General features: G+C 37.1%; 45 protein-coding genes, 1 tRNA gene and 1 pseudogene (2 of these 47 only partly in view). 36 read left to right on the forward strand and 11 right to left on the reverse strand.

What is annotated here, in order from left to right; translation table 11 throughout:
- From RT723_RS01365 to RT723_RS01420, 13 genes and pseudogenes are all read left to right on the forward strand, one after another.
- Positions 1 to 1083, forward strand: partial view of a type VI secretion system Vgr family protein gene (locus RT723_RS01365; RefSeq protein ID WP_315945581.1) — the 3' end only. The gene continues 1773 nt to the left of window position 1, outside the view; 1083 of the gene's 2856 nt are visible here — the last part of the coding sequence; its start codon lies beyond the left edge, outside the window; the stop codon is at positions 1081 to 1083.
- Entirely contained in the window at positions 1083 to 3917 is a 2835-nt protein-coding gene (locus RT723_RS01370) for a DUF2169 domain-containing protein (protein ID WP_315945582.1), read from the forward strand. Before RT723_RS01365 ends, RT723_RS01370 begins: the two co-directional genes overlap by 1 nt.
- Positions 3917 to 4963, forward strand: coding sequence for a pentapeptide repeat-containing protein (locus RT723_RS01375; RefSeq protein WP_315945583.1), 1047 nt, complete (start codon positions 3917 to 3919; stop codon positions 4961 to 4963). The genes RT723_RS01370 and RT723_RS01375 overlap by 1 nt, the downstream gene beginning before the upstream one ends.
- Positions 4964 to 4990: 27 nt before the next feature.
- Positions 4991 to 5635, forward strand: coding sequence for a DUF3540 domain-containing protein (locus RT723_RS01380; RefSeq protein ID WP_315945584.1), 645 nt, complete (start codon positions 4991 to 4993; stop codon positions 5633 to 5635).
- A gap of 8 nt (positions 5636 to 5643) precedes the next feature.
- Positions 5644 to 6057 (forward strand): DUF4150 domain-containing protein, encoded by a 414-nt coding sequence (locus RT723_RS01385; protein ID WP_315945585.1) that lies wholly within the window; start codon positions 5644 to 5646, stop codon positions 6055 to 6057.
- Between the two features lie 55 nt (positions 6058 to 6112).
- Entirely contained in the window at positions 6113 to 7435 is a 1323-nt protein-coding gene (locus RT723_RS01390) for a TAXI family TRAP transporter solute-binding subunit (RefSeq protein WP_315945586.1), read from the forward strand.
- A gap of 20 nt (positions 7436 to 7455) precedes the next feature.
- Positions 7456 to 8877: a tetratricopeptide repeat protein gene (locus RT723_RS01395; RefSeq protein ID WP_315945587.1), complete on the forward strand. Its 1422-nt coding sequence runs from the start codon at positions 7456 to 7458 to the stop codon at positions 8875 to 8877.
- A 57-nt stretch (positions 8878 to 8934) separates the two neighbouring features.
- Entirely contained in the window at positions 8935 to 12153 is a 3219-nt protein-coding gene (locus tag RT723_RS01400) for a hypothetical protein (protein ID WP_315945588.1), read from the forward strand.
- A complete protein-coding gene (locus tag RT723_RS01405) occupies positions 12137 to 17680 on the forward strand; it encodes a beta strand repeat-containing protein (RefSeq protein ID WP_315945589.1) in 5544 nt (1847 codons plus the stop codon). The genes RT723_RS01400 and RT723_RS01405 overlap by 17 nt, the downstream gene beginning before the upstream one ends.
- A pseudogene (locus RT723_RS18050) lies at positions 17664 to 17795 on the forward strand (Ig-like domain-containing protein); the annotation flags it as partial. The gene RT723_RS01405 and the pseudogene RT723_RS18050, both read left to right, overlap by 17 nt.
- Positions 17796 to 19895, forward strand: coding sequence for an Ig-like domain-containing protein (locus tag RT723_RS01410; protein ID WP_315945590.1), 2100 nt, complete (start codon positions 17796 to 17798; stop codon positions 19893 to 19895).
- A gap of 68 nt (positions 19896 to 19963) precedes the next feature.
- Positions 19964 to 21406, forward strand: coding sequence for a HupA family protein (locus RT723_RS01415; protein WP_315945591.1), 1443 nt, complete (start codon positions 19964 to 19966; stop codon positions 21404 to 21406).
- 48 nt (positions 21407 to 21454) lie between these two features.
- Complete coding sequence (locus tag RT723_RS01420) at positions 21455 to 22825, forward strand: surface lipoprotein assembly modifier (protein WP_315945592.1); 1371 nt, start codon at positions 21455 to 21457, stop codon at positions 22823 to 22825.
- A gap of 79 nt (positions 22826 to 22904) precedes the next feature.
- Here RT723_RS01420 and fghA read toward each other — a convergent pair whose 3' ends face one another.
- Positions 22905 to 23744, reverse strand: coding sequence for an S-formylglutathione hydrolase (gene fghA, locus RT723_RS01425; protein WP_315945593.1), 840 nt, complete (start codon positions 23742 to 23744; stop codon positions 22905 to 22907).
- Positions 23745 to 23808: 64 nt separating this feature from the next.
- The gene (locus RT723_RS01430) at positions 23809 to 24939 is read right to left on the reverse strand and encodes an S-(hydroxymethyl)glutathione dehydrogenase/class III alcohol dehydrogenase (protein WP_315945594.1); all 1131 of its coding nucleotides are present in this window, start codon (positions 24937 to 24939) and stop codon (positions 23809 to 23811) included.
- A gap of 146 nt (positions 24940 to 25085) precedes the next feature.
- Here RT723_RS01430 and RT723_RS01435 point away from each other — a divergent pair, with 146 nt between their 5' ends.
- Positions 25086 to 25958 (forward strand): LysR substrate-binding domain-containing protein, encoded by an 873-nt coding sequence (locus RT723_RS01435; protein ID WP_315945595.1) that lies wholly within the window; start codon positions 25086 to 25088, stop codon positions 25956 to 25958.
- Between the two features lie 60 nt (positions 25959 to 26018).
- Here the strand turns inward: RT723_RS01435 and RT723_RS01440 are convergent, their stop codons facing one another.
- Complete coding sequence (locus RT723_RS01440) at positions 26019 to 27629, reverse strand: RNA polymerase sigma factor (RefSeq protein ID WP_315945596.1); 1611 nt, start codon at positions 27627 to 27629, stop codon at positions 26019 to 26021.
- Between the two features lie 437 nt (positions 27630 to 28066).
- Between RT723_RS01440 and RT723_RS01445 the strand changes: the two genes are divergently transcribed.
- The 6 genes from RT723_RS01445 to RT723_RS01470 all read left to right on the forward strand — a co-directional run bounded on the left by RT723_RS01445 (position 28067) and on the right by RT723_RS01470 (position 33427).
- Positions 28067 to 28657: a CIA30 family protein gene (locus RT723_RS01445; RefSeq protein WP_315945597.1), complete on the forward strand. Its 591-nt coding sequence runs from the start codon at positions 28067 to 28069 to the stop codon at positions 28655 to 28657.
- 74 nt (positions 28658 to 28731) lie between these two features.
- Positions 28732 to 29949 (forward strand): acyltransferase family protein, encoded by a 1218-nt coding sequence (locus RT723_RS01450; RefSeq protein ID WP_315945598.1) that lies wholly within the window; start codon positions 28732 to 28734, stop codon positions 29947 to 29949.
- A gap of 194 nt (positions 29950 to 30143) precedes the next feature.
- On the forward strand, positions 30144 to 31007 hold the full coding sequence (locus tag RT723_RS01455; RefSeq protein ID WP_315945599.1) for a MipA/OmpV family protein: 864 nt from the start codon (positions 30144 to 30146) through the stop codon (positions 31005 to 31007).
- Between the two features lie 43 nt (positions 31008 to 31050).
- A complete protein-coding gene (locus RT723_RS01460; protein WP_315945600.1) occupies positions 31051 to 31428 on the forward strand; it encodes a DUF3019 domain-containing protein in 378 nt (125 codons plus the stop codon).
- Entirely contained in the window at positions 31429 to 32145 is a 717-nt protein-coding gene (locus RT723_RS01465) for a winged helix-turn-helix domain-containing protein (protein ID WP_315945601.1), read from the forward strand. It begins immediately after the preceding gene.
- Complete coding sequence (locus RT723_RS01470; RefSeq protein WP_315945832.1) at positions 32135 to 33427, forward strand: sensor histidine kinase; 1293 nt, start codon at positions 32135 to 32137, stop codon at positions 33425 to 33427. The genes RT723_RS01465 and RT723_RS01470 overlap by 11 nt, the downstream gene beginning before the upstream one ends.
- Positions 33428 to 33998: 571 nt before the next feature.
- Here RT723_RS01470 and RT723_RS01475 read toward each other — a convergent pair.
- Positions 33999 to 36074 carry a TonB-dependent receptor plug domain-containing protein gene (locus RT723_RS01475; protein ID WP_315945602.1) on the reverse strand — a complete coding sequence of 692 codons (2076 nt, stop codon included), beginning with the start codon at positions 36072 to 36074 and terminating at the stop codon, positions 33999 to 34001.
- A 1132-nt stretch (positions 36075 to 37206) separates the two neighbouring features.
- Between RT723_RS01475 and RT723_RS01480 the strand changes: the two genes are divergently transcribed.
- From RT723_RS01480 to RT723_RS01500, 5 genes are all read left to right on the forward strand, one after another.
- Entirely contained in the window at positions 37207 to 38028 is an 822-nt protein-coding gene (locus RT723_RS01480; protein WP_315945603.1) for an HNH endonuclease, read from the forward strand.
- A gap of 271 nt (positions 38029 to 38299) precedes the next feature.
- Entirely contained in the window at positions 38300 to 38557 is a 258-nt protein-coding gene (locus tag RT723_RS01485) for a VOC family protein (RefSeq protein WP_315945604.1), read from the forward strand.
- A 131-nt stretch (positions 38558 to 38688) separates the two neighbouring features.
- A complete protein-coding gene (locus tag RT723_RS01490; protein WP_315945605.1) occupies positions 38689 to 38970 on the forward strand; it encodes a hypothetical protein in 282 nt (93 codons plus the stop codon).
- 39 nt (positions 38971 to 39009) lie between these two features.
- A complete protein-coding gene (locus RT723_RS01495) occupies positions 39010 to 39273 on the forward strand; it encodes a P-loop NTPase family protein (protein WP_315945606.1) in 264 nt (87 codons plus the stop codon).
- A gap of 68 nt (positions 39274 to 39341) precedes the next feature.
- The gene (locus RT723_RS01500; RefSeq protein WP_315945607.1) at positions 39342 to 39512 is read left to right on the forward strand and encodes a hypothetical protein; all 171 of its coding nucleotides are present in this window, start codon (positions 39342 to 39344) and stop codon (positions 39510 to 39512) included.
- A 22-nt stretch (positions 39513 to 39534) separates the two neighbouring features.
- Here the strand turns inward: RT723_RS01500 and RT723_RS01505 are convergent, their stop codons facing one another.
- Together RT723_RS01505 and RT723_RS01510 are read right to left on the reverse strand one after the other, a co-directional pair.
- The gene (locus tag RT723_RS01505; RefSeq protein ID WP_315945608.1) at positions 39535 to 39810 is read right to left on the reverse strand and encodes a hypothetical protein; all 276 of its coding nucleotides are present in this window, start codon (positions 39808 to 39810) and stop codon (positions 39535 to 39537) included.
- A 346-nt stretch (positions 39811 to 40156) separates the two neighbouring features.
- Positions 40157 to 40233, reverse strand: a tRNA-Val gene (locus RT723_RS01510).
- 203 nt (positions 40234 to 40436) lie between these two features.
- Here RT723_RS01510 and psrA point away from each other — a divergent pair.
- From psrA to RT723_RS01530, 4 genes are all read left to right on the forward strand, one after another.
- Positions 40437 to 41063: a TetR family transcriptional repressor PsrA gene (gene psrA, locus RT723_RS01515; RefSeq protein WP_315945609.1), complete on the forward strand. Its 627-nt coding sequence runs from the start codon at positions 40437 to 40439 to the stop codon at positions 41061 to 41063.
- The gene (nagZ, locus tag RT723_RS01520) at positions 41063 to 42103 is read left to right on the forward strand and encodes a beta-N-acetylhexosaminidase (RefSeq protein ID WP_315945610.1); all 1041 of its coding nucleotides are present in this window, start codon (positions 41063 to 41065) and stop codon (positions 42101 to 42103) included. The genes psrA and nagZ overlap by 1 nt, the downstream gene beginning before the upstream one ends.
- A gap of 2 nt (positions 42104 to 42105) precedes the next feature.
- On the forward strand, positions 42106 to 43485 hold the full coding sequence (locus RT723_RS01525) for an SLC13 family permease (protein WP_315945611.1): 1380 nt from the start codon (positions 42106 to 42108) through the stop codon (positions 43483 to 43485).
- A gap of 95 nt (positions 43486 to 43580) precedes the next feature.
- The gene (locus RT723_RS01530) at positions 43581 to 45458 is read left to right on the forward strand and encodes a propionyl-CoA synthetase (protein ID WP_315945612.1); all 1878 of its coding nucleotides are present in this window, start codon (positions 43581 to 43583) and stop codon (positions 45456 to 45458) included.
- Between the two features lie 61 nt (positions 45459 to 45519).
- On the opposite strand, the gene fldA is transcribed toward RT723_RS01530, so the two are convergent.
- From fldA to RT723_RS01550, 4 genes are all read right to left on the reverse strand, one after another.
- Complete coding sequence (gene fldA, locus RT723_RS01535; protein ID WP_216055722.1) at positions 45520 to 46044, reverse strand: flavodoxin FldA; 525 nt, start codon at positions 46042 to 46044, stop codon at positions 45520 to 45522.
- Between the two features lie 13 nt (positions 46045 to 46057).
- Positions 46058 to 46333, reverse strand: coding sequence for a LexA regulated protein (gene ybfE, locus RT723_RS01540; RefSeq protein ID WP_216055723.1), 276 nt, complete (start codon positions 46331 to 46333; stop codon positions 46058 to 46060).
- Complete coding sequence (locus RT723_RS01545; RefSeq protein WP_216055724.1) at positions 46333 to 46554, reverse strand: DUF2788 domain-containing protein; 222 nt, start codon at positions 46552 to 46554, stop codon at positions 46333 to 46335. The genes ybfE and RT723_RS01545 overlap by 1 nt, the downstream gene beginning before the upstream one ends.
- A 131-nt stretch (positions 46555 to 46685) precedes the next feature.
- A complete protein-coding gene (locus RT723_RS01550; protein ID WP_315945613.1) occupies positions 46686 to 47450 on the reverse strand; it encodes an alpha/beta fold hydrolase in 765 nt (254 codons plus the stop codon).
- Between the two features lie 189 nt (positions 47451 to 47639).
- Between RT723_RS01550 and RT723_RS01555 the strand changes: the two genes are divergently transcribed.
- The 4 genes from RT723_RS01555 to astE all read left to right on the forward strand — a co-directional run bounded on the left by RT723_RS01555 (position 47640) and on the right by astE (position 53751).
- A complete protein-coding gene (locus tag RT723_RS01555) occupies positions 47640 to 48164 on the forward strand; it encodes a replication initiation regulator SeqA (RefSeq protein WP_315945614.1) in 525 nt (174 codons plus the stop codon).
- Between the two features lie 23 nt (positions 48165 to 48187).
- Positions 48188 to 49843: a phosphoglucomutase (alpha-D-glucose-1,6-bisphosphate-dependent) gene (pgm, locus tag RT723_RS01560; protein ID WP_315945615.1), complete on the forward strand. Its 1656-nt coding sequence runs from the start codon at positions 48188 to 48190 to the stop codon at positions 49841 to 49843.
- 234 nt (positions 49844 to 50077) lie between these two features.
- Positions 50078 to 52555 carry a glycogen/starch/alpha-glucan phosphorylase gene (locus RT723_RS01565; protein WP_315945616.1) on the forward strand — a complete coding sequence of 826 codons (2478 nt, stop codon included), beginning with the start codon at positions 50078 to 50080 and terminating at the stop codon, positions 52553 to 52555.
- A gap of 149 nt (positions 52556 to 52704) precedes the next feature.
- Positions 52705 to 53751 (forward strand): succinylglutamate desuccinylase, encoded by a 1047-nt coding sequence (gene astE, locus RT723_RS01570; protein WP_315945617.1) that lies wholly within the window; start codon positions 52705 to 52707, stop codon positions 53749 to 53751.
- A gap of 52 nt (positions 53752 to 53803) precedes the next feature.
- Here the strand turns inward: astE and RT723_RS01575 are convergent, their stop codons facing one another.
- The gene (locus RT723_RS01575; RefSeq protein ID WP_315945618.1) at positions 53804 to 54181 is read right to left on the reverse strand and encodes a hypothetical protein; all 378 of its coding nucleotides are present in this window, start codon (positions 54179 to 54181) and stop codon (positions 53804 to 53806) included.
- Between the two features lie 420 nt (positions 54182 to 54601).
- On the opposite strand from RT723_RS01575, the gene RT723_RS01580 reads away from it, so the two are divergent.
- The 3 genes in view from RT723_RS01580 to RT723_RS01590 are tightly spaced (at most 19 nt apart) and all read left to right on the forward strand, a layout consistent with a single transcriptional unit that may run on beyond the window.
- Positions 54602 to 55825: a thiamine pyrophosphate-dependent dehydrogenase E1 component subunit alpha gene (locus RT723_RS01580; RefSeq protein ID WP_216055731.1), complete on the forward strand. Its 1224-nt coding sequence runs from the start codon at positions 54602 to 54604 to the stop codon at positions 55823 to 55825.
- Positions 55825 to 56802, forward strand: coding sequence for an alpha-ketoacid dehydrogenase subunit beta (locus RT723_RS01585; RefSeq protein WP_315945619.1), 978 nt, complete (start codon positions 55825 to 55827; stop codon positions 56800 to 56802). Before RT723_RS01580 ends, RT723_RS01585 begins: the two co-directional genes overlap by 1 nt.
- Positions 56803 to 56821: 19 nt before the next feature.
- Positions 56822 to 57671 carry the 5' portion of a dihydrolipoyllysine-residue acetyltransferase gene (locus RT723_RS01590; RefSeq protein ID WP_315945620.1) on the forward strand. 782 nt of this gene lie beyond the right edge of the window, so the window shows 850 of its 1632 coding nt (coding positions 1-850); it begins with the start codon at positions 56822 to 56824; its stop codon lies off the right edge, out of view.

The raw sequence follows: 57671 nt of genomic DNA on the forward strand, positions 1-57671 counted from the left end.
CCTAGTGCAGGTAAAACCGAGTTTACATTAGAAGACGAACTTGAAGGTAAGTACTTGTTCGAACGTCGAATTGGTGATGTTTATAAATGGACCGCAGGTAATGAATATATCTATGGTGCGGATAACGTCTATGATTTCGGTAATAGTTGGGATGAATTTCATGTAAATGAAGATGGCATGGACCGTTCAGGTGATAAACAAGAAGTATTTCCAATTCCAAACTTTTCAAATGCCAGAGGTACCACGGGAGCTACTTCAGAAGGGTATGACTGGGGGGATGATACTAGAGTTATTGATCCAGGCGAACAAATGGTTGAGCAAAAATGGGGCGACGAATACTCTTACCACCATGGTAGAAGATTTGATTGGTGTGCAGACCCAGCTGATTATAATTTTGGTAATGGTTATACTGAAAACTTAATTAAATCAAATGAAGAAACCATTAATGACTCACACGCACATGATAAAGCATCTCCAGGAGGTCCAAAGTACGGCACTATTAATGGCGAATTGGTGAAAGGGCTAGAAGCTGGTTCTACAGCAGCAGAAAAGACAATTGGCAATAGTTATAGCTATACCAATGGTAAATCATTAGATATATATGTTGGTGATCAAGAAAGCCATGTTCACGGTGATCAACATGAAGAAGTACATGGACACTCTATCTCACATGTTAGAGGCAGTTGCCATAGCACACATCATGGGGCTACCAATGACATGTTCATGGGCGCTACAAGTGAATTTATGTTAGGTGCTACTAGCAGTGTGACGTTATCTGCTGCAAGTGAAATGCAAGTAGGTGCTGCTAGTGAAATGTTTGTAGGTGCCAAATTTGAATTATGTATTAGCGCTAAATTGTCGGTAAATATTGGGATAAATACAGACGTTGATACTGCTGCAAAATTTGAGGCAGAATCGATTTTTGGAGCACGAGTTAAAGCTACTAATGTTGATGCAACTTTGACTGATTTACTTACTAGAGTTAATACTATTTCTTCAGCAGTTAATCATATTCAAACTAAAGCTGTTACTCTGAGGAATGGAGGCATTACCGTAGATGGTACAGCCTTGACAATGATGTAATGAACATAATAAAACCTCTCCAACTAGGCGTTCTTCACAAATCTTTTACTTATTTAGAAAAGGATATCTTCGCTGTATCTATTCCAATAGCATTTTCTTTAACTGATGGTGAAATTTTACTTGAGCAGAAACTCTGGACAATTATTGGTGAGCAATTAGGCAGCGAAGTGTTTGATGCTGCAATGCCTAAAGAAGTTGGTGAGGTATTGGTGTGTGGTAATTTTATCGCTCCTAATAATCAAATAGTAAATGCAGGTTCTGTGCATTTAACAGTTTCAGTGAAAGATAAAAATAATCATTATCAGGTCCAAGTTGATAAAGAGTTAGCCGTATTTGGCGATAGACATTGGTATAAGTTATTAGGTGCCGGGATCACTCCTAGTTCACCTTCTATGTTTACTGAAATGCCGATAACGTATCAAAATGCTTATGGTGGTGAAGGTTACTCGTTTAACCCAGAAGGGAAAGGCTTTAAAGCAATAGAAACAGATACTGGAGAAGTTCAGTTTTTACCTAATGTTGAATACAAAAACAACCTAATTACATCAACTTCAAGACAAGTTCAACCAGGTAGTTTTGGTCGAGTAGACATTATGTGGCAACCAAGAATCGATAAAGCCGGTACCTATGATCAAGAGTATTTAGATAACCAAATGCCAGGTTTACCTAATGATGTAAGTTGGGAATATTTTAATGATGCTGCGGAAGACCAATGGCTTAATGGATATTTTAAAGGTACTGAGCATTATTCCATTACTAATATGCACACTGAACATAAGAAACTTGAAGGTAATCTACCTTCAATTTACGGTCGTGCTTTTGTAAATCAAACATCCATTAACGCAGAAAGTGATGAGTTAGAAACCCAATTTAAAGAGATACCAACTAAGCTCGATACATTGTGGCTATTCCCAAATGCGGCCATGGGAGTGATGATATACCGTGGGACAATAGAAGCTAATTCAGACGATGGCTCAGATATCAGTGCGTTATTATTAGCGTGTGAAAATCGTGATGATAAACCTAGGACTCTAGAACATTATCAAAATCAACTAAAAAAGCGGATTGATCCTGATCATGGCTATAAATATGCTTTATTTTCCTCACCCCTAATAGCTACAGGTATGACATGTGGTTTTAAACAACTTCAAGATGATTTTGATTTTCCACTCGACATGCTCAGTAAAACTAATATGGATGGGTTTGTTGAAAGTAAAAATAGCGAGAGCTTGAATCAAACAGAAGAAATTAAACTTCAGATTATAGAGCAATGTAAAGCAGCGGGTATAGATCCAATACCATATATAGATAAAATTGATAACCCTGAAAAAACGCCAGATCAAGTTGAAATTGAAGCATACATGGAGAGAATGGCTCCGGGGATGGTTACATCCCCAGATAATATTGATATTTTCAATATAGATTTATCGGTAATGGATGAGATTAAATTGTATGCCGCAAAAATGGCTGAAGAGAAAGTTTCCGATGCTAAAGTACAAATTAAAATGGAAGTTGAGAAGTTAAAAGCTGATAAAGATGCTCATTTATTCATTGAAGCTATTGCTGGTATGGAGCAAAAAATCGCAGAAATTGACCTTCCTCCTATGTGGCCTAGACCCAATATAACTGGTCAATTAGCCGATGTAAAAAATCAAATATTTGAAGTGGAAACCCAAAAGTCTGATTTACGTCAACAGGGTGTACCTGAGGATAAATTACCTACAATAAATGTAGATATTGAACAAATTGAAGCTCAATTGTTACAAGCAGAAGTCAAATTAAAAGAAGCTTATACTATGGGCGCTCATTTAATTGGAGAGGCCCGTTCTCCTCATCCTGAAAAAGAGGCTGAATTAAAACAAGAGTTTATAAATAAATTACAAAGTGGTGAACCGTTAGTTAATGGTGATTTTGCTTGCATTGATTTAACTGGGATGGACTTAATAGGTGTCGACTTATCAGGTTGTTATCTAGAAGGTGTTAATTTTACAGGCTGTGATTTATCTAATGCTAACCTTTCAGGTGCAATATTAGCTGGTGCAAATTTAACCGATGCAAAACTACATAAAACTAATTGTAGAGGTGCCAATATTGGAGCCACCAATTTAACCAGAGCGGAGTTCTTTGAATGTAATTTTGAAAAAGCTCAATTGGGCAATTCAACTTTTATTCAAACTAAAATTGTTGATTGTTTTATTGATGAGATGAATTTCATAGACTCTAGTTTTACAGACACTTTTTTTGATAAAACAAGTATGAAGCAATGTAACTTCATTAATCCAGTATTTAATGATTGCTACTTTACAGGTGCTGATTTAACTCAAGCTAATTTTGTAAAACCAATATTTACCAATGCTAAGTTTAATAATTCAATTTTAGATGCTGCAAATTTTGTTGAAGCTACTGTTAATGGTGCTGACTTCAGTAATGCACAAATGGTCAATAGTCGTTTTGTTGGCGGATGTGAATTAAATGACTGTAACTTTGTGGGAGCAAATATCAGTAAATCGTGTTTAAGAGAGAATAAGATCAATAACACTGACTTTTCTAATGCATTGTTAGATGAAGCTGATTTTAGCGGTTCTGATCTTGAAAGTAGCCTGTTCGTAAATGCAAAAGCAATCCGCACTCAATTTATGAAGTCGAATTTAAAAGGTGCAAATTTAACTAACTTTAATTTAATGGAAGGCTCTTTATATAAAGCTTATGCAGTTGAAGCAGATTTCACAGGATCTAACTTATATTGTGTAAACTTTATTGATGCCACCTTAGGGGCCAATAAGTATAAAGGTTCAAATCTAGACCAGACTATCCTTAAAGACTGGAGACCTTAATGCTAAAACATGAATTAGAAAAAGCAGTTAAAGGTGGCGAACCACTAATACAAGGTCATGATTTATCAAATCAAGATTATCAAGGTGTTGATATAGGTGGTGGCAATTTTGAATCTGTTGACTTCAGTAATGCTAATTTAACAGGTGCTAAGTTAAAAGAATGTAATTTTATTAACTGTGACTTTACCGGGGCTATTCTTAACAATGCTAATTTAATCTTGGCCAACTTTATAGAACCAAAAGGTCAGGGTATTAGTGTTACTGGTTGTGACCTTAGATTAGCTAATTTTATTGACGCTAAGTTTAGTCATGCAGATTTCTCTAGAAGTAATTTTAATAATACAAGCTTTATAAATCCGTGTTTACATCAGGCAAAGTTCATAGAAGCAAAATTTGATCAAAGTTCGTTTATCAACGCAGATATAAGCGAAACCAATTGGCTATTATCTAAGGCATTTCGAGTTAATTTTCTGGAATGTAATGTTAAAGATATTAATTTAACGGACGTTAGTTGGGAGTTACCTTTTTTTCAAAAAGCTGATTTTACAGGTTATGATTTTACCAAGGTAGGATTTATTAAGCCGCAGTTTCAAGAGACTGTATTGGTAGACACAAATTTTATGGGAATGGATATATCTCAAGCTGGATTTATGGAAGCCGATTTAACCGGGGCAAATTTCAGTCAGGTACAAGCATTACAAGCCAATTTTATTAAAGCGAACCTGACCAGAGCTAATTTCAGTCAAGCGAAGATGCAACAAACGTTATTGCAAGAAGCTAATTTAACCAAAGTTAACTTTACAAAAATAGTTGCTGAGCAAGCGTTAATGGTTAAAACAGATTGTACCGGTGCTGTATTTGATGGGGCCGATTTAACATATGTTGATTTTAGCCATGCAAATTTAACCAACGCAGATTTATCGAACACTAAGTTATACAGAACTAATTTACATGAAGTGATTGAGCAAGATACGATTTGGCGAAATGCTAATAGAAGTGTTGCACTTGAAACAGATAAAACTAAACAAAAAGCCGAGCAGTGGTAATTGCTTTGACTTATATGGGAGGTCGTTGTGACTAGTACATTAACAAAACATGATCATTCAATTCAACAGACTGAAATCGCTGTAGTTCAAGGCGGCTTTGGTAAAGATTTTATGGTGTTGTATTCACAAGGCTGTGTAAGAGCCAAACTAGCATTTAGTTGTTTAGTTTCGCCTGAACCTGGTGATAAAGTCTTAGTGAGCTCAGGTAATGAGCTTTATATTCTTGCCATAATAGAACGTCCTAATAACGAAGATATGAAACTGCAATTTCCAGCCGATGTTTCATTAGTTGCTAAACATGGCAAGATTAATTTATCAGGTGGTGAGGGCATAGACATAACCAGTCCTTCACAAACCAATTTAACAACAAATAAATTGGCAATTAATAGTTTAAATACTTCAATAATAAGTAATCAGTTATCTGTCCGTGGCGATAAAGTAGTGAGCCAATGGCGTGAAGTAAATTCTATTTCGAAAGCGTTTAATTTTATAACGGATTGTTTAACGCAACGAATGAAAAATAGCTTTAAAACGGTGGATGGGGTTGATCAGCAAACTAGCCTTAACTTTATGCAAACCATAAAAAAAACGCTTTCAATTCGCTCTAGAGACGCATTAATCACGGCTCGAAAAGATGTAAAAATTGATGGTGAACGAATTCATATGGGCTAGGAGGTAATATGGTTTTTGCTACAACACAAATGGGTGGGCTAAACATGGCAATGCCAGACGTATGTTTAACACCAATACCTTCGCCTGTTGGTCCAATACCAACACCGATACCTTATCCTAATATAGCCGTCCCAATGACAGCTATTCCGTCACAGGTGAAAGTGTTAACGTTGGCCATGCCTAACCATAACATGATGACTATCACGCCAATGAGTAATGGTGATAACGGCGGTTTAATGATGAATCCATTATCCGGTATGGTGATGGGACCACAAAGGCAATTGTTAGGCAGTGTTAAAACATTTATGGGTGGGTTACCAGCTAACAAAATGCTCGGGTTATCTGGACAAAATGGCATCATGCCAGGAGCATTTGGTATGACATTGGCACCGTCACAAGTAAAAGTAATGATTTTGGCATAATGTCATCGTTAATAAATAATAATAATTTCTTATTAAAATAGAAGGAAAGTAGCGGATGAGTTTCTATAACTTGCGTCCATTTTTAAACTGGGGACTTATGATTGCAGCTATTTTAGGTGTGATCTATATTGGTTATTCACAGAGTAATACCAGCAATGTAATGAGAATCGCATCTGGTGAAAGAGGCAGTTACTTATATTCTGTAGGAAAGGAATTAAAACTAGCGATAGAACAATACACTGATTATAAAGTTGAATTAGTGGTTAGCCGAAGTTCAACGTTCAATCGTGGCGTTTTGCAATCAGGTAAAGCGGATGTCGCAATAATATCACCAGCGGCGAGTTCGATGACGAATATGTCTGTGGTTGTTCCAATCTCAAAAAGCTATATCCACGTCATTGTAAAAGAAAATAGTGCGATAAACTCAATTTCAAACTTGGCTGGCCATCGAATCTCGCTTGGTGCTTTACAAAGTGATCATCGTCAAAATGCGCTTAAGTTACTAAACCACTATAGAGTAGAAGAAAAAACTTTGCGCAATACAGAAGTATCACACCTTGAGCTTTTAGAAGGTGATAACCTTGATGGGGCGATAATAACCTCAAGTTTCAAAGATGAATATTTACAAAAATTAATGGCCAGTGGAAACTTTAAACTTATTGAAATTGAAGCCGCAGAAGGTGTCGCAACAGCATACCCATATTTACACGCCAGCACATTACCGGTTGGTGTTTATCCTTCTATAATGGGACCTATGCCAACAAAGTCGTTATCTATATTAAGTACGGATGCCTTATTAGTAACTCGTACAGACGCGCCATCATTATTAGTTGAAGGTTTATTAACGGCACTGTTAAATAAAGATGTAAGTGAAAAATTCCCGTTAATTAAGGAATGGTTAAATGCAACAGGTGGTATTTTGCCTAGTTTAGATACGCATGAAGCGGCATTACATGTATTTAATCCTTATTCAAAATTACAAAAAACGGCCTACGCATTTTTACTTCAACTTTGGATATATAAGTGGGTGATTTTATGCTTGACCGTATTATTCCTAAGCGCATTATCTCGTTGGTTTGATATAAAAAATAGAAAAGCAGAAGAAAATAAGAAGAACAGATTTCAACGCATAGAAAAACTGTTAGAAGATATAAATCAACATGAAATGTTACAAGCCGATACTAAAGATTACAGGTTATTAACCAGACGTTTAGCCGAAGCACGTAAAATTAAGCAGGATGGTATACAAATAGCCTGTGAACAAAATATGAGTAACAGCCCTGTATTTATCGCTTTTTTACAACAATGTGATCATGTAATAAAAGATATTCAATGGAAACTTTCTTTGGGCCTTGCTGGCTCTACTAACGTGGCTTAAAAACGGAATTACGTATAATTATGAACACAAAAGACCTTGTTAAATTTACGTTGTCAGCTTTCATTTTAAGTATTGGAATATCTGGTTGCAGCTCATTGTTAGGCAATGATGAAGAAACAAAAGCAGATCAAAATATGGATGTTGAAGTAGAACTTCCAACTGACTCATTTGTTAAAGTTTTACCTGATTTTCAGGCTTTAGATCCTTTGTATGACTTAGGTTTTGAAGGTGATTTTGACAAAGGCATGACTGCATATAATGAAAAAAGGTACAGCTTAGCGTTAACCGAATGGTACCCACTAGCCAAAGAGAGAGACGCTCGAGCAGAATACTATATAGGCATTATGTATTTAAATGGGTTAGGCATGCCGGTGAATTACAAACAAGGGACTATTTGGATTCAGCGTAGTGCGAGCCAAGGTTATGCTGAAGCACAGTTTGAGTTTGGTAATTTATATGTTGCTGGTCAAAAAATAGAGCAAAATTATGATCAAGCCATTCGTTGGTTATTATCAGCAGCTAGGCAAGGTCATGCTGGCGCACAATTTAATTATGGTTTGTTATATCAACAAGGCAAAGTTCCTTTATCGTCTAACCTTATGGAAGTGTATAAACAATCACGCTCTCAAACGTTTAACGATCAACAAGCGTTTAAATGGTATACATCAGCAGCAACTCAAGGACATGGGGCAGCCCAGAATAATTTAGCATGGATGTATTTATATGGACGAGGTGTTGCACAAAGCGATCAGTTAGCATTGAAATGGTATACCGAAGCAGCAAATCAAGGTGTGATAGATGCACAATATAATTTAGCTTTATTATATGAACAAGGAAAAGGCACCACACTAAATTTACAAGAAGCTCTATTTTGGCATAGTAAAGCTGCTGACCAAGGCTACTTCCCATCTCAACAACGATTACCAATATTACAGCAACAAATAGAGTCTTTTGATACCTCACTCGTTTTATTTGGTACTACATTAGCCCAAGCGACAAGAGACGCGTTACGTAATAAATTGAAATCCAATAATGGCAATATGTTACGTGAACAAGATAATTATTGGTTTGATATTTACGAATCTTCTCGGCTTTTAAACAGAACTGACAGATTGTTTGTTGGTTATAGTCTTCAAACAGACCATGTTGCCTCTCTAGAATATCGCTTTCCTTCTCAAAATGATCCTAATTTTGTTTTAACTGTGATTGATATGGTGAAAGAAAAATATGGGCCACCAATTGAAACTGAAGGCTCATTAGACTTTGGCAAGGTTAAGTACAGTTGGATAGTGAAAGACACAGAAGTTTTTGTAACTCGGTATTGGCCTGATACCACTGTTTATTTGTCTTATCATGTAGGGTCAAATTACCAACAAATGGTAAGTGAAATGCCTGAAAATGCAGAAGAGTTAATTTATAACATGGTATTTGAAACCTATTAACTTACTTAACTGTAATTTCAAATATATCGCTGAAGTTAGATTTTTAAATAGAAGATTATGAACATTACCAATATTTTACAGACATTATTCACACGGCTAGTCGTTCTGACTTTAGCTGTAGTATTTCTCAGTGCGTGTAATCCTGAAGAAGTATTGGATGACGGTGGTTATGAAATTAAATTATTATCCACTGAAAGTGTATTTCGTGAAGGAGAACAACTCTCAGTAGGGGTGTTTGATAAAGTTACAGGTGAGCAAGATGTTAGTGCCAATATATCAAGCAATAACCAATCTTTTGAATTAGATGAATATGTTTGGACTACCGATAACTCAGATCTTGCTGTAATGGCACTGGAGAAAACATATAAAAATCAGATCATAACTAAAGCGCCAGGTAAAGTTGTCATCACCGCGACTAATTCAAAACGACAAGTTTCATTCGAACTGACGATCGCACCCGCATTATTAAATAGTGTCGTTATCTCGCCAAAAGCACAAAGTATATATTTAGGGCAAGATAAATCGTTTGTTTTAAATGGTAACTATAGTGACGGTTCAATTAGGCCAATAACTGAAGGGATATCGTGGTCTATTGACAACAACGATCGCGCATCTATCACAAATCAAGGAGTAGTATCTTCTTTAAATGTTGGTCTAGTAAAAGTGACGGCTAGCGTAACTAATGAATTACAGCAGGTCAAAACAAACGCAGTAAACTTAACCATTACCGAAGCCGCTGTCACAAAATTAGATATTTCAGCTCAATCTAATATTCCATTAGGCCGAACCGGACAATTATCAGCAATCGCGCAATTTACAGATTTAACGAATGATAATGTAACCACAAATGTAAGCTGGATAACCACACCAGAAGATATTATAAACATTGATGCTGAAGGCAACATAACCACAAGTAACATGGGGCAAGTAACGGTTTCAGCAGTTATTGATGATGGATATGGTACTGAAGTTTTGTCTAATTCTGTTGAATTAACAATTAGCGAAAAAGTGATTGAAACAATAGATATCGTTCCTGAGAATCAAGTGATTATTAAGGACACACCGGTTATTTCAATAGAAAAACAGGAACGGTTTACAGTCGAAGCAACCTATTCAACTGGTGATAAAGTAGATATTAGTTTAAATGAATCATTAGTCTTCACCTCTAGCGATACCTCGATAGCTACAGTGGCATTGTTGGATTCCGGTCAATTTTTAATTGAGACCTTTGTTGAAGGCACAACAACATTAACCTTATCATTACCTAATCGTCTGGACGAACAAGTTGTTACTGAAAGAGTCTTAACGGTCATAAAACCTGTGTTGACTAAAATAGATATTTCCGCACAATCCGACACCTTTGCTGTGGGTTTACAAGTTAACTGGCAGGCCATTGGTCATTATGATGATAACACCACAAAAGATATTTCAGACACGGTAACTTGGAGTTCTAGTTCCTCAAATCTTGCGAGTTTTAACCAAGACAAACGTTCAACTTTAAGTGTCACTGATACCGGCGTAACGTCAATAACAGCACAATTTATTAACGATCGTGAGCAACTTATTGTCAGTGAACCTACAGAGGTTACTTTACGATCTGCAATTGTTGTTGATGTATTAACAATTTCAGATAACGCCAACATTGTTGATGGACAAGTATCGGTACCTCAAGGCGTACAGGTAAATTTTCAATTAAAAGGAATGTTAAGTGATGGCACAGAGCAAATACTGTCAGGCGTTACTTGGACAGCAACAGAAAACGAATTAGCGACATTAAACTCAAGTTCTGGAATATTAATTGCGACCAAAGATGTATCCAAACTGGGAGTACTAACCACAACTGCATCAATTTTTATCGATGATACCAATTTCTCACACGACGTAATTGTTACCGTTACACCCGCTAAATTAGTCTCTTTCGCGATCGAACTACCAGAAAATAATGGTTTGTATAAAGGTTACAGCCAACCACTTAAAGTGATGGGGACGTTTTCAACCGACTTAACTTATGATTTAACCGATGTAGTAACTTGGAGCATAGACGATGCAAGTAAAGATAAAGTTGTTTTATCTAGTATCAAGAAAAATACATTGGAAATGGTTAATGCCGGTGATGTCACCATTAATGCGAGTTACTTAGACATTTACGATGAAAATAAAACCAAAACCACCAGTTTAAATTTCACGGTTGCACCTGCGTTGTTAACGTCCATGAGTATTTCGGCTCAATTAGATTCAGATAAAAATGGCGTTGGTGAACTCGATGTCGTGTCGGTAGCAAGTGGGCAAAATGTATTGTTTAGTGCTATTGGTACCTACAGTGATAATTCGACAAAAGAGATAACTGAGCAAGTTACTTGGCTTTCTAGTTCTCCTTCATTTTTAACTATTATTGAAACTGGTGAAGATGGAGGACAAGCGAATACGTTTAAACCAACTCTAGAAGATACTGCATTAACCATATCGGCACTTCTTACCAATGATAAACAAGAAGATATTAGTTCAATATTTTCGTTTACCATTGGAGACGCGGTACTTGAAAATATTAATCTATCCCCTGCAGCTTTAAGTTTTGGTTTAAATGTTCCGGCAGGTAAAAGTGTCCAACTTGAAATATGGGGAACATATTCAGATGGATCTTATAAAAAGATCACAGAGGATAACGCGGCAGTCTGGTCATCAAATAACCTAGAAGTTGGCACAATCGTAAAAGAAACGGGTTTAGTGACAATGGAAAAGGGGGATCCCGCTGCTTTATTAATAACCGCAACAGAGACAGTATCTGGTAATTCCTTTAAAGGAAGTTTGGTTCTTAACCGTGTTGATGCCATAGTTGAATTTATTAAAATAACTCCTGATACTTCGAGTGCTCCATGGAAACTGGCGGATGGGGCTCAATTAAACCTAAAAGCTTTCGCTGTTTATAGTGATTTATCAGAAGTTGAGATCACTGAAGACGAAAATAGCACCTGGTCTATTCCTGATGTAAGCGATCAAGCATTCATTAGTGTTGAAAATGCATCGACATTTAAAGGTTTGGTGACCGCACTTACTGAAACAGAAAACAAGGTTACAGTAAATCTTCAAAATACGACTTTTGGGCAAACATTAATAACAACGGCTGATTTTGTTATTGGTGCAGCCGTATTAGAATTTATTGAAGTTAGTCCAACGATACAAACCATTACAAGTGGAGATACTTTAGTATTTACAGCTACAGGGTTTACCAGTAATGATGAAACAATAGAATCTGACAGAGTTGGCGACTTGGAGTAGCCAAAATATAAACGTTGCGGAGTTTAATCAAGCTAGCAGCAATATACTTCAAGGAATATCAGCTGGGTCTGTTTATATTACGGCTAGCTACACACCGACAGGACAAGAGGAGTTAACCTCTGAAACCCAAGTTACAGTAGAACCTGCAATTTTAAGAAGTATTAGTATCCACCCAACAACACCTAGGTTTACTGAAATACCTCAAAATACGCCTCTATTTTTAAAAGGTAACACAGATTTGCTTACGGCTACTGGCTTATATTCTGATGGTACTACGGCAACGATAAACGGCAGTGTCGATTGGTCTATTGATAATACAAATGTTGCCTACATTAGCTCAGTAGGTGTCATAACACCCGTAGGGCTAGGCGATGCAACCTTGCATGTAGAAATTGATGTGGTTGAATTAGGTGAAACAAAAACGATATATGTGGATTACCCATTTACGGTTATTGGCCCATTATTAAAGTTCATTGATATCACTCCTGCAACCCCCGTTTTTATACTAGGTATGCAACAACAGTTCACAGCTAAAGGTATTTATTCTGATAATAGTATTGTTGATTTAACCAACGCAGTAACTTGGACAACGGGACGCTCTAATGAATCAGCTCAAGACAAAGCCGGTAATATAACTAACACAGGTGTATTTAGTGCAGAAAGATTAGGCTCTGTAACAGTTAACGCTTCACATCCTGACTTTGATGATAAAGCCATCATAAAACAAACATTTGTATCGATAGAAACATTAGATCATCTTGTTATTGAGCATGCTGGTGGTGATGTTTATGCCGGTCAAAAGTTAACTTTAAACGCTTATGGTGTGACTAGTAACAACAAACAAGTTACTTTTTCAAATGGATTAACGTGGCAGGTTTCGGCAATTGCCACAATTGATGATATGACTAATCAATCAAGTACTAATTCATTCACAACCAATGCTGCTGGAGTGATGACAGCGACCGCGACTTGGACAACTGACGCTGGTGTTACATCTAAATCTATTCAAATAGATATAAAAGACCCATTATTAACCTCCATTAGTTTATCTGTAGATGATAATAGTATCGCCGACGGGTTAACGGCACAATTTACCGCGACGGGCACATATTCAGACGGCAGTACCAAAAATATAACGGATGATGTAAGTTGGAATAACTTAAATGAAAGTATTTTTACAATATCTAATACTGGATTGATCACCTCTAAGCAACCAGGTTCTGGAGACGTTTCGGTTTATTTAACTAATGACAGCGGTAATAAAATTTCCAGTGAGCCTGTATTGGTCACAATAGAACTGCCTTTAGTTGAATCTCTTAATATATCAGCATCAACAACAACTATAAGTAGAGGTACAAGTTTACAATTAAATTTAACAGGAATTTTAACTGACGGATCAACAGAGTTACCAGATGGTGTTAGTTGGAATAGTGATGTTGAATCCAATGCAGTTATATCCGATAGTGGTTTGGTCACCATTCCTAATGATGCCGTTATCGGACAAATGGTTACGTTAACGGCTCTAGTTCCATTGAAAGAAGGAAGCAGTGATAATTTAGAAAAATCTATCGTTATTACTATTGGAATTGCTAAATTATCCAGTTTGACTTTATCTATAGATAATCAAACTGTACCACGAGGGTCGAGCACAACAATAAGTGCAACAGGACTATTAACTGATGAAACGGTTGGCCTACCAACGACAGTAAATTGGACTAGTAGTGACACCTCTAAAGCAACGGTTGACTCTAACGGATTAGTGACCGTTGTTTCCAATACCATAATTGGTCAACAAGTTACTATAACAGCGACTGCACCAGAGTTAGCTGACTCAACTAATTATATTAATAAAACTATACTCTTAACCATTGGTAAACCTTTATTATCTTCTATCAGCTTAACAAGCAATCAGGTTGATATACCCAGAGGAACTAAAGTATCCATTGTACCTACAGGCACCCAATCTGATGGAACATCAGGCATCTCTACCACTATTACCTGGAATACCAATGAGCCAACAATTTCTACAGTTAGCAGTTCAGGTGAAGTTTTTATAAGAAATAATGCAACCTTGAATCAGAACATTGTGATTTCAGCCACAGCGTCAGAAATATTGGGGTCTGCTAACAATATAAGTCAGTCAATTACGTTAAAAGTTGTTTCACCATTATTATCAAGTATGACCTTAACGACGGATAACACAACAGTACCACGAGGGACAACGGCAACAGTATCTGCCAGTGGAACGTATACAGATGCAACCACAAAAGTGCCTGACTCAGTAGTATGGACATCAAGCGATACTTTTATAGCGACAGTGGATAGTACCTCTGGTGAAGTCACGATCAAAAACGACGCAGTGATTGGTCAACAAGTGACAATAACGGCAACGGCACCAAATGGCGCGGTAGTAAATTCTGATATCGTTAAGACTATTACCTTAACGGTAGGGCAACCACTGTTAACATCAATGGCGTTAGCAGCTTCAGATGTTACAAATAATGAAGTACCACGTGGCACTTCAACAACGATTACGCCAACGGGCACGCAATCAGACTTAACAAATGATATAGCAACAGCTATTACATGGACTACTAGCGATGCGTCCATAGCAACCGTAGATGCAAATGGTAAAGTAACCATAGTCAATGGTGCCGCTAAAAATGAAACCGTAATGATAACCGCCACAGCAAATAAATCGGCCACAAACACGGATGTTATTACTCAAAGTATTACATTAACGGTCATCGATCCATTGTTATCAAGCATGACTTTATCGACTGATAATACGACGATACCAAGAGGGACAACGGCAACAGTATCTGCCAGTGGAACGTATACAGATGCAACCACAAAAGTGCCTGACTCAGTAGTATGGACATCAAGCGATACTTCTATAGTGACAGTGGATAGTACCTCTGGTGAAGTCACGATCAAAAACGACGCAGTGATTGGTCAACAAGTGACAATAACGGCAACGGCACCAAATGGCGCGGTAGTAAATTCTGATATCGTTAAGACTATTACCTTAACGGTAGGTCAACCACTGTTAACTTCTATGGCGTTAGCGGCTTCAGATGTTACTAATAATGAAGTACCGCGTGGCACTTCAACAACTATCACACCAACAGGTACGCAATCAGACTCAACAAATGATATAGCTACTACCATTACATGGACATCCAGCGATGCAAGTAAAGCAACCGTAGATGCAAATGGTAAAGTAACCATAGTCAATGGTGCCGCTAAAAATGAAACCGTAATGATAACCGCCACAGCAAATAAATCGGCCACAAACACTGATGTTGTTACTCAAAGTATTACATTAACGGTCATCGATCCATTGTTATCAAGCATGACTTTATCGACTGATAATACGACGATACCAAGAGGGACATCAGCAACGGTATCAGCGAGCGGAACGTATACAGATGCAACAACAGCTGTACCTAGCTCAGTTGTATGGACATCAAGCGATACAACTAAAGCAACCGTTGTGAGCGGTACTGGCGTAGTTACTATTAAAGATGATGCCGTGATTGGTCAGCAAGTGATAATAACGGCAACGGCACCAAATGGTGGCATAGTAAATACCGATATCGTTAAGACTATTAATCTAACCGTTGGCACTCCTTTAGTTGAAACTTTAGATATTTTGACAACGGACAGTGATGTTAGAAAAGGGCGGAGTTTAACTTTAACTAAATCAGTACTGATGTCAGATGGAAACATTACTTCGATACCAACATTAACTTGGAGCAGTTCAAATTCAATTATTGCGACAGTTGATAGTAGTGGTGTGGTTCAAATACCGAATAGTGCCACTGTTGGCCAAACAGCAACCATTACGTTAAGTGCGCCGGAATTGCCAGGATCAAGTACAGATATTACGGATTCTATAACGATAACAGTTACTGCTGCCGCGCTAGATAGTATTTCACTAAGCCCTGGTAACAGCACTGTGCCTCGTGGGAAATTGATAACGTTAACGGCAACGGGTAGTTTTTCTGACAGTTCAACCGGTTCAATTGCGGCTCTTAATCCTATTTGGTCGAGTGATGATGAAACCTTAGCGACTGTTGATGTTAATGGCAATGTAACTATATTAGATGATGCTGATATTGGCCAATCTGTCGTCATTTCAGTAATCGCTGATGAAGCAGTATTAAACTCTTCAACCACAATACCTCAATCAGTTACATTAACCGTTGGTCATGCTGAAGTTGAAAGTATTGAAATCACAGAAAATGATTTAACGCTCGCACGGGGTAAAACGCAAACGTTAAACACCACAATTACAATGTCAGATTCAGATCCAACATCTGAACCCACACTAACTTGGAGCAGTAGTTCACCGAATAATGTGAGTGTTGATGTTAACGGCATTATCACAGTTGAAGACACAGCAAGCGTGCTAACTAAGGTAGAAATAAAAGCACAAAGTGTTGCCTATCCGGGATCAAGTAATATTGTGTCTGATTCGATTTTTGTAACCGTAGGAGCGCCGTTATTGGAATCCATATCATTATCACCTGGCGATTCTGATATTAGAAAAGGAAAATCATTAACTTTTATTCCTACAGGTACGTTAACAGATGGCGCCAGTGGGCTACCAACCACGTTAACATGGTCAAGTGATGATGAAAGTGTGGCGACGGTGAGCGACAGCGGTGTGGTTACGATCGTTTCAAACGCTAACGAAAATGATACCGCGACGATCACGGTCTCTGCGTTAGAGTCAACAGGTTCCTCTAATCCAGCTATTGAACAATCTGTTGTGGTTACCGCGATTGCACCACTGGTTGAAAAAATTGAAATTACCGTTAATAGTGTTTCGAAACCCACAGATAATGTAGCTATTGGTGGGTCTTTACAACTAGGAACCTTAACTACTTATTCAAATGGCGACACGTCCACTTCTGCAACCGTCATTTGGGAAGAAGTCGTGGACTCTATACACGGTTCGGTTAGCACGCCTGGTGGGTTGGTCACCATTCCTAATACGGCAATTGCTGATGAAAAATTATACATTGCAGTATCAACACCTACCTATGATGGTTCTGTTGAAACCGTCATTGATTCAATCGAATTAACGATTATTGACGCTGTGCTTGCTTCTATTCAATTAAATTCTGGGGATGTCTCTATAATCCAAGGTAATACATTAGAAGTTGTGGCTACCGGCACATTAACCAATGGTAGCTCAGTTGATGCTGAAACCTTAAGTTCTACATTGACATGGTCAACTAATAATGTCGGTGAAGTTGATGTTTCACATATAAGCAGTGGAACCGCGTCAGCTCATGGTTTAATTTCTGTCGATTCAGCTGCAAGTATTGGTGACTCAATAATAACAGCTACCGATGTAGATGGCGTCTCTACTAGCATAACGGTTACCGTTGCTTACCCTAAAGTCGAACTTGCTTTATCTTCATCTGAAACAGATATCTTAGTTGAAGATACAATTACTATCACACCAACGTTTACGACTACGTCTGACAGTATAACGGATATCAGACGGATATGATTCTACACAATTAACATGGTCTAGTTCGGATGATACAATTGCGACGGTAGGCGCAAGTACAGGCATTGTTTCAGCGCTATCACCAGGCTCTGTTACCATTACAGCAATACACGATGTGGTTGCAGAAGATTCAGCAAATGGAACCTATGCGGTGGCCAGTTCACCTCTAACTGCAACCATTGACTTTACGGTAGATTATCCATTAGTAGAAATGTCGATATCTCCAACCACTGAAAATGTTTTACTTGGCGAAACACTGACAATAGTACCTACATTTAGTACTACTGGTGATGCAAGTGTGCCGTCGGAATACGATAGCAGTAACTTGACTTGGACAAGTTCAGATACCAGTGTTGCAACCGTTAATAGTAGTGGGGTTGTTACAAGTTTAACGGAAGGAACTACGACAGTAACGGCCTTACATTCTGCTGTTACTCCAGATGCTGAAAATGGTGTTTATGCAAGTTCTCCTGACCCGCTAAGTCAAAGTGCAAGTATTACTGTAATTGCAGCTGCGGTGGTAGATTTTGATATATATGCGCAAACTTCAACCATAGCAGCGGAAGGCTCTACAATAACCATAGATCCTGTTGAGATATTTTCAGACAAAACAACACAAGCATTAACAGATGATTTAGATTGGGCGAGTGATAACGCCGATATTATATTTGTTGCATCAGACACTGACACTTTAAGTACGAATAGTGGCTCAGTATTAATTACAACGGAAACACCATTTAATTCTGATGCCACTGCAACCATAACGGCTACGCACGCAACGCTAGGCTCAAAAACCTTATCAGTCACATTTAAAAATGATAATTCATATGCAATTAGCCGTATAGAAACATCAACGCCACTTAAAGTTGTTGCTGACAATACAAAAGTTCAGCTACATGCCGTTGCGATATATAATGACAATACGGTCGTTGATATCACCAGTGACACTGGAAATGTATGGACCACCGATGACGACAGTAGTACGGTTACTAACGGCACGGTAACGATTGCGGAAGATACTGATTATGTAGACGATAATGTTATAACAGCAACGTTTGATTCTGAAACGGCAACCACCACACTCGATATTAAAGATGCCACATTAGTGTCCATTGAAGTATATCCAAACGACGTTCAAGTACACACAGAATTAACCCAAGATTTTAAAGCTTATGGTATTTATAGTTATAATGCTGGCGCAGAATTTTTTGTAGTTGATATTACTGATACCGTAGTTTGGACAAGCGATGATACGGCAGTACTAACAAATGGAGGTAGTACAGGTGCTATTGGATCAGCAGTTTATACCGCCACACTAACTGCTATTACTGGGACTGCCAGTGTAGAAGTGGTTTCATCAATTTCGAGTATCACGCTGGAAAAATCACTAACAGATATTAGTGATGATAATTCAATTCAACGATTAAGTTACCAAATGTATGCATTTGCAAATTACGCTAATGGCCATAAACAAAACATTACAGAACAAGTATTTTGGTCAGGGACTTCTAATGTTTTAATTAACAATGCAACAGGATATAAAGGTTTAGTAACACCCATTACATTCGATGCAAATGTACAAACGATAACCGCGAGCTTATTTACTAATACAGGCTTAAAAACTGGGAGTTTAACGTTAAATACTTCAACTCGAACGCTACAGTCTATTGATGTAACACCCGCTACTGCTGATTTAGGCGACAATGCAATACAACAATTTACCGCGACCGCAACCTACACCGGCGGTGAAGCGGGCGATTCACTTTCTGAAGATGTAACTGATTTAGTGACTTGGAGTATCGACACAAATGCCTCTACTCATATTAGTAATGCTGCAGGTTCAAAAGGGCAGTTAACATCGATAAGTGGTGATATTACAGATATAACGTTAACTGCAACTTTGGATGCCATTACGGATACTTCAGCTGTAACGAGGTCAAACGTGAGTGTTTCTTCTTTAACGTTATCTGCAGATACCGACATAGCAGTAGACGAAACTCATCAGTTCACAGCCGAAGGCGTGTTCACAGGAATTGACAACACAGATTTCACATCGCGTGTGGTATGGACAAGTTCAGATCCAACAAAAGTAACAATAAGTAATGCTTCAGAAACAAAAGGCTTAGCAACTCGGATTGCAACCGGAGATGTGACGATAACCGCGACTTATGAAGCGTTAACAATAACAAGTGGTACGATAGGAACAACACCTTAATGGAAACTAACGGTATGAGAGTTTATTTACAATTTGGTTTTAAATTCATAACAATAATAGCTCTATTCATGTCTCTAAAGGGTATGGCTTCAGATGATCTTTCTATGCAGGCAGAAGGCACATTGGGAGAACCTATCTCTAGTCTTGATTTAAACGCCATTTCAAAAATGGATAAATTATTAGATGTTAGGCCAAACTTAATAGATGAGTATATCCAGTTACAAAGAGACATAAAAACTCTAACAGCGGTTTTATTAGTTAAAGAGGGCGCTCATACTGAGGAATTTCAGAAATTTAATGAGTATCAAAAATTAATATCTAATAAATATAATCCTAATCAAATTTTTAATTTATATCGCCAACTTGATGTGCAAAGCCACCAGCAAGATATCGCTAATAATGAATATGACCTTAATAGGTTAAAATTAAAATTGTATACAGCGCAAGTTAGATATCAGCAAGTTGAAATAGAAGTTGAACAAGCTTATTTAACTAAATATGCGGTTGATGACAAAGAGTTAACCAATGGTTTATTGGCCAATGAAGCGTTATTGATAAAAGATGATCAACAAAAAGTAGTATTTAACTTACTCAAATCGTATGAAAATAACCCAAGAACCTTTGCCCAGATATTAAGTCATCCTAGCGTTGTTGCATTACTGCCAGATTACTTAAAAGAACAACTAAATATTTTTAAGGAAGCAAACATATCACTTGTTCAAGCTTTAAATAAGCCTGAAGTAATGAAAGCGGTGATAAGTAAAGTTAACGCCATTGATTTTTCACCTGCTCAATTGGAGGATGACGTAAATAAAAGTATTTATAGCGAACAACAAGTTCCTAAAATATTAAATTCAATTGTTATGCCTATCTATATTAGTAGTGACTTAGATGCAGATACCGTTAATCCTGTCGAAGCCATAGAGTTGTATGATCTTCCTTTACCGTCACAAGAGTTAGTTTTTCTTTTAGCTTCAATTAGAGAGAACAATACTACCTCAGTATATTCAAGCTTATCTGATTATTCTTTGGATCAAATTGTTGATTGGGATGGCTTAGAACCTACCTACACAGTAGCAAGTCAATCAGAGTATTTAACGGCGTTGAATAATGCACACGGCCCTGAAAATTTAGATATATCAGAAGTATTACCTGATAGTTTAACAGCGACGTTTAATGGTGAAATGCAAGGGCAACTAATGGATGGATCAGGTGTAGTTAGTGGTGACATTAGTTTAGATGTTAATTTCTCTGGCAACAGCAATACACAAATAGAAGGTAACTTCACACTGAATACCGACCAAAGCGCGATTAATGGCGTTATACCTTCAACTTTGATAAGTGGGCCTGAAAACTTTGAGCTTAATTTTACCACTGACAGCCAGCAACAAGGCGGTTTTAATGGTAGTTTTTTTGGGCCCAACGCAGAAGAAATGGGTGGCGTTTGGGTACTTGGTAATGATATCGATGGTTTTAATGGTGCACTTGGTCGATTTAGAGCCAAACGATAAATCGCATATTAAGTGTAATATCCTTTATTTCATACACTAAGGGTGTAAATGAATAGTTTAAATAAATTAGTTACTGTTAATGTATTAGTGTGCATTTTATTTACGGCATCGGTACTTTCAGAAACAAATACAACATTATTAAATAACAGAAATGTGGCGAACAAAGTCAGTAGTGCCACTAAATTATTAAAACAAAAGTCATACGCGAAAGCCTGTAGCCAATTAATGGACTTATCCGAATTAGCCTCGAAGGTAGACAGAAGCCAAACTAAAGAAGCCCAATTACAACTTAATATTAATTATTTGCTAGGGCAATGCCACGCTGGACTTGCATTATTTAAAGAGGCGAGCATCTATTTTGAAAGAGTGGTGCAATATGATCCCTCAGAGCCGCGTCCGTATTTGGATTTAGCTCTAACATATCAGTATCTTGGAGAGTATTCTTTAGCAGATTCAAAATACAGCGAACTGCTCGATATGCCAAATCTAAGCGATACGGTTCGTCAAAAAGTTGAACACCTTTACAGTAATAACCCTAATAAAATACAATACTTCATTGATTTTTCTACAGGCGTGATCTCGGACGACAATATAAATAATGCCCCCATAACAGACTCAATAACGATGTGGGACACAGAATTTATATTTAATAATGACTCACGGCCAAAGTCAGATCTTGGTATTTACTTAGGTGCGAACGCCAAAGCGAATAAATTATTAAGTAGTCAATCAAGACTCACCAGCACGTTAGAAATTAATTCTACCAATTTCACGACAGACAGTGAGCATAATAACGCAGTTATTGACTTTGGCGTGACATATCATCGAAAATTGTGGGGCGGAGAATATTCAGTCCAAACTCGATTAGCCAATGTCAGTATTGGTAACGAATCACTACTTAATGTGTTCGGCGTTAATGGCATATACTCAATAATACCTTTTAATAAATTACGAACGACAGCAAAGTTAGGCATACAAACCTTGAGCTACACAGAAAGTTCTGATCGTAATGTAAATGAATTGAATACTGGATTTTTAGTTAATTATCAAGTTAGCAACAAATGGTTATTAAACTCAGAGGTTGGTTTTGCATACGGTGCAGCAAGCGATGACGCCAATAGTTACACCAATTACAAATTTGATTTTGGTGGTAATTATTCAATCACTAATTCGTTATTATTATCCATGACGCTTAGGTACAACCCACGTAAATACCTAAGTAAAATGGAGGCGTTTAATAAAACAAGAGACGACCAAAGAACCTTAATTAACACGGAATTAAATTATAATTTTAAAGACAATATATCCCAGCGTTTAACGTTAGATCTTGGTGTTAACTTATTTCAAAACAAATCTAATATAAAAGTATTTGAAAACGACAGAACCCAAGCATATTTAATATTACATTTTACAATTTAGTCCAGTAAACACATAAGCTTACCGGACTAAATTGGCCAATCTGTCGAGTTACATTTATCAGCTCACTGAACAACCACACTTACTTATTTAAATGTTGGGCATGAAATGTTAAATGTTGTTCAATAAATGATGAAATAAAATAATAACTATGGTCGTAACCTTCGTGAAGGTTATATTCCAATGGGTATCCACTGAGGGTTGCTGCCGCTTCTAACGTTTCCGGTTTTAATTGTTCAGTTAAGAAGTTGTCAGCTTGACCCTGATCTACTTTTGCCGGCACAAACGTGGAGGCTTGTTTCATTAATTCACTCGCGTCATGTTGTTTCCATTTTGCTTTATCATCGCCTAAATAAGCCGTGAATGCTTTTTGTCCCCAAGGGCAATTGATTGGATTACAAATCGGGCTAAATGCAGAAACAGAACTGTATTTTTCTGGGTTTAACATAGCAATAGTTAAGGCACCATGTCCGCCCATTGAATGTCCACTGATAGCACGTTTGTTTAACACTGGAAAGGTATCTTCAATCAAAGCAGGTAATTCATTTACCACATAATCATACATTTGATAATGGCGATTCCATGGTGCTTGTGTTGCATTCACATAAAATCCAGCTCCTTGACCTAGATCATAACCATCATCATTTGGGACTTCAGTTCCTCTAGGGCTAGTATCAGGTGCAACAATCGCTATACCTAGTTCAGCCGCCATTCTAAATGCTCCGGCTTTATGCATGAAGTTTTCATCAGTACAGGTTAAACCCGATAGCCAATACAAAACAGGCACTTTTTGTTTATTTGATGCAAGTGGAGGTAAGTAAATAGCAAACCTCATGTCGCAATTAAGTGTTTTAGATTGGTGCGTGTATTGTTTGTGCCAACCACCAAAACTCTTGTTTATAGATATATTTTCAATTGTCATGATAAACCTTAAAATACTGCCTAATTATCAAATATTAATTAACAATTAGGCAGTAGGGTAGTTATTACTTGTCAAAGTGGATAACGGTTCGAATGCTCTCACCTTTGTGCATTAACTCAAATGATTCATTTATGTCTTCAAGTGTCATGGTATGTGTAATAAAGTCACTAAGTTTGAATTCACCTTGTAAATATCTTTCTACATAATCTGGTAACTCAGTACGACCTTTAACTCCGCCAAATGCCGTGCCACGCCATACTCGTCCTGTAACTAATTGGAATGGTCTAGTAGAAATTTCTTGGCCCGCACCAGCCACACCAATAATAACGGATTCTCCCCAGCCTTTATGACAGCACTCTAAAGCCGAACGCATTAGGTTAACGTTACCAACACACTCAAAAGAATAATCAACACCGCCATCGGTTAATTCAACGATGACGTCTTGAATTGGTTTGTCATGATCTTTAGGGTTAATGCAGTCAGTTGCACCCAACTTTTTAGCTAATTCAAATTTACTTTCATTAATATCGATAGCAATAATGCGACTCGCTTTAGCCATGGAGGCACCAATGACAGCAGATAAACCGATACCACCTAAACCGAAGATAGCCACAGTGTCGCCTTCTTCAACTTTAGCTGTGTTCATTACCGCGCCCATTCCGGTTGTTACACCACAACCTAATAAACAGACTTCCTCTAATGGTGCTTCTTTATTCACTTTAGCCAAAGAAATCTCTGGTAAAACTGTGTATTCAGAAAAGGTAGAACAACCCATGTAATGATAAATAGGCTGACCATCTTTATAAAAACGAGTTGTGCCATCCGGCATTAACCCTTTACCTTGTGTTTCACGAATTTTTTGGCAAAGATTGGTTTTTCCTGAAGTACAGAACTTACATTCTCCACATTCAGGCGTATATAAAGGAATAACGTGATCACCGACTTTAACACTCGTGACACCTTCACCAACTTGTTCAACAATACCGCCACCTTCATGACCCAAAATAACTGGAAAGAGGCCTTCAGGATCTTCACCTGATAATGTAAATGCATCGGTATGACATACGCCAGAAGCAACAACTTTAACTAATACTTCACCTTTACGAGGTAACATTACGTCAACCTCTTCAATGGATAATGGTTGTTTAGGCCCCCAGGCAATAGCGGCTTTTGATTTTATAAATTGATCAGTCATGATTTTTCTCATTTATCAGTTGAATACAAGTTTTTGAATTTAAGCCCGTCAACCTATTGGGCTATATTATGATAAACATTATAGTTGTTTCTTCAAAAGTGATAATATACTAATTTGTTAAAACACTTTTACATATAGGTAACAATATGAAGTGGGAAGGGATCAGTGAATTTGTCTATGTTGCTGAAAACGAAAGTTTTACATTAGCATCTAAAAAAATGGCAATTTCTACCGCTCAGGTTAGTCGACAGATATCATCGCTTGAAAAACGTTTAAATATTAAATTATTTTATCGTACAACTCGAAAAGTATCATTAACCGAAGAAGGCCGAATATATTACCAACATTGTAGAAGTGTATTAGATGGTTTGGACGCAGCGGAACGAGCCATCACAAACTTACAAACTAAACCCCAAGGTAAAATTAAACTTACGGCTCCAGTTACCTATGGCGAACAAACAATATTACCTCTAGTAAATGATTTCATGCTCCAATATCAGGATGTTGAGGTGAACGCATATCTAAGTAACCAACAGGTTGATTTAGTAGAAGGGGGTTATGATTTAGCCATTCGGTTAGGTAAGCTTATTGATTCATCTATGATGGCAAAAAAGTTAGGCACACGTACAAATTATATATGCGCTTCACCTAACTATTTGGATAAACATGGTGTCCCACACTCACTTTCAGAATTAAATAAACATAACTGCCTATTAGGCACATTAGATTATTGGAATTTTAGTGAAGGCAATAAAGATAAAGCATTACGGGTTACCGGTAAGCTTAGATACAATAATGGATTTGGATTGGTGGATGCCGCACTAAAAGGTTTAGGTATAGTTCAATTACCTGATTATTATGTTCAAGAGCATATTGAAAGTGGCACGTTAATTACCTTGTTAGACAATTACCGTGCACCAGATGAAGGGATTTGGGCGGTATATCCACATAACCGTCAATTATCACCAAAAATCCGTTTTCTGGTGGATTATTTAACATCAAATCTGGCCAAGAGTTAGTTAAATAATTGTTATCTCTCAGTCTTCCTACTTATCTTTTTTAACAAAATTAAAGTCTGTTTATTTCATGCGTTGTTGAACTTTATAAGAATGCCAAACCGCCGGAATAATGATAATGACAGCGATAAACGCTAAAAACCATTGATGGCTTTGACCAACAAAAGCCAAATTGATGATCTCGGCGGCTTCTTTATTGTTCGTAAGATTAGCATGAGCTATGGGGCCTATTGCCGCGTCGTTAGCGATAGAAAAGCCATTGCTTAATGCGCTTTCCCAACCAAGTGCAGAAAAAGATCCATATGCTTTATAGGCAATTGCTGAGGCACCCATACCGACTAGACCTATGCCAACCGTACCAATGCCAATTAAACCAATACCAATAGAGCCTACAGTGACAATACCAAAAGAGACAATTCCAACACTAATTGGAGCAACAGCTAAACCGCCCCACGCAAAGAGCAAGCCATACGCTTTACTGCCACCGGCTACCCATGCGTAAGCCGGTTTATAGTTATCTTCAGGGTTACCAAATTGAAAATGAAATAAGGGAGCGCCAAACAATTTAATCTTGCTTTTATACTCGCGTAATGAGGAGTCTTTTTGATCTGATTGACGATGAAATGCGCTTGGATTCAAAATCCTTTCTTGCATCCTCACTAATATTATTTGCTTAAACATGCGATAAAATAAATAAAAGTTACTCAGAATAAATGCGAGGACGATCAATTGTGAAGCTAAGGAATAGAGATATATATTATCAGCACTTAAAAGAGCAAAACGTTTTAATACAATATTCGCTATTACATAAACAATCACAGAAATGAAAAAAGCAGAAACATATAAAATAACTTGTTTTTTTTCTCGAGTAGTACGGGATTGAGATAAAGCCGCTTTCACTCCAAAATATGAACTGACAACACCAGACAATGACGCAAGAACGACTAAAATTGAAGATATCTTAAACATCGATCCCCCTTTAGCCGCACTTGTACCTAGCAGTGCAGCTTTTGCTGGTGGCGATAATAAACTGATTGCGGATAAAACACTGGCGGTGAAATCAACGCCAGGTTTACTTTTGGATAAAGTGTCTTCTACAAACGATATCATTGCTCGTTTGAGTAATTTACGTCCCCTAGAAAGTCGCTGCTTAGTTGTATCTAAAGACAAATCTAATTCAGCTGCAACTCGCTCAACAGATTGCTGTTCTCGGTAGAATAATATTAATGGCTCTCGATAAGTATCGTCCATTTGATCTAACGTTTTCCAAAGCAAGTTCTGTTCTTGTTCACGAATGGCTAAATCATCCATTGGCTGGAAATGGTTTTCTTCAACATTATGCTCTTCAAATTCACTGGCATTTTTTATAGGTTGGGTGTTTTCTTTACGACGATAACGACTCACTTTAAATCTGAGAATACCGCAAAGCCAAGATTTCAACTTTGCAGGTTCTTTTAAACTATCGAGACTTTTCCAAGCTTCTATAAAAGTCTCTTGGGCAATATCTTCGCTGTACTTAACATCACCGACCGAAGAGTAGGCTAGAGAGCACAATAAGTTTTGATATCGAGAAACGATTTGACAAAACGCATCTCTATCTCCGCCTAATGAAGAAATAACCAAGTTCACATCACTCATTTCTGTGAAGGATTTTTTACGCCTAAATATGCTCATAAAACTCTTATATTTGCCTTTTAGCTACTAAGTGCCACGTAAATGTTAAAGGTGACAAAATTATTAAAAAAAATCACATAAAATAAATTACGCCATCTCTGTCACCTTTATAAATCAATATGCCACTTAACGACATCATATTAACGTACTTATAGAGAGAGCATGGATGAAACTAATAAACATAATAAAATTAAAATTGCGCAGTGTATTTGCCATGACTACATTTTTATTTGGTTATTTATTATCAAGTGAAGTTTCTAAGATATTAGATGACGTTGATATGTTTTTTATGCTGTTACTCCTTGCATTTAATTGAATTAGTTATTGATTCAACTTGAGTGATAAAAATAATAATTATTTTTTGTCACCTAATTTATCGGTAAGGGCACTTACTTATTAAACACACAAACACATTAAATTAACCATTTGGAAAAATGATGAACATATCAATATTAAACCGAGTAAAACTTTTATCTATGACAAGCTTACTAGTGTGCTCTGCTTATACATATGCTAATAAAATACCGACAATCGTTGACGACTTTAGTCATCCAGATAACAATAGTTTAGGCATTAAGCGTCAATTTTTAGACGACAAAGTCGCGGGTGGGAACTCACAAGCAAGGATAAAAGTGATTGATGGCAAGTTACATATCTCGGGTGAAATTGAACCGCCTAGAGGTCAACCTGGTTGGGCGAGTTCTGTATTATTACTTAATCCTGAAGGTTTACCGCAAGATGTAAGTAAATTTTCTGGGATTAGATTATTAATAAAATTACAAAGCGGTAACATTTCAATTTCTGCCAATAGCACAGACATAAGTAATTTTGATTACCACTCTGCCATGTTAATGGTACAGGCAGACGATAAATTTCATGAAATTAAAATACCGTTTGATTCAATGAAGCGAAGTTGGTCTGAACAAACGAAGTTAAATACGACAACGATTAATAGCCTTAGTATTGTTTCATTTGGCATGCAAAAAACACCTTTTGAATATCAACTGGATGAAGTTGGCTTTTATTAACTGATAGACAATCAGCAACTCTGTATTTTTTATGAGGGGCTTCCCCTCATTTATGTAATTAATTGAGAATCGAGATGACAAGCCAAATTCAAAATAATCAACGACTTTACTACTTAGATGGTGTACGAGCCTTTGCCTTAATTTTAGGCGTGTTTTTTCATGCTAGTTTATCATTTATGCCAATGTTTATTGGTTGGGCTGTGATGGATATTTCGACGAGTGAGGTGGTCTCAATTTTTGTCTTGATCAGTCATTCGTTTCGTATGGAATTGTTTTTCATAATTGCTGGTTATTTTAGCCATCTTAAATTTCATCAACAAAGTTTGTCTGTCTTCTTACAATCCAGGTTTGTAAGAATATTAATTCCCTTTGTATTAGGCTGGTTTTTACTAAGACCATTATTAGTTTCTGGCTGGATATTAGGTGGAGAAAGTATGAGAGGAGAAGCAAATATAATTAATGGACTTATTGCTGGATTTGATAGCTTATCTGAATTGCCAAAGGGGCTTCTGATTGGAACACATTTATGGTTTTTATATTATTTGTTGTTTATTTCTATTAGCTTTATTTTATTACGAGTAGTCATCGGCCAGCATCAACCTACTTATCAATGGCTCAAAGTGGTCTTAGACCGAGGCGTTAGTTGGGTGAGTAATGCTAGGACAGGGATACTTTGGGTATCGGTACCCACATCAATTTGTCTTTGGTTTATGAACAGTTGGGGGATGGACACACCTGATAAATCTTTGATACCTAATATACCCGTTACCTTAATATACGCTGGGTTTTTCTTTTTTGGTTGGTTGTTACATAGACACGATAATTTGATTGGTTTTTTCTCAAAGATCACACCGAGTAAATTAATTTTCTTTCTTGTATCGACGTTGTCATGCGTAATTTTAGCTGGTTTTGAGATGAAAGTTGGACATGTTAATTATCAGTATATAAAAGCAGGGTTCTTGTTCTGTTACGCTGTGATGATGTGGACTTTAATCGCTTTATCAATAGGTTTGGCTAATAAGCTCATTAAAGGCAGCAATAAAGTGGTTCGATATTTAGCAGATGCTTCATACTGGCTTTATCTAATTCATTTACCGATTGTGATTTGGTTACAAATTGCGTTTGCCGAGTTACCACTGCATTGGAGTTTAAAACTAGTCATGGTCAGCGGTATGACAATTCTATTATCAATACTCCTTTATGACATATTTGTCCGTTCTACATTGATTGGCGTTGTATTAAATGGAAGTAGAAAAACCAGAATGATATTCAATAAACATAAAAATGAGTAGCGATATTATTCTCGATAAATACAAACCAATACGCTTATTCAGTATTTAAGTTTTAGTTTGTTATATAGTTTTATACCTAACCTGAATATTTATAATAATTGTAAATTGATCCCTACAATTTAATACAACTTGTCAGTTAGGATTAATTTAAAATGAACTTATAACTTGCAAAACTGAATGATGGAATTGAAATTTTGAATAGCGTATTGAAACAAATTTCTGTATTTACTTTAACTTTATTGGTTATTTTATTGTTTACGAACAGCGCAGTCGGACAGAACAACAACAAACTATCAGACACGGAAAATGGCGGTTTTTTAGAAATTAATACCGGTATTTTAGCACTAAATAGTCGGTATGTTGATGCCCCAGAGGATACTGGGTTAATAGCTGATCTTCGTTATAGCTATTATTGGCGTGGTTTCTTTTTAGAAAACCGAGGACAGCAAGGAATAGGCTTTCCTGGAGTAGGTTATAACTTTTATAATGAAGACAGTTGGATGTTAGATATATTTATAACGGAAATCCATCCCGCCATTTTATGGGATAATGAAATAGAGATTGAAAATGGCGTATTAAATGAGCAAGATGGTTTGATTGGTATTAGACCAAGAGAGTCGGACGATAGGATTGCGCTGAGGGCCACCCGTTTTATTGACGATACGACAGCACTGCGGTTTTTAATTGCGCCTATATCAGATACTAAAGGCATTGCAGAGGTAAGCCCTTATCTAGCGGTTTGGTATGGCAAAACATGGCAATATCAAAACATCAACTTTCACAGTATTTACAGTGCGCAATATTATAATACCAGCACCTTACAATATTATTATGGTGTTACGGACGAAGATGTATCAGAGAAATTCCAACCTTACCAAGCACACAGTGGCGTTTCATTAAGTGCCGAATTTGGAATGACTTATCCATTATCATCAGATTGGTTATTTGAGAGTTCTGTTAAGCTAACTCGGTTACCAGATAATATTCATAACAGTCCTTTAGTTTCAGGGCGTTTTGAATCTCAAGCTCTGATATCATTAACTTATGTTATTTTTTAAAATGATCACTTCCTTACACAGCTTTCGGCTAATAAGGCGGAGTTTGTTTGTATTTTCTAGCTTGTGCTGTGTTAACAGTTATGCTGCTGAGCAACAAACAACAGAAGACATCTTTTTTAAATTAAAACCGCATAAATGTGTTTCATTACATGAAGGCCAACAGTGTTTTACCAAGGTAAAAATAAGTTGGCAAACTAATATCATAAGTGATTACTGCCTTTATAGTTCACAACAACGGTCAGCGCTTTATTGTTGGAAAAACACACAACAAGGGAATGTTGAGCACGAGTTAAATACGAACGCGGATGTGCAATTTGTCCTTAAACAATCTCCTAATATTGTTATATCCGAGTCGATACTTAAGGTGTCATGGGTATATAAAAAGAAACAAAAATCTCGTTTATCATGGCGGTTATTTTAAATGAACAATCAAAAAGTGAATATTTTACTCGTTGAAGATGATAAATCTTTATCTGACTGGATTTGTGATTATTTATCCAATAAAGGTTTTAATGTGACTCAGTGTTACCGTGGTGACGATTCGGTTGATTTAATTTTAAATACCAAACCCGATGTCGTCATATTAGACGGAATGTTACCGGGATTGGATGGTTTTGAAGTGTGTAAGACCGTTCGCCAAGAATACAATGGTAGTATTTTAATGTTAACGGCGAGGGATGAAGAAATAGATGAAGTACTTGGGTTAGAACTTGGCGCTGATGAATATATTTTAAAGCCGGTACGAGCGAGAGCCTTATACACAAGGATAAACCGGTGTTTATCTCGCAAAGATGAAACGATAAATAACGAGGGTATTCCTGCAAACGCCAATCATCTAACGTTTAATAGTTTAAGTATCGATCCTACCTCGCAAAAAGTGTTATTAAACAACCAAGAGATAAAACTCACTTCTAAAGAGTTCGAAGTCATCTGGATAATAGCGAATAACGCAGGCAATATTATCTCAAGAGATTGGCTTATTAGTCAGGTTAGGGGGTTAGAGTATGATGGATTGGACAGAACCATAGATATACATATTTCTAAGTTACGTAAAAAACTTGGTGATGAATCTAAAGATCCTAAAAAAATTAAAACCATATGGGGTAAGGGGTACTTATTTGTTCCAGATGCTTGGTAAATCTATGCGGTTGTTAACCTTATCCTTAATAACCGCAGTGTTAATTGCAACTATCGGCCTTGGCTGGTTATTGGATAGTTTGTTTTATAATTTTTCAGATAATTCACAAACAAACAATCACAGCATTCCAACATTGGAAGATTTTGGGCGTGACTTATCAAGTGCTTTAAATAAATTAGAACAACCTCAATTGATGATTAAAAATTGGCCGGTAGCGGGCAATGTTATTCTTGAATATATCGATAATAGTGACATTCAGCTACCTGACACATTAATGAAACAAGCCGTTGAAGGACAACATTTATTACTGACAGATAAAGATCTCGTTAATCTTTATTATTACTTAACTAATCACGATGCTTGGGTCATTGTTCAATCTCAACGCATTGCTACCGATACCAATAATGCCAACATAAAACTGATCCTAACGTTAGTTTTTTATAGCCTGCTTATTCTTTTTATATGGATGTGGACTTACCCATTAGTGTCTAGGCTTATTAACCTACGTAATACGGCTCAGTTGTTTGGTAAAGGTGAGTTTGAACAACGGATTGACGTAGGCGCGGTGTCCTATGTTAAAGACCTAGAATTAGAATTTAACCAAATGGCTCAACGAATCGTTAATCTAGTCAACGACGTTAAATTAATCGGCAATGCAGTTTCACATGATATGCGAACGCCCTTAGCCAGGATGCGATTTGGTATCGATACTATTGCAGAAGAAGACGATCCCATTCAGCAAAAGCGATATTTACAGAGGCTTGGCAAAGACGTCGACGAAATGACCAAGTTAGTAGAGTTACTATTAGAATACTCTCGTCTTGATCAAGCTATGGTGAGTTTAGATAGAAAACCAGTTGAATTGTCCTCGTTGCTAAAAGACTGTATTGCTTATAAACAAACTGAAGATAAACAGATGTTACTTACTGCCCCTGATGAACTCGTAAGCATCCTAGGCGATAAAAAATATCTGAGCATTCTAGTTAACAACTTATTGCAAAACGCCTTAAATTACGGAAAAACAAGCGTTCAAATTAATGTCTTCATTGAAAAGGGAAAGGTATGCCTGAGTATTTCAGATGATGGACCAGGCTTTGAAGGTAACCCACAAGATATGTTAAAGCCTTTTGTGCGAGGTAAAGAAGCAAATGATGTCATTAAAGGGTACGGTATGGGTTTGGCTATCGTCAAAAGAATTGTTGAATGGCATCAAGGCGAATTAAAGATAAGTCGATGTGACCAATTATCAGGGGCTAAAGTAACAGTAAAATTACCTAGGTGATTTGGCGCATCTGGTTACTGAAACGTTTAAACTGGTTAAATCGTACGGTTGACTTTAGGTATTAAATCCAGCTGCTTAATACGGTTAACCAAAAGAACCATTTTGTCGAAATACTAGATTTAGTTATTTTGTTTTAATTATATAGCTTGCCCTTAATAGTAGGCTATTCACTACGTTCAACGTAAAAACCAACCGTTTTCACCCACTGACTTAAATTAAAGATCGGTTACGCTAAATCACGCTGTACCTTGTAAAACTTTAAAGCAGACCATTAACAATATCCTGAAATATATTCCTTACTATTTACAGTAATTACATACCGTTACGCGCTGGCATATTGAGTTCAGTAACCACGGGTTGGCATTAATGCTAAGCCAATTAGTGAGACATTTGTGTGTTATAAATATTATGATAATTTAGACGTGACTAATTTGATAATTCTTCAGAGGGATTTTGATAATTCTATAGGGGTTTAAAGTTAAACGGGAAAGTGAAGGTGAATAAGTTTATATCACCTGAAGTATAGATGTTAATAAAGCAACAATACGTTCAGGTGATATAACAAGGTTACCTAAAAAGTAATACTAAATCCGATAGAAGGGCGCATCTCAAATCCATCTGTATCTTCAGAAATGATCAAATCGTCGGTTGAGTTTACCTTTTGATAATCTAAATCAATGGATGCTGTGTTCTCTTGACCATAAACGTTCATAATCTCAAATACCCAAACCGCGTCTAAACCCCAAACTGTGGTTTTACGCTCAGCTCTTATGTCAAGACGATGAGATAAATCAAAGCGTTCTGAAAATGCTTCGCCATAAACCGGTAAAAAGCGGTCTTCATAATTTGAGTTTTCTTTTACACCGATAATAGGAGTATAAGGTTGTCCACTTCGTCCAGTGAAGTTAAACCCAGCATTCCAGTTCTCATCAATTTTGTAGTTAAATACCATGTTGATAACTATTGGTGTATCGGCATAGTAATTAATATCTTTTTGAGCTAACAAATTTGTGCGTTCACTTTTTGAGTAACTTAATGAGAACCAACCGTACCAATTTTCAGTTAAGTTTTTATTAACTAAAAGGTCAACACCGTAGGCTATACCTGATACATCATTGGTATAAATATTATTTAGTTCAGTGTCTGAATCTTCATTAGCTAATGGGAGATCATCCATGGTTTTGTAATAGGTTTCTATCGACCATAACCAATCATTATCTAAGTGTTGTTCAAAACCTAAGGTTAAATGTTCTGCCGTTTGTGAATCTAATAAAGGATTACCAATCTTAGGCATAATGACATCTATATCTTGCTGTCTATTATATTGACCATATTTCGCAATAATCGTTGAATCATCCGTAATAAAGTAATTTACTGCTACTTTAGGTTGAATAAAATCTTCGTCATTATATTTATGATGTTGCCATTGAAGCCCAAATTCTAATTGCCAATAATCATTAAGCGTATATAAATCTGATAAACCTACAAAGTGATTACTGGTATCAACCGTAATTACATCTGCAATTCTTTCCCCTTTATTATCGCCACAGTTGGTATCAATTTCAGTACACGGATCTAAATAAAAGTCATAGTCATAAGTGGTACTTTTGTCGTAATAAGCAGCATCAACTAACAACTTATGTTTATTATTAAAGCGATAACTTAATCGTGTTTTATAGGTAATTTGTTTATCACTTTCGTTGATATACACACCTTTTGGCGTTTGAGCTGTTTTACCAAGACTTAAATCTTCGCTGCTTTTTAGTGAACCAATGCCCACCTTAAATTGGAGATCACCAGCATAATGATCCCAAATGATACTTTGGCTATCAAATTTCTTATCAAAGTCGGCATCGCCAGTATATTCAGGAGACCTTAATGTGATGTCTGCTCTTGCATTTAAGTTTATGGCAGCCATATCCTGTGCGCCGGTGACAGATACCGAAATAACATCGTCGGCAGTCATATCCCACACCCACTTTGCTTGATAGTCATTATCATCAAAGGGTTTATTAATTGTAATAGTCTCTTCATCATCTAATGTATCGCCTTTGCCAAAAAAGACCGGCAGCATACTTTTACGATATGAAACGTAAAACGCACTGTTTTCGCTAGTCGCACCTTCTAAAAATATACCCGTATTAAACAAGCTAAAGTCTATCGTTGTGGTTAAGTCTTGGTTTTTAGGTGTACGCAGATTGACATCAAATACAGCTCCAGTTGCACCGCTGTAACTCGTACCATAACCGGCGGACAATAATTGAAAGTCTTGTATTAAGTGTTTGTTAAATATCGATTGACCAAAATCATGAAAGATATAACCCGCAGGCATAAAATCAACTTCGAATAAATTATCATCTGGTGACGATCCTCTCACAGCAGGGGAGTCGCTTGAACCTCCAGCGGCTACAACACCAGGTAAGGCAAAAGCAGCTTGTAGCGGATCGCCTCCTGCGCCGGGCATGACTACTAATTTCTCAGCGCTTTCTGTTATCTCAGACATTATGCTGGTGCGTTTATGTAAAACACCAATTCGCTCAATCTCTTTATCTGTGTTATTTGTTTCAGGTTCGTTAGCATAAACGTTTGTAGTTAATAAACTAGATATCAAAATTGATATAGGGGTAAGTGAGTAATGTATATTCATCAGTGAACTCTATACTTAGTTAATATTGCCAACTAGCTTATAGGTCAATGTGCTTCACTGTTGTAAATGTGTTATTCATTAATGTATTAAAATGTAAAGTAGATTTAAATTCTGTTTAACACTTATTGCAGTTAGTTAAATACCCTATCGGGCATACAAATATTAAATAAAAATCAATTAAGATAAGTGCATATCTAGCATTCATATCAAAAGTTAAACCAAGCCCGAAAGACGAGTAAAAGCGTACCATTACACTCAATATTTCAAAATACACTTCAATTTAAAATCGACACTTTATTTTAAGTTTACAAATTGTTTAATAGGTATCAATGGTTCTTAGAAAGCATTGTCTACCCAACATATAGTCAGCAATACTATTTAAAAAAGGCGATCGAAATCTCATAAGTAAACTCAATCAATACTGTTTATACGAACAGTATTAATTCAAATTCTCCTATAGTCAAGAAATCGACCCAATGGGTCGTTTATGTCGGATGTATGGTTAAGCTTAAATTTGGTAAGTACATGATGTAGAAAAAAATAGATATTTTTTATTAGTATAGGTAGGATTAAAACGACCGCGATTTGCGGTAGAAAAACGACCCACTGGGTCGATATAAAGTTGTTATACAACCTATAGGCTCTCACATTTTAATACGTGCATTTAAAAGCCAACATAACCTAAGGGCTAATCACTATAGAGAATCATACTGGCTAAGTATTTTCTGCTCTGTAATTGTTTTACCTATAGCCTATTTCATCTGTTCATATATATTTATAGCTTTTGAAATTGAAAGCGATGTTCCATTGAGACAATACGATCAATTTATAGTTATTACGTGCTTAATTATATGCTTAGTTATTGTTGCTACTTGCCTCTACACTGGGTGGGTATTGTCATCAAAGCTTTTTTACGGTCGTAAATTCAAAAACGGTGAAATAACCAAGGCAGAGTTAACTGACATTACTTATAAAGGTCACTATCCTAAAAGGTGGCAAAAATAGCGTGTCGGATGTATAACAAACGCCTAAACTCCGACAATGTTATGTTGTCATGGTTTTGGCAAACAACGCAAAAAGCCATGCCAACACATTGCGTGTTAGGCGGGCGTTAGGCGACTAGGAGAGTCCAGTGTTCGAAGTTGGAAAAATATATAACCGTCGAGCTGATATACATGGAGTATACAAAGGCCAACAATACGGAGGTATTGCTACTCCATCACAACATCCTTATATATTTATTTTCACCAGCGAAGCTGGTGAAGAATTTGGTTATTCTGATGGTTTCAGTCCTGATGGTACTTTTAGATACACTGGTGAAGGGCAAGAAGGCGATATGATTATGGCTAAAGGTAATTTAGCCATTCGTGACCATCAAAAAAACAATAAAAACATTCTTCTTTTTGAAGCTGCATCTCAAGGTATGGTTAGGTTTGTCGGGAATTGCAATTATATAACTCACCATACCGAAGAAAGACCGGACAAAAATGGAAAACAAAGAGCAGCGTTTATCTTTCATCTAGATATTATTCCTGAAACTAAAAGTAACGGAGTAGAATCTCCTAAAGCACTATATCTGACAAAGCCCACTAGAAGTAAATCATTAAAGCAATTACGTGAAATTGCGTTGAGTAAAACACCGACTCAAGCAGATGAAAAAGAAAAACTAATTCACGTCAAATATCGTAGTGATGCAATTAAACTATACGCTAAAAAACGAGCCGAAGGTCATTGTGAAGGTTGCGGAGAAAAAGCTCCTTTTGAAACTAAATCTGGTCCATATTTAGAGGTCCATCATCTCACCCGTTTATCGGATGGTGGAGCCGATTGTCCTGAAAACGTTATCGCTTTGTGCCCAACGTGCCATCGCAGAGCTCACTATGCTGTTGATAGTGAATTATTTAACAATGAGCTAATGTGTAAAGCGAAAACCATAGAGGCAAGCGTCGCCTAACAAGTCAATTCAGCAGGACAAAAAACAGTTGGTTTTGCTCCTGCGTCGCTAATTTTAACCAACTATTTTTTGCCTCTGATTGGGGCGTTAGCACTCAATCAATATCCATCTAACAAGGGCGTTCTATGAACAGACAAATATTTATCAATTTAGCTACAAAAAACCTTAGTGAGGCCAGAAAATTCTTTGGGGGCTTGGTTTTCAATTCAATGCTAAATTTAGTAATGAAGACGATGGTTGTTGCGTAATAATTGCAGAGAACATATCGGTTATGTTGCTTTCTGAAAATCACTTTAAAAATTTCACTGATAAATCTATTTGTGACTCTAAAACGAGCGCAGAGTCTTTACTCTGTATTACATGTGAAAGCCGAGAAGAAGTTGATAGTTTAATATCAAAAGCTAAATCATTAGGTGCTAAAGTATCTCGAGAACCTCAAGATAATAATTTTATGTATGGGCATGGCTTTGAAGATCTTGATGGTCATACGTGGGAGCTTTTATTTATGGAGCAAAGTGTCAACCAATAAAGTGCTAACAAACGGCTCAAACGGACAAATATTCGCTGTCACCTTTTATGCAAAGAAACGCATAAAAGCCGCCATCAAACATTTGTGCGGTTAGCCGGGCGTTATATGCATAGGGATATCTACTAGTGTCGATGAATAAAAATAAGAAAAAGTTAATCATCTTGCTGGTGATTCAAGTCGTTATAACTATTTTACATCGCTCAAATGTTGGTGGATTTAGTGGAGATGATTGGTTACATCTTTCAAATTGGACATACTGGTTAGGTATGTGCTTTGGTATTTATGTTTTACTGTTTGCATTTAATTTACATTGCTCTAAATGTGGTGCTAAGCAAGTTTTTCGTAGTTTCAATGCTTTTGCTCTTCGTTGGCCTCAAGACAACTGCCATAAATGCGGATGTAAAATTGAGTAAATGAATATAATAGGGCGGTAGGCATCAGAGGGGGCAATCGTGCAATATCGTAAAATTCATATAATTGGTGGCCCTGGTAGTGGCAAGACCTATAGTTCAAAGAAATTACAGAAAGAAACTAGCCTTATAGCTTATGACCTTGACCAAGTATTTTGGGATCAAAGTGAAAATACTTATATCAGAGCAAGTGAAGAGTTAAGGTCAAAAAGCTCGATGAAATACTATCCAGAAATAGCTGGATTATTGAGGGTGCGTATTACAAATGGCTTGAAGAATCTTTCTGTAAAGCGGATGTTATTGTAATTCTTAATCCTCCTGTAACTACAAGGCAATGGCGTATATTTAAACGATTTCTAGTCAGGAAGTTCTTATTGGGGGAGTTTCGAAAAGAAACGTTATCGTCCTTTGTAGAACTATGGCAATGGAATAAAAAATTTGATCGTGACAACATGGTTCGAATTGCTGATTTCACATCGAAATATAAAGACAAAATCATCTATTGCAAAAATCACAATGAACTAGTGTGTGCAATCAATGCCTAACAATCGCAGTCAATCTGACAGCTTACACTCCGCTTGGTTTTATGCGGAAAAAGCATCGCATAAAACCAAGCTCCATTGCAGCTGCAGTTGCTGCGGGCGTTCTCCCAACTTTGGTAGGTTTAATCGCTACAGTTTCATCACTGATCTGTTTAAACACAGTACTAGGCTTAATACCAAATAACTCTGAATATTGTTCAACCGTTAAACATTGACCATAACGTTTATGAAGAAACACAATTTTAAGTGTTAATTCTGTCCCAAGCTCTTTTGACACAATTTTCAATAATTCTTCAATCATTATCACTACAACTTATATTATGAAATTAACGTGAGTGAAACACTGAAAGTGTATTTTCTGTTAAGTGTTTAGTGGACGAGATTATTCAGAAGTTTTTAGTTATTGGGTAGGGGGAACATTTTAATATGCCGAGAAATTAAATATGCATGTGTTATATTAAATCAAAGTTGCTCCAATTTTGCTCCACTAGCAATTTGAGGTGATTTTCTTGTTTGCTCCACGAAATGCTCCAACACGAGATAATACGGGAGTGAACAAAATACAACAAAATAATACGAATGGTGAATTTTTACTGGAGCAAGAAGTGTGTTTCAGGGCTGATTTTTATGTAAGTGCTTGAAAAGATTGGTACAACCGAGTGGATTCGAACCACCGACCCCTACCATGTCAAGGTAGTGCTCTAACCAACTGAGCTACGGTTGTATTGTTTTGTACGTTAAAGACTTGATGTCTTAAGACGGCGGCTATCCTAAACAGCAGACCATTAAAAAGCAAGACGTTTTTTGGTTCAATAAACTGTTTGCATAATTAGTGTACACTTATATAAATCCTTTTGAATTGATAATTGTATTTAGTCGTTATGTTCATTAATCTAAACTATCGTTTAAAACAGATAGCCTAATCTTATGACCAACAAAAGAAGTACCAAAGATAAAATATTGGATGCTGCTGAGCAATTATTTGCCTTAACGGGATTCGCAGAAACTTCCATGCGACAAATAACCAGTAAAGCAAACGTTAACTTGGCTTCAGTTAATTATCATTTTGGTTCTAAAAAAGATTTAATTCAGGCGGTAATGGACAGATATCTGTCACAGTTTATTCCACAATTGTTAAACGAATTAAATCAACTTAATGACAAACAGCCTGATTACTCTATCACCCAACTTTTTAGCTGCTTTAAAAAGCCATTACTCGATTTAGAAAACATTAGTAAACATGGATCTGTGTTCTTTTTACAAATGTTAGGCAGAGGTTACGTAGATTACCAAGGTCATTTACGCGTTTTTATTACGGACAAATATGGTTCTGCTTTAACCCACATACAGCAGTCATTTCATAAAACCAAACCCGAATTAACGCCTGCCGATTTATTTTGGCGTCTGCATTTTATATTAGGTACTTCTGTCTTTACCTTAGCGGCATCCCAAGCGTTATCAGACATTTCCAGCAAAGACTTCCATCAACAAATGAATACTGAACAAATTGTTGATGAGTTATTACCGTTTTTAGCGGCAGGGTTCATAAACTAATGATCAATCAAGCTAGTATCATGATGGACATAGAAGGGACGGAACTTGCTGAAGACGAAATAAACATGTTAGCAAACCCACTGATTGGTGGCTTAATCCTGTTTAGTCGTAACTTTGAGAACTCAGAACAATTACGTCAATTAATAAAAAACGTTAGAGCCGCTGCTTCTCAGCCGATATTAATAGCGGTAGATAACGAAGGCGGGCGAGTTCAACGTTTTAAAACCGATGAGTTTACCCACATTCCAGCTATGGGTAGTATCATGCCATCGGATCAAACAAAAGTAGACGCAGAAGTACTGCAGAAAGTAAAAGAACTCGCTTGGTTGTTGGCAAGTGAATGTTTAGCGCATGGCATCGATTTATCTTTTGCGCCCGTATTAGACTTAGAACGAGGTTCTGACGTTGTAGGTGATCGCGCCTTTCATCATGACCCACAGGTAACCATTCAATTAGCACAAAGTTGGTGTGAGGGAATGGCTGAGGCAGGAATGGCTTGTGTTGGCAAACATTTTCCTGGCCATGGTTCAACAAAAGAAGACTCACATATTGCTGCGCCAAAAGACACCAGAAGTTTCCAACAAATTGAACAAAGTGATTTAGCTGTTTTTCAAGCGATGATCGCCAGCAATCACCTACAAGCTCTAATGCCAGCTCATATTGAGTTTAGCCAAGTGGATAAAAACCCGGTTGGTTATAGTAAAAAATGGATACAAGACATACTTAAATCTAAACTTGGTTTTAATGGTTTATTATTTAGTGATGACTTATCCATGATTGGCGCAGGTGAACACTTAACCTATACCCAAAGGGTCTTAAAAGCGATTAATGCAGGTTGTGACATGGTGCTTATTTGTAATAATAAACAAGCCGTACAAGAGGTGCTAAAGGAACTCAGTCCACAAACCAGACTTGTTGATTCTAAAGTACATGATTTAATGGCTAAGTCTTTTCCAAATTCGTCTGAGTTAACTCAAACACAACGTTATTTTAATGCCGTTAAAATAAGCCAAACAATCAAATCTAAGAATACGGCGTAATTTTGACTGCAACCCCAGACCGTAATATTCACCTATGGCTTGCTCCTACCTTAGCGGTAGTGGCTTACTTTGTCGTTTTATGGTTTGGACATTCTTCACAAATATCTATTACGTTAGCGATTACCATATGGGTTGGGTACTGGTGGATATCTGAGGCGATCCCAATTCCATTCACATCATTATTACCTTTTGTGTTATTACCTGCATTTGGTGTAATTGATTATAAAGAAGCGTCTTCTTCATTAGGCAATCACGTCATCGTGTTATTAATGGGTGCATTTTTAATGGCTAAAGCGCTGGAAGCATCTGGTGTACATAAACGAATTGCATTTAACATCATTGCGTTTATAGGCGGAACCAGTTCGTTTAGGATTGTATTGTCGTTTATGACTGCCAGTGCCTTTTTATCAATGTGGATATCAAATACCGCAACTGTATTAGCGTTATTACCTGTCGCTACCGCAATCGGCATGTCTAGTAATGATAAACAATTTACTATTGCGTTGTTGTTAGGTTTGGCTTATTCAGCTTCTATTGGTGGTGTTGGTACTTTAATAGGCACGCCACCAAATGTAATATTTGCTTCTGTTTATGATAACTTTTCTGGGCATGAATTTGACTTTGTAGAGTGGATGAAAATTGGTGTCCCTGTGGTAATTGTTACCATACCTGTAGTGGCATATTGGCTAACTAGAGGAACTAAACTAACAACTCAAATAACGTTGCCACAAATGTTCCAATGGTCGACAAGCGAAAAACGAGTGTTAACGATATTTGGAATAATCGCTTTGTTGTGGATCACCAGAAACAACCCATTTGGTGGTTGGTCAGAATTAATTGGTATTTCGTCAATTGGCGATGCCACCATAGCTTTATTAGGTGTTGTATTAATGGCCACAGTAAAAGGTGACCAACAAGTACCTTTGTTAACTTGGAATAAAGCCAAAACAATCCCTTGGGATATGTTGTTATTATTCAGTGGGGGAATTTGTCTTGCCAAAGGGTTTAGTGCGTCAGGTTTAAGTGAGTTAATTGGTCAGTTACTTTCTTCTACCTTAGATTTACCGATATTTTGGGTGTTATTAATCTTAACAATTTCGTTATCTTTTTTAACTGAAGTTACGTCAAATACTGCAACAGCAACCTTATTTATGCCAATTCTAGCAAGTGTGGCATTAACTAAAGGTTTACCACTAGAGTTAATAATGATCCCTGCGGTGATTTCATGTAGTTTTGCCTTTTGTTTACCGGTTGCTACAGCACCAAATTCCATTGTGTTTGCCTCTGGGCAGATCACCATTAAAGACATGGCAAAAAACGGCATAATGCTTAACTTTATTGGTGGCTTTATCGTGTCCACTGTATGTTGGGCACTTATTTAACAAGACATTAAATATCGTTATAGCCAAAAGTCTAATATAACCATTCAGCTTTTTTCTTTATTGTTAAATCCATATAAAGAATGAGGATATATCTGATGAGTTACCAAAGTGAATATCTACTCGCTAAAAACAACCCAACTCAATACTGGCAAGAACAGGCAAAGTTAATTGATTGGTTTCAAGCGCCAACCAATATACTTAGCCAAGACCAAGATGATTTCTATCATTGGTACGCGGATGGTTCACTCAATACATCGTATCTTGCACTTGATTATCATGTTAAACAGGGCCGCGGCGAACAAACGGCATTGATATATGACTCACCTGTTACCAATACCAAAGAAAAATACAGTTATGCTGAGTTAACGGTTTTAGTGGCTAAATTTGCTGACGTACTTGCAAAGCAAGGTGTTACTAAAGGGGATAGAGTCTTAATTTATATGCCAATGATCCCACAGGCCGCTATTGCTATGTTAGCTACTGCAAGACTGGGGGCTATTCATTCAGTGGTGTTTGGTGGTTTTGCGCCACACGAATTAGCGGTAAGAATTGATGATGCAACGCCAAAAGTCGTTGTAACTGCAAGTTGTGGTGTCGAAATTGAAAAGGTGATTGCTTATAAGCCTATGATCGACAAAGCATTTGAAGATGCGATACATAAACCAGACACCTGCATTGTATATCAAAGAGACTTAGTCAAAGCAGATTTACTTCCTAATCGGGACATTGACTGGCAACAGGCCATGATTAACGCAACAGAACATGAACCGGTTCCAGTACTGGGCAAGGACCCACTTTATATTCTATATACCTCAGGCACCACAGGTAAGCCTAAAGGTGTTGTTAGGGAAAATGGCGGACATGCCATTGCAATGAAATATTCGATGGATATTAATTACGGAGTAAAACCTGGCGACGTATTTTGGGCGGCGTCAGATGTGGGATGGGTAGTTGGTCATTCGTACATTGTTTATGGGCCCCTAATAAGTGGTTGTGCCACGGTTTTATATGAAGGTAAACCAATTAAAACTCCGGATGCTGGTGCATTTTGGCGCGTATGTGAAGAATATAATGTAAATGTATTATTTTCCGCACCAACCGCCTTTAGGGCAATCCGTAAAGAAGATCCTCACGGAAATGAATTATCTAAATACAACTTACCATCGTTAAAACGTCTTTATTTAGCGGGTGAACGATTAGACCCAGCGACATACCATTGGTTAAATGACATTACGCACCTTCCTGTAATCGATCATTGGTGGCAAACCGAAACGGGGTGGCCTATAGCAGGTATACCTGTGGGTTTAGACACAATGGAGCCTAAAGAAGGATCAGCGGGTGTCGCCACACCTGGATATCAAATTGAGATATTAGACCCAGATGGTGTACCGGTTAATAAAGGTGAATCAGGTTATATTGCAATAAAACTCCCATTGCCACCTGGTTGTTTACCGACAATCTGGAATGACCCAGAACGATTTAAAGTAGGCTACTTGAATAGTTTTCCTGGTTATTATGTAACTGGGGATGGGGGGTATATTGATAAAGATGACTATCTTTTCATTATGGGACGAACAGATGACGTCATTAATGTTGCTGGACATCGTTTATCAACGGGTGAAATGGAAGAAGTCATATCTAACCATAAAGATGTCGCGGAATGTGCCGTTGTTGGTATTAAGTGTAAATTAAAAGGGCAAGTCCCTTTAGCACTTATTGTTTTGAAAAATGGCTGTGAGCAAACTACGGAAGTACATAAAGTGCTTAAAGAGTTAATCCGTGACCAAATAGGTGCTATCGCTTCGTTGAAAGAAGTACTAACCATAGATAGGTTACCTAAAACTCGATCTGGAAAAATACTAAGGAAAGTTATGCGACAAATGATAGATGGTGAGGAAGTTCAAGTACCATCAACGATTGATGATATGAGTATACTGGACGAACTTAAAATAAGTTTTCGAGTGCTAACATAATGTAAACATGCAAGATCAAAAAAGGGCAGTGATTAACTGCCCTTTAATCTAAATGCGTGATTTACGCTAATTCAGCTAAACACATTTCTTCAGTGATTTGTTCACACCATTGTTTAACACGCGTTTCCGTTAACTCAGGTTGTCTATCTTCATCAATTCCAAGACCGACAAAATGATTGTCGTCCGCTAAACCTTTTGAAGCGACAAAGTCATAACCGTCTGTAGACCATTGACCCATTACGATTGCGCCTTTAGCTTCTACGATATCACGCACCATGCCCATAGCATCTAAGAAGTATTCAGCGTAATCTTCTTGGTCACCACAACCAAAAATAGCGACCAATTTGCCATCAAAGTCTATTTCTTCAAGCTCTGGGAAAAAGTCATCCCAATCACACTGAGCTTCACCGTAATACCAAGTCGGGATGCCGAATAATAATAAATCATATTCTGCAATTTCTTCTTTGGTACTTTTAGCTATGTCATGAACATCAACTAAACCTTTACCTAATTGCTTTTGGATAAGTTTTGCAACATGTTCAGTGTTTCCGGTATCACTACCAAAATAAATGCCTACACTAGCCATTTGGTTAACCCTTTTATAAATTTTTTAATGAATTGTTTATTAATTCTGCTAAAAGCTCACTTCGGCTTATGCCTTGCTCTGCAGCGATCACAGAGGCTTTATCATAAGTTTCTCTGTGTAATTTAATCTCTACTCGTTTAAGACCGTTTTGTTTATCACGGGTTAACTGATTTTTTTTATTAATCCGCATTTGCTGCTCACGACTGTAAGGTGAGCTTTTTGGTCTACCACGTTGTTTCTCTGTTGCAAATAAATCGATAGTGGCTCTATCTACACTTACTTTTGCCATTATGCCAGTCCATTCATCTGCCAATATACTTGGATTAGGCCTTTAGCCACAAAACCAAAACACCCTAAAAATAAAACTAACCAAACAAATAATTTTCCGTAATAAGGCACTTCACCTTTATTTAGAACATCTTTAATCGCCATACCGATAAAGAAAAATATACCGGCGAAAAATAAATTTAAGCCAATAATCTCAACTATCTCAAATTGTTCAGGCGTCATAGAATCTCATTATCCATTTTTTATATATCTTACTTAATAACTAATAGTTTTATCCTGATCTGGATCATGATTTAAGTTATCTGACCCAAACGGCGCGGGAGTGTAGCAAATATAACGATATAATTCAGCAACTATGCTAAAAAATCTCGACATATTTTTATAAACGCCGTAGGTTTCTCCGCATGAAGCCAATGTCCAGCATTTTGGATGACTTTTACACTGGTATTTTGAAAACGCGTTACTATTTCATTTTTATGTTCAGGCAAGACATAATTGGAGTTTCCCCCTATTATATATAGGGTTGGCCCTGGGTAGGTTAACAATGAGTTGCCTTTGATTAAGTTTTCATATCCGAGCTCTAAGGCGTTAAGATCAAAGCGCCATTTCCATCCTGATTGTGGTTTTTCTGCCCGCGTTAAGCTTTTTAGTAAAAACCCTGTGACCCCAACATCGTCTATAAATTGGCTTAACGTTTCATTTGCTTGCTGACGATTTTCTAAGGTCTCTAGGTTAATGGAATTTAATCCTTTTAGGATATGATTATGACGACTTTTATATTGAACAGGCGCAATATCCGCGACTATTAATTTATCTACTCTGGCATTTTCTAGCAGTGCAATTTCCATTGCTATTTTTCCGCCTAAAGAATGTCCCAATAAACTAAATTGCGTAAGCCCTTGTTGATCAGCAAATTCAAGTACTGCTTTGGCCATATTGTTTAACGTGAGTGGATCTGGTGTGCTAGAGTCACCATGAGCAGGGGCATCTATTAGGTATATTTTATATTGGTCTGATAACGATTTAGCAATCTGTTTTAGATTGTCAGAAGTGCCAAATAAACCATGAATAACGATCAAAGGTTTGCCTTGACCTAATACTTGATAGGCGATTGTCATGTTTATATCCAATTTTTAGGGGGAGAAATTTAAATTAATTATTCTATCTAGACCAGAAGTAAGGTATTTTCTTATAGCGATTAACAATATGCAATTGAACTTTAATACAAAATGCATTGTATTAGATGTTTTCTATTCGTTGTTAACCATTATTTCATTCTGACTTTCTCAAACTTTTAGATCCAAATTATGAAAAACATTCAAATCGAAGAAGACTTATATCACTACATAGCATCACAAACTCAGAACATAGGTGAAAGTGCCTCTGAGATATTAAGACGCTTATTATTGGGCGATGCCAATGCGCCTACACCTGAAATTGCTGAAGCAATTACTCCACCAGTTAAACAACAAGACGTTAAAACTGAAGTTGAAGAAGGCTCAGTTTTTAACTTTATAAATCAAGAAGAAGTCACGACACAAAAAGGTGCCGTTGGTCGATTTTTGTTTTTGTTAGCGGCATTACACCGTGCACATCCAACAAACTTTAAGAAAGTGTTAGAAGTAAAAGGGCGTGAACGAGATTATTTTGCAACCAGTTCGGAAGAATTAGAAGCTCACGGAAGCAGTATAAAACCAAAAATCATTCCAGATAGTTCGTTTTGGGTTGTAACCAACAACAATACACCTAGAAAGAAACTGATCATTAACGGAGCAGCTTTGGCGCTTGGTTATAGTGAAGAAGAAGCTGAAAAATTACGAGACTTCATCTAAAAGAATATTTAAAGGAAGATAACGTGGCAAATCATCCCAATGCTGGTAAACCGGCTCAAAAATCAGATTTAATTAATGTACCAAGATTGATGTCTAGCTATTACTTAAATGAGCCTGACATTGTTAAATATCCAGAACAGAAAGTGGCTTTTGGTACTTCTGGTCATAGAGGTAGTGCATTAAAAACAACATTTAATGAATCTCATATTTTGGCAGTTACACAAGCTATTTGTGATTATCGTAAAGATAAACATTATGAAGGTCCGTTATTTTTGGGCTTTGATACTCATGCGTTATCTGAGGCTGCGTTTAATTCCGCAATAGAAGTATTAGTGGCGAATGAGGTTGAAACTATTGTTCAAACTGGACGTGGTTTTACTCCAACACCCGTTATTTCTAACTTAATAATTCAATACAATAAAACACATCCTTCCTTTTTATCAGACGGTATTATTATCACACCGTCCCACAACCCACCTGAAGATGGCGGAATTAAATACAATCCTCCACACGGTGGACCAGCAGATTCTGATATCACCGATTGGATACAGGATAGAGCAAATCAGTTATTAATTGATGATTTAGCCGATGTACAAATTTATCCTTTTTCTCAAGCTTGGAAAACTGGTTATGTGAAAGAGCAGAATTTCATTGAACAATATGTTGAAGGTTTAAATTCAGTTATTGATTTTGAAGCAATCAAAAATGCTGGGGTTAAGTTGGGTGTCGATCCTTTAGGTGGAGCAGGTATTGATTATTGGCCTGTGATCAAAGAGACCTATGGCATAAACCTAACTTTGGTTAATGACAATCTAGATCCTACTTTTGGATTTATGACGCTAGACAAAGATGGGAAGATCCGTATGGATTGTTCATCGGAGTGCGCCATGGCCAGCCTTATCGGTTTAAAGGATGATTATGATATCGCGGTTGCTAACGACCCTGATTATGACCGACACGGTATTGTTACTAATACTCACGGCTTAATGAACCCAAATCATTATTTATCTGTGTGTATTGATTATTTAAGTAAACACAGACCTGACTGGGATCCAACATTCAAAATTGGTAAAACTTTAGTTAGTACATCACTAATTGATAGGGTAGCCGCTGCCAATAACAAACAAGTTTTAGAAGTTCCGGTTGGTTTTAAATGGTTTGTTGATGGCTTAACCAATCATCATATAATGTTTGGTGGTGAAGAAAGCGCTGGTGCCAGCTTCTTAACTAAGTCTGGCGATGTTTGGACAACAGACAAAGACGGTATTATCTTGGCATTATTAGCTGCGGAAATACTTGCAGTTACAGGTAAAAATCCATCACAGTATTATGATGAGCTAACTGAGTTACACGGCAAACCCATTTATAAACGTATTGACGCACCAGCTAACCCTGAACAAAAGTCAGTATTAAGTAATTTAGAACCTTCGGATATAACTTCTACCGAACTAGCCGGTGAAAAAATTGAAGCCATTTTGACTGAAGCGCCAGGTAATGGTGCATCAATTGGTGGCTTAAAAGTAGTCACTGAAAACGGTTGGTTTGCCGCTAGACCTTCTGGTACAGAAAATATCTACAAGATCTATATGGAAAGCTTTTTAGGTGAGCAGCATTTAGCCGCTATAGAACAAGAAGCTCAAGCTATTGTTTCTCAAGCTTTCACTTCTGCAGGGTTATAAACGACAATCCTTGTCTAAATATAACGTTTTGCAAACGTATGTAGCATAAAAACAGTCTATATCCACTTGGTATAGGCTGATGTTACCTATATTCTTATGTCATATCTTCAATAACAACAGCATTGTATTATCAACCTTCCTAGTTAATATAAATGTCACAGTCTGGTGATAGTTTAAAGTGAACGGCTGAATAATATGGACAATATAACGCTAAATTAATATAAGAGTGAAATCATGACTAAGGCTAAAGAAACCGAAATGGCTATTGGTAAAATAACACCAAAGCAATTTAAAGAGTCGATTATAAAACACCTGAACAGTACGTTTGGTACTGATATCAATAAAGCCAGCAAAAAGGCTTGGTGGAATGCGACATCTGCTGCGTTAAACGAATTTGTATATGACCGACTAAGCCAAACCCAAAAAACACATTTTGAAAAAGATACACGAGCTGTACATTATTTTTCACTAGAGTTTTTAATGGGCCGTTTAACTGGGAATAACTTACATAATTTAGGTTTATTTGAAACCGCCAAAAAAGCATTAACAGAATTAGATATTGATATTAATACGTTAGTGGATGAAGAAGAAGACATGGCTTTGGGTAACGGCGGTTTAGGTCGTCTTGCCGCTTGTTTTATCGACTCATTAGCGACTATGGAACTACCAGCTATTGGTTATGGTATTCATTACGAACATGGTTTGTTCCGTCAAGAATTTAAAGATGGTCACCAGATAGAACGCCCAGATAGTTGGCGTGAATACGGCAATCCATTTGAGATCCGCCGTCCTGAAAGCATCCAAGATATACCTGTTTATGGTTATGTTGAAACCAAATTTAATGACGCAGGAAAAGTCGTTAAAGAATGGCATCCGGGTCGAATCATTAAAGGTGTTCCTTGGGATGTACCTGTTGTTGGCTATTCTGGTAAAACGGTCAACGTATTACGTTTGTGGGAAAGTAGAGCAACTAACTTCTTTAACTGGGATGTATTTAACTCTGGTGGTTATCATGATGCACATAAAGAAAATGTTGAATCAGAAACCATTTCTAAAGTGTTATACCCAAATGACGAAACTGATGCCGGTAAAGAGTTACGTTTAATCCAACAATACTTTTTCTGTGCGTGTTCATTAAAAGACATTATCCGTCGTTACAAACGAGCCCATGCTGATGATTGGAGCAATTTCAGTGCTCAGGTAGCGGTGCAGTTAAATGACACACATCCGGCTATAGCCATTCCAGAATTAATGCGTATTTTAGTTGACCGCGCAGATATGGATTGGGATCAAGCATGGAAAATTTGTCGTGAAACCTTCTCATATACTAACCACACGTTATTACCAGAAGCGTTAGAAAAATGGTCAGTGCGTTTATTTGAAAAAGTTTTACCTCGTCATCTTGAGATTATTTATGAGATAAACCGTCGTTTCTTAGAAAGCGAAGTCGATGCTAAGTGGCCAGGTGACAACGCCATTAAATCTAAATTATCCATAATAGAAGAAGGTCACGAACGTATGGTTCGTATGGGTAACTTATCAGTAATTGGCTCAAATAAAGTTAACGGTGTGGCTGAAGTACATTCAGCTTTAGTTAAATCTGACCTTTTCCCTGAATTTAACGCCTTGTGGACAGATAAGTTCACTAACGTGACAAATGGTGTTACTCCACGAAGATGGTTAAAAGCCTGTAATCCAGCATTATCTAAATTAATTGATAAAACGGTTGGCGATCAGTGGCCAACTAACCAAGAAATTCTAAGAGATTTAGACAAAAAAGCCGATGATGCTAAATTTCAAAAAGCATACATGGACATTAAACACGAAAATAAAGTGGCATTAACTAAAGTCATTAAAGAGTTAACCGACGTTGATGTAGATCCAAGTGCTATTTTTGATATTCAAATCAAACGTTTACACGAATACAAACGCCAACATTTAAACTTGTTACATATAATGGCCTTGTACCGTCGTTTATTGCAAAACCCAACAATGGATATGGTACCTCGAGTCTTTATCTTTGGTGCAAAAGCAGCGCCGGGTTATAAACTTGCAAAAGACATCATCTACGCAATCAATAAAGTAGCGGATAAGGTTAATAATGACGAGCGCATTGGTGGTAAATTAAAAGTTGTATTTTTACCTAACTACCGCGTGTCGTTAGCTGAGAAAATGATCCCAGCTGCCGACGTATCAGAGCAAATATCTACGGCAGGTAAAGAAGCATCAGGTACTGGTAATATGAAGTTGGCGTTAAACGGTGCAATTACAATCGGAACACTGGACGGCGCTAACATCGAAATTGCTGAAGAAGTGGGCGAAGAAAACGTTGTGATCTTTGGATTAACCGTTGATGAAGTTAAAGCGCTTAAGAAACAAGGTTATAACCCTTGGGATTACTATTACGGTAACGAAGAAATTAAAGCGGTATTGGATTGGTTTGATACTGATTATTTCACACCGGGTAAACCTGGTGAGTTATCGTCAATTAAAAACAGCTTTTTAGATGGTGGTGATCCCTATTTATGTTTAGCTGACTTTGAATCTTATTCAGAAGGTCAAAAAGAAATCGAAGCTAAATATAAAGACAAAAAAGGGTGGGCGCGTAGTGCAATTTTAAATACCGCTTATATGGGTAAATTTAACTCAGACCGCTCAATTCAAGACTATGTTGACCGTATATGGAAGTTAAAATCGTGCACGGTTAAGTAACTCTAACGGTTTTGTAAACACAAACTGTAAATTAAATAAGCCATCAGCTCCATGATGGCTTTTTTTATTATGGATTTGTAACGTACTTAAAACATAAATATGGCAAAATAGGGGACTTTTGATAAATCGAAACAAGCATCACAGTATTTATGAATAAAATATCCAACAATGACTTTTTAGCGTTAACTCGAGCAAATGAATATTTTTTAACACCATTTAGTATTGACCATCCCCAGTGTGATATCGATATATTAGCCACCGGTGTTATCTATTTTTGTCCAAAAAACATAATCGATAATCAACGAAAAAAAGCCATTGTTATATCGTGTGCGATCCACGGCAATGAAACGGCTCCAATTGAAATATGTAATGACATTATTAGTGATTTATTAAGTAATAACATTAACTTACAGCACCCAACACTTTTTATATTTGGTAATCCCCCAGCTATTAATATTGGTGAACGGTTTGTTGAAGAAAATTTAAATCGTTTATTTAGTGGAATGCGTTCATCAGATAACAATGATTATGACCCAACACTGAATAAAGAAAGGGTCAGAGCAGCTGAATTAGAAAAACTTGTTACTGAGTTTTATCAAAAACACCCAGATGCAGAACGTACCCATTATGACTTGCACACTGCAATTCGTGACTCGGCACATGAGAAGTTTGCTGTTTATCCATTTATACACGGCAAACCTTGGCATAAAGAACAATTTGAAATTGTAAGAAGTATGGGCGTTACCACATTTTTATTAATGCAAAAACCCGCTACAACTTTCAGCTACTATTCTTCAAATATCCACGGCGCCCATTCTTTTACTATCGAATTAGGCAAAGTAAGACCGTTTGGTGAAAATGATCAAACTAAATTTGCAGCTTCAAAACAAACCATCATAAACCTTATCTCTGGACAAGAAGTGGATATTCATCAATTTGATGCTAGCAATTATCAATTTATGTCTGTTCATAAAGAAGTAGTTAAACATAACGATTCGTTTAAATTAACATTCTCCGATGATGTTGCTAACTTCACCGCGTTTAATCAAGGGGATGTATTTGCTATTGAAGATGATGTAGAGATCAAAGCGGATACCAATGGAGAAGCGATTGTGTTTCCTAATGCTAATGTAGCAAACGGACAACGTGCGATGTTAACTGTGATCCCAGTGAATATTGATAACAACTTAGTTTAAGTTTATATGTGGAAAGGCTAACGAGTAAATAAATTCGCTTAGCCTTATAGTTTTACTGTCTTTTAAGCCAGTTCATAGCCGCTTCAATATTATCGAAGTTTTGTGCATTTTGAGAACGTCTAGCCGGGGTTCGGCTCTCCAAAATAGCTAAATGTGCAGAAGATTGGATCACTAAGGCTTTTGCCACCATTTTTTGAGTATTTAGCCAAACATTACACTCGTTGATCTTTTCAAACACATCAGGGGTTCCCCCTTCAGTTTCTAAATAATTAAAAAGCAACTTAAACTCATTTCCGTCAAAATTTTCAATTTCAGACTTTAATTGTGCAATCGTTTTTACAATACCTTCTTTGTTAAAAGCCCCAATTGCTTTAATTGTGATTATGTCGCCTATAACTGTTATTAGCGTTTTACCATGTTCTATTGTCATACAACGTCTCTAAGGATTGATAACCACGTATTACTTGAACTGACAAGTAAAATTGTGTCACTCAGTGGTTTACATTAACTAATTACATCAAATTTGTAATATTAATAAGAATTTAACAGGTGCATTCAATAGAAACAATGCGTATACCTAACTAATCAATATTTAAATTAAACATCAACTTTCTGTTTAAATAATCATCAAATAAACCTGCATAATTATGCTTTCACGGCCAAAGTGGCAATTTTTCTTAACAGTTTTGATTTCTAAACTATTTACTCTAAATTCCTACTAAATTGAATTGCCTGTTACGTAAAGGTAAAGTCGCGCCAAATTCGGTTAATAACAATAATTCAGCACATCAACAATTGCCTAGTTAGACTAGAATTAAGGCATCGTCGCTGATACAGGAGTACTTCCCTTATGGGTAAGCTTAATAATGTCGAAAATCCTAATAATATAAACCGCAGCGATACTTTATCGCTTGAGTTTGTGTCTGAGAACGCTTTATCTATACCTGCATTTAAAATGATGGATGCCAACGGTGACTTGTATGAAGGTGCAGCCAAATCCACATTAGATAAAGCCACAGCATTACGAATATATGAAACTATGCGCTTTGTGCGTGTGTTAGACGAACGTATGTTAGCGGCACAACGTCAGGGACGTATTAGTTTTTACATGCAATGTTTAGGTGAAGAAGCTGCCGTTACTGCAAGTGCTGCCGCTTTAGAAGACAAAGACATGATCTTTGCGCAATACCGTGAACAAGCAGCTTTAGCTTACCGTGGTTTTTCTCTTGAAAACTTCATGAATCAAAATTTCTCAAACTCAAAAGATTTAGGAAAAGGCCGTCAAATGCCTATCCATTATGGTTCTAAAGAATTGAACTATATGACTATATCTTCACCTTTAGGTACACAAATACCACAAGCAACAGGTTATGCTTATGGCCAAAAATTAGATGGCAACGGGGCTTGTTCAATTTGTTACTTTGGTGAAGGTGCAGCTTCAGAAGGTGATTTCCATGCAGGCCTGAATATGGCCGCAGTGCATAAAGCACCTGTATTGTTCTTTGCACGAAATAATGGTTATGCCATTTCAACACCGGCCAGTGAGCAATTTAAAGGAGACGGCATTGCTTGTCGTGGTGTGGGTTACGGGATGAAAGCCATAAGAGTAGATGGTGTGGATACGTTAGCCGTTTATGAAGCGGTTAAGATGGCACGTGAATATGCTGTCACTCATAACGAACCAGTATTAATTGAATCTATTGCTTACCGATTAGCAGCGCATTCTAGTTCTGATGATCCATCAGGTTATCGTTCAAAAGACGAAGAAGAAAATTTCCGTCAAAATTGCCCAATTGCGCGTTTTAAATCGTATCTATTAAAACAAGGTTGGTTAGACGAAGCTGAAGACGAAAAAGCTAAAGAAGCAATTCGTCAACAAGTGTTAGAGGCTTTAAAAGTATCTGAAAAAGTCGATATGCCAGCGTTAGAAGAAATTGTTACCGATGTTTATGAGCAAGTACCATTACATTTACAAGAGCAATACGAACAACTTAAACAACATATTCTTAAGTATCCAGATGCTTATCCAGCCACGGCCGCAAGAATTAAAACTACACCTGCGGAGGTTAAATAATGTCTAAAATGAATATGTTACAAGCAATCAACTCTGCAATTATGCTGGCGATGGAAGAGAACCAACGTTCTTGTGTATTTGGTGAAGATGTTGGCCACTTTGGTGGAGTATTTAGAGCAACAAGTGGTTTACAAGAAAAATTTGGTAAAGACCGTGTATTTAATACGCCACTTGTAGAACAAGGGATTATGGGATTTGCTAATGGGTTAGCGGCTTTGGGTTATACCACCATCGCTGAAATTCAGTTTGCTGATTATATTTTCCCAGCGTTTGACCAAATAGTGAATGAAACAGCCAAGTTCCGTTACCGCTCAGGAAATGAGTTTAATGTTGGCAACTTAGTCATCCGTACACCTTACGGTGGTGGTATTGCCGGTGGTTTATATCACTCACAATCACCGGAAGCTTACTTTGCACACACTCCAGGTTTACAGTTGGTATTCCCTCGTAATGCTTATCAAGCTAAAGGTTTGTTAACTTCGTGTATTGAATCTAATGATCCTGTGATCTTTTTTGAACCTAAACGCCTTTATCGTGCATCGGTCGGCGAAGTTCCAGAAGAAAAGTATTCAATACCGCTAGGTAAAGCAGAAGTGGTAAAACAAGGTACGGATATATCTTTGTTAGCTTGGGGCGCTCAAGTTGAAATCATTGAAAAAGCGGCAGCGATGGCGGAAGAAGATGGCATCTCTTGTGAGATCATTGACTTACGCACAGTATTACCTTGGGACAAAGAGACGGTCGTTAACTCAGTAATTAAAACAGGACGTTTAATTGTCTCTCAAGAAGCACCTATCACATCGGGTTTTGCATCAGAAATTAGTGCAACTATCCAACAAGAGTGTTTTTTACACCTTGAATCTCCAATAGACAGAGTGTGTGGTCTGGATACTCCGTATCCATTAGCTCACGAAAAAGAATATATGGCCGATCATCTAAAAGTTTATGAAGCCATTAAACGTTCTGTTAATTATTAAGTCAGTGTAGGAGAAGATAATGAGTAAAGATTTTATATTACCCGACATTGGTGAAGGTATTGTTGAATGTGAAGTGGTTGAATGGTTGGTTGCTGAAGGTGACACCATAGTTGAAGATCAGCCTGTTTGTGATGTCATGACTGATAAAGCGTTAGTGCAAATTCCAGCCATGAGTGATGGTGTTGTTACGAAACTGTATTATCAAAAAGGCGAGATAGCCCAAGTACATCAACCTTTGTTTGCAGTGTCTTCTGCACAAGAGTCTGCCCAAGAAGTTAGTCCAGCCCAAGGTGTGGTAGAACAAATCATGGACCACGCACCAGTAAAACCAACTAATTTAACCGTTAATGAAGTAGTAGAAGACTTTTTATTACCGGATATAGGCGAAGGTATTGTTGAGTGTGAAGTCGTAGATTGGTTAGTTGCCGAAGGTGATGAAGTTAAAGAAGATCAAGCTATTTGTGATGTCATGACTGATAAAGCGTTAGTGCAAATTCCTGCAAAGTCAGATGGCATAATAGAAAAACTGTATTACGAAAAAGGTGAAATTGCGAAAGTACATCAACCTTTATTTGCTATAGCCATTAAAGGTTCAACGGCTGTTGCTGAACCTAATGTGGTTGCTAATGTTTCTCAATCCAAAGCAACGACGGCAGTGTTAGATAAAGAGAGTAGTAATGTAGTTGCCATATCGACAACTGCGTCCTCTGCAAAAGTAAACAACTCAGGTCAGTTAGTTACTCAAAAAGCCGTTGCATCTCCAGCGGTGAGACGCTTAGCACGTGAAATGAATCTTGATATCAGAACTGTAAATGGCTCAGGTGCTAAAGGCCGTGTATATAAAGAAGATCTAGTAGCGCATACTCAAC

Source organism: Psychrosphaera aquimarina, assembly GCF_032461525.1.
In the GTDB taxonomy this organism is placed as follows: Bacteria; Pseudomonadota; Gammaproteobacteria; order Enterobacterales; family Alteromonadaceae; genus Psychrosphaera; species Psychrosphaera aquimarina.

Bases quoted from the DNA above. Each gene is read 5' to 3' on its own strand.
- RT723_RS01370 (WP_315945582.1), top strand. From the start codon at position 1,083: ATGAACATAATAAAACCTCTCCAACTAGGCGTTCTTCACAAATCTTTT.
- RT723_RS01375 (WP_315945583.1), top strand. From the start codon at position 3,917: ATGCTAAAACATGAATTAGAAAAAGCAGTTAAAGGTGGCGAACCACTA.
- RT723_RS01385 (WP_315945585.1), top strand. From the start codon at position 5,644: ATGGTTTTTGCTACAACACAAATGGGTGGGCTAAACATGGCAATGCCA.
- RT723_RS01390 (WP_315945586.1), top strand. From the start codon at position 6,113: ATGAGTTTCTATAACTTGCGTCCATTTTTAAACTGGGGACTTATGATT.
- RT723_RS01395 (WP_315945587.1), top strand. From the start codon at position 7,456: ATGAACACAAAAGACCTTGTTAAATTTACGTTGTCAGCTTTCATTTTA.
- RT723_RS01400 (WP_315945588.1), top strand. From the start codon at position 8,935: ATGAACATTACCAATATTTTACAGACATTATTCACACGGCTAGTCGTT.
- RT723_RS01415 (WP_315945591.1), top strand. From the start codon at position 19,964: ATGTCTCTAAAGGGTATGGCTTCAGATGATCTTTCTATGCAGGCAGAA.
- RT723_RS01420 (WP_315945592.1), top strand. From the start codon at position 21,455: ATGAATAGTTTAAATAAATTAGTTACTGTTAATGTATTAGTGTGCATT.
- fghA (WP_315945593.1), bottom strand. From the start codon at position 23,744: ATGACAATTGAAAATATATCTATAAACAAGAGTTTTGGTGGTTGGCAC.
- RT723_RS01430 (WP_315945594.1), bottom strand. From the start codon at position 24,939: ATGACTGATCAATTTATAAAATCAAAAGCCGCTATTGCCTGGGGGCCT.
- RT723_RS01435 (WP_315945595.1), top strand. From the start codon at position 25,086: ATGAAGTGGGAAGGGATCAGTGAATTTGTCTATGTTGCTGAAAACGAA.
- RT723_RS01440 (WP_315945596.1), bottom strand. From the start codon at position 27,629: ATGAGCATATTTAGGCGTAAAAAATCCTTCACAGAAATGAGTGATGTG.
- RT723_RS01445 (WP_315945597.1), top strand. From the start codon at position 28,067: ATGAACATATCAATATTAAACCGAGTAAAACTTTTATCTATGACAAGC.
- RT723_RS01450 (WP_315945598.1), top strand. From the start codon at position 28,732: ATGACAAGCCAAATTCAAAATAATCAACGACTTTACTACTTAGATGGT.
- RT723_RS01465 (WP_315945601.1), top strand. From the start codon at position 31,429: ATGAACAATCAAAAAGTGAATATTTTACTCGTTGAAGATGATAAATCT.
- RT723_RS01470 (WP_315945832.1), top strand. From the start codon at position 32,135: ATGCTTGGTAAATCTATGCGGTTGTTAACCTTATCCTTAATAACCGCA.
- RT723_RS01475 (WP_315945602.1), bottom strand. From the start codon at position 36,074: ATGAATATACATTACTCACTTACCCCTATATCAATTTTGATATCTAGT.
- RT723_RS01485 (WP_315945604.1), top strand. From the start codon at position 38,300: ATGTTGCTTTCTGAAAATCACTTTAAAAATTTCACTGATAAATCTATT.
- RT723_RS01490 (WP_315945605.1), top strand. From the start codon at position 38,689: ATGAATAAAAATAAGAAAAAGTTAATCATCTTGCTGGTGATTCAAGTC.
- RT723_RS01505 (WP_315945608.1), bottom strand. From the start codon at position 39,810: ATGATTGAAGAATTATTGAAAATTGTGTCAAAAGAGCTTGGGACAGAA.
- psrA (WP_315945609.1), top strand. From the start codon at position 40,437: ATGACCAACAAAAGAAGTACCAAAGATAAAATATTGGATGCTGCTGAG.
- nagZ (WP_315945610.1), top strand. From the start codon at position 41,063: ATGATCAATCAAGCTAGTATCATGATGGACATAGAAGGGACGGAACTT.
- RT723_RS01530 (WP_315945612.1), top strand. From the start codon at position 43,581: ATGAGTTACCAAAGTGAATATCTACTCGCTAAAAACAACCCAACTCAA.
- fldA (WP_216055722.1), bottom strand. From the start codon at position 46,044: ATGGCTAGTGTAGGCATTTATTTTGGTAGTGATACCGGAAACACTGAA.
- ybfE (WP_216055723.1), bottom strand. From the start codon at position 46,333: ATGGCAAAAGTAAGTGTAGATAGAGCCACTATCGATTTATTTGCAACA.
- RT723_RS01545 (WP_216055724.1), bottom strand. From the start codon at position 46,554: ATGACGCCTGAACAATTTGAGATAGTTGAGATTATTGGCTTAAATTTA.
- RT723_RS01550 (WP_315945613.1), bottom strand. From the start codon at position 47,450: ATGACAATCGCCTATCAAGTATTAGGTCAAGGCAAACCTTTGATCGTT.
- RT723_RS01555 (WP_315945614.1), top strand. From the start codon at position 47,640: ATGAAAAACATTCAAATCGAAGAAGACTTATATCACTACATAGCATCA.
- RT723_RS01565 (WP_315945616.1), top strand. From the start codon at position 50,078: ATGACTAAGGCTAAAGAAACCGAAATGGCTATTGGTAAAATAACACCA.
- astE (WP_315945617.1), top strand. From the start codon at position 52,705: ATGAATAAAATATCCAACAATGACTTTTTAGCGTTAACTCGAGCAAAT.
- RT723_RS01575 (WP_315945618.1), bottom strand. From the start codon at position 54,181: ATGACAATAGAACATGGTAAAACGCTAATAACAGTTATAGGCGACATA.
- RT723_RS01580 (WP_216055731.1), top strand. From the start codon at position 54,602: ATGGGTAAGCTTAATAATGTCGAAAATCCTAATAATATAAACCGCAGC.
- RT723_RS01585 (WP_315945619.1), top strand. From the start codon at position 55,825: ATGTCTAAAATGAATATGTTACAAGCAATCAACTCTGCAATTATGCTG.